This window comes from Glycomyces harbinensis, from assembly GCF_900101745.1.
Lineage (GTDB): Bacteria > Actinomycetota > Actinomycetes > Mycobacteriales > Micromonosporaceae > Glycomyces > Glycomyces harbinensis.
In genome coordinates, this window is the sequence record NZ_FNAD01000026.1 from 1 (window position 1) to 46,070 (window position 46,070).

Consider the following 46,070-nt stretch of genomic DNA (forward strand, 5'->3'; position numbering starts at 1 on the left):
GAACCGATCGGCGTCGATCCGGCCCGCGGACAGAGCGTCGTAGAGTGCACCGTGCCCTCGGGTGAACACCCCGGTCAGTGACAAGCCCGGCAGCGAAACCACTGGCCCGGAGCTACACAGCACCGCGTCGGTCAGCTCGAACAGCGCATCCGAGCGGGCGGTCAGGCACTGATGGAATCCGGCCCGGAAGTCCCGCAGCGCCCCGGCTCCCGCGCCGGTGCCGGGTTCAGGGAGAATAGACAAACGAAGCCCTTGCTGTTGAGATTCTTTGTGTCGCAACAAGAATCATCAAGCAAGGGCTTCGCTCGTATTCAAGCGGGAGTGCCTGACCAGCACCAAAGGTTAAAAATCAAGCTAGCGGGTCGGGGTGCATCGCTGGCCGGGGCGGCGCTTCGCTGGGGCTTCGAGCAGGCGGCGACGAGGAGGTGGGGTGTGGGTCGGGGTCCGGGGCGGGCCGGGGGCGGGCGGGGCGCGGCGTCCGGACCGGCGATGCCGGTGGGACCGGGTTCGCTTGCAGCACAAGGGGAGTGGGCGCGGAATGTGAGGGTGTTGTACCCGTGTGGGTGTTGCGGGTGGTGTCTGTGCGAGAGAGAATTGAGGTACGCACAAGGGTACGGGATTCATACAGGCGGCGGCCGGTGTAAGCAGACTACGCCAAGCCTCTGGCCGAGAGTCGTTCCTCTGTATGAGACCCCGACACTGCTGCTCTGCCACTTCATTGCGTGGTCTGGGTTGGTGTGTGTCGCTCTGGGAGTGCTATCGGGACCCCGCAGCAGTACGGCCCAGGGTGGCCGGATCGGGTGGGGGTGCCCTGTCGGCCGGGATCACCCCGAGCGCCGGCAGGCTGGTGTTTTCAACGAGGCACATACCGTAGGCAAAGGCCCTCTGAAGCGCCACCTGCGATGATCACGACCGGAAGGCATCTGCGCCCGATCCACGCGCACCCCAACCGGCACCAACCAACACCCACCACCACCAGTACTACCGGCATTACCTGCGTTAGCGGCACCATGGGTGCAGTACCCGCACGCCCGAGAACGGGCTCCGGGCATCGTGTGCCAGTGCTACCGCCGATGCGGTCGGTTCGCCTCCCGGGTACGGCTATCCGTGTCCAGCGCCCACGCCCACGCCTCAGGGGGCTGGCGGCCTCGTGCCATCGCGCACGCGGTTCAGCGCGAACCCCAACGGGACTCGCGCCCCTGCCCTGCACACCGACCGGTACCCGCTCAACCTGCACGCACCACCAGGGCAGGGAACGGGAACCAGCACAGGAGCAGAAACAGGAGCAGGAGCGAGAACCAGTACAGGAGCGGGAGCCAGAGCCAGTGCGGCGGTGCTGACCGCAGGACGCCGACTACAGGAACAGGAAGGAGGTGACACCGACATGACCACCACCGGCACACCCACCAACACCAACACCAACACCACAGTGCGCCTCGCGGGCGCGACCATGCACCGCAACCACACCCACCACCACACCCACTGCCACTGCCACTGCCACTGCCACTGCCACACCACCATCGGGCAGGTGGTTTGGTGAGTTGGTTCTGGCTCCACCTGTTGGAGATGAGTTGGCCCCGCGAGTGGTTGGCGGGGATTCGTTCAAATCGGCTCTGGCCCCGCCTGGTGCGTTGCGAGAGGATCGAGGGGATCTGTGCGGCGGGGAGGCGTGGGTGCCCCTGGATCCGAAGGTGGGGATGTTCGCGGCGATCCGACGTGACCGTCGTGTTGAACGGCTTTCAATTCGGGTGGTGGCTGAGAAGTGCGGGGTTCACCTGGACCAGTAGGTGTAGCGGTGAACCGCGTGTCGGGTGTCGATGAGGAAGGACTCCTCCGACAGCCAGCGGCCGTCGTCACCGGCCCTCTGGTACATGATGCCGCTGCCTGCACCGAACAGTGCCACGGTGCGAACGGAATCGTCCCACGAGCCGACGAGACTCCGGGCTTTGCGACCCCATCGTCTCCGGCGCTCGCGATCTTCTCGGTGATACTCGTAGTCCCTGAACAAGGCGTCGGCGATGACACGGGAGACGCTCGCGAGCGCTACCTGGCGGGAGGTATGCGGCAGAGGGTCCGGTTCCGCGAAGACGCTGAGTTTCACCGCCGCGATCCGGGCGGTGACCGGTTCGACGTCGATCAGTCCGCTGTGGATGTCGTTTACGGCCGCTTCGACGCTCGGGTAGGGATCCTGGGAGAGCCCGACGGTTCTTTCGGTGCCGGGATCGAGCAGCAGCCAGGGCCGGTTCCCCGGCAGCCGTTCGTACGCCCAACGGGCCTCGAGTCCGTCGTACAGCGCCTTGCATGACTCGCAGTACCAGTTGGAGGGAGGCCGGAACTGCGAGACTCGGACCGGTTGGAAGTCGCCTTCTGACCGACCACAAAAATCGCAAGCCGACCCGGTGTTGCCGCTTGAGGCGTTCGAAGGGGAGACCATGCCCGAAAGCGTAATGACACCGACCGGGACCGGTCCCGGTCTCGAACGCGCAGTTGTTCATCGATCGTCGGCGACGGCGTCGAACGCGTTGACCAGGTCGCGGACCTTCGGCGAGACCAGGCGGTACCGCATCACGCGGCCGAACCGGTCGGCGGCCACCGGACCGGCACCACCACGCGGTCGAGAGCCACTACCCGAGTGGGGCCAAAAACAGCTTGAACACAACCACCGAGAGCACATCCTCACTGGGGCCAGATTCAACTCGAACCGGGGCCAAACCAGGCTGGCATAGCCGGGCAGGCCCCGGCAACACACGCCCAGCCCACCCGACACCTCACCGTCGCTGCCCGCTCGAAGCTCCCGCGAAGCGCCGCCCGGACCAGCGACGCGCCCTCGACCCACCACCCACCCCTCCTTCGCCGCCCGCTCGAACCGCAACCGAGACGGCGCCCAAGGCCGACATCGACCCCGCTCCACCACTCACCCCATCGTCGCTGCCTGTTCGGACCGCGACCGAGACGGCGCACCAGGTCGGCAAGGCAGGCCCGGCCCGCCGCACAACGCTCCGTCGGCGCCGCCCGAACCGCAATTCGAAGCGACGCTCGAAACCGGCGAACTACTCCGCCCACCACTTACGCCCTCGTCGCTGCCCGCTCGAACCCTCAGCGCAGCGCCGCCGGATCAGCGACGCACCCGCAATCCGCCCGGACATCACCCCGCAGCGCCAACGGGACCAGTGCCTGCGACCGATTCACCGAGATCCCGTCGCGGCCCCAACGTGATCGGCGGCCGGACCTTCTCGGTTCCCGGGAGTAGAGCTTGAGCGCCGAGTGGGACGCGTCTAAGGCACGCAACCGGATTCGCCGTCGTGGTAGACCTGCACGGCCGCCTCGGCCTCTATGACCTCGGGAGCGATCCAGACGATCATGATCTCGGACAGCGTGCCGCCGTTCTCGATCGCCTCCGTGATCGCCGAGCCCGCGTCCGCCAGTGCGCGGGCATGAGCCGCGATGTCCTCGGGGACGAGGGCTTCGACTCGAAGCCCGAACAGCGTGAGGTCGGAGGCGTTGAACTGCACCTGCTCTCCGGGGACATCGCTTCCGAAATCAGCCTCCATGCCCGAGGCGAGCCCCTCTGCCGCGTCGAGCAGCGCCGAGAGCTCCGTGCAGGGCGCCCCCGGCTCCTCCGCGCCCGTGGATTCGGCCGGTGATTCGGCCACCTCCGCTTCGTCGCTGGTGCGCTCGAACTCGCGCCGCTCGCCTCGGTCCAAGTCCGTCGGTATCCAGAGTTCGTCTGCGGAACTGATGTGGATCGTCGTGAGACCCATGTCGGAGACGAACTCGATGGCGTCGAGACGCCGACTCCAGGACCCGGGCAGTTCGGGGTAGTCCGAGTAGTACCCGTTCAGTGCGCCCGTGCCGTCTGAGGCCAGCGCGAGGGTGGCGTCCCCGTCTCGTTCCTCGAACGTCCCCACGATGTCGGCGTCGTCGACCGTCAGCGCGCAGGCCGTCGCGGCGGCCAGGAGGAATACGGCGAGCAGCGCGCTCAGGGCTGTTGAAACGGCGGTGGAGCCTTGGCGTCGATACGTCGGACTCTTGCTCGCGGGGTGGGGTCGCATCGGCATCTCGCAGTTCGGTCTCGTGAGGTCAAATGTCCCGAAACGGGCAGGCAAGGGGGTATGGAACGGTCCTTCACTGTCCTACTGCAACTTACCCTCATAGTTGAACTTGTTCAAAAATGATCCTGGTCATACATGGAGCCCGAGGATGCGGCGAGGGCCTTCGTGACCTGCGCAGCCTTCATTCGCAGGTCATCCGCCCGGCCGCCCGGCCGCGAATTCCTGCCGCTGTTCCGCCGGTGTCCCGCCTTGCGAAGGCCGCCGTTCGTCGCCAGACTGAAAAGCCATCCTGCATCCCCTGTCACATTGGAGTACATACGTCATGAACACCGCACAGCACGTCGAAGTCACCGACCAGTTCATCGGCCGCCTCATCAGCTCCACCGACGCCGCGGGCGGCCCCGTGGCCGGCGCGGACGCCCCCGCCGCCGACCCCGGCGACAGCCTGGTGCACGCCATCTCCGTGTGGGCCCACACCCACAGCGAAGCTCCCGCCTACAACTGAGCGATGCGGCCGCCGAGCCGAGTCTCCGCGCCCGTGGAGCCCCGGCTCCACGGGCGCATCGCCGCCGATCCACCCCCAGGAGATGCCAGTGCCGCAGTTGACGACATTCGCGGGCACCCGCCGGACCCGGGATCCGCTCGACACCCTGGAGCGCATCACCCGTCGACTCGGCGATTACGGGATCACCCGCCTCGCCGACGTGACCGGTCTGGACGTCATCGGCATCCCGGTGGTGATGTCGGTGCGGCCCTTGGCCACCACCCTGTCGGTCTCGCAGGGGAAAGGGGCGACCCTCACCCACGCCCGGGTCTCGGCCGCCATGGAGGCCGTCGAGCTGTGGCACGCGGAGCACGCCGTGCCGAAGGCGGAGCGGGAAGGCATCGGTGCGGCGGAACTGGACCTGCCGTACGCCGTCACCGATCTGGAGCAGGTGGAAGGCAGCCTGCTCACCGACCGCACCCGGCTCGACTGGATCACCGCCGAGATCCTCACCGGCGGCGAAACCCTCGTCCCGCGCGAATCGGTGCACCTCGGCATGACCGGCACGGCCTGGCGCGGCCACCACCTCTCGTCCAGCTCCAACGGACTGGCCTCGGGGAACACCGTGGCCGAGGCCACCGTTCACGCGCTGTACGAGCAGATCGAACGCGACTGCACCGCCGCGCTGGCCCTGCGACCGGTCGGTGATCGCACCATTGTGGACCCTGACTCGGTGTCCGATCCGCAATGCGCCGACCTCATCGGGCGCATCCGGTCGGCGGGCGGCTGGCTGGAGATCACCGACGCCTCCCTCGAACGGTGGCGACCGGTCAAGTGCTTCACCTGCCATCTGTGGATGCCCGACATGGGCACGATGTTCGGCGGAGCGGGAGCGCACATGTCCCCCGAGATCGCGCTGTCCCGGGCCGTCACGGAGGCCGCCCAGTCCCGGCTGACCTTCATCGCCGGCACCCGCGACGACCTCGATCCCCGTGTCTACCAAGGCGAAATGGTCCGAGCCCCGAGCGCGGACCCCAGGATGACGCCGTGGTCCGAGGCGGCGGCGGCGTCCGACTCCCCCGCCGACACCGACGGCGAGGAGATGGACCGCCTGGTGGAGCTGATCACCACCGCCACCGGGACCGCGCCGATGCGGGTGGACCTGACACCGCCCGACGCGGCCGAGGACTTCGCCGTGGTGAAGACCGTGAGCCCGGGCCTCGCGTTCCTCTCCCGCCATGAACTGCCGCGACCGGAGTAGCCAGTGACAGCGCACGTCTTCTGCGGCCCCACGCTCAGCCCGGCCGAGGTCCGCGCGGCATTGCCCGAGGCGGTGGTGCACCCGCCGATCCGCCACGGGGACGCCCTGCGCCTCGACGCCGGTCACGGCGACCTGGTGCTCATCATCGACGGCGTCTTCCATCAGTCGGCCTCGGTGCGCCACAAGGAGATCCTGGCGCTCATGGCGGCAGGCGCCACCGTCGTGGGGTGCTCCAGCATGGGCGCGCTGCGCGCGGCCGAACTCGACGTGTACGGCATGATCGGCGTCGGCGAGGTCTACCGGATGTACAAGGAGGGCGTCACCGACGCCGATGCCGATGTGGCCGTGACCCACACGCAGGGCGGCGAGGTCGAGCAGCTGTCGGCGGCGATGGTCGACCTGGAGTCCCAGCTGCTCGACGCACACCGGGCGGGCGCCGTCGACGACGCCGAACGCGCCGCCATCGCCGCGGCGATGCGCGCAGTGCACTACACCGAGCGCAGTCCCCGGCGCCTGGCGGCGCTGGAGGCCCCCGGCATCACCGCGTTCCGCTCCTGGCTGGCCGAGCACCCCGACGTCCGCGGCGCCAAGCGGCGCGACGCCCTCGCCGCGCTGCGCCTCCTCGCCCAGGGCGCGTTCGCGCCGGCGGACCCGGGCGACTGGGTCGAGCGGGAATGGCGGACCGAGCACCTGGCGGAGTGGACCGACCGCCACGCGGGACCGACTCGGGGCGCGCGGCACGTCTCGGCGCTGGCGCAGCGCCAGTACCGGCAGATCTTCGACGCCGACTACCCGCGGCGGTGGCGCGACCGCGTGCTGGCCTGGATCGTCGGCGAGCCCTCGGCGGACGGGCGCACCGCCGCGCAGCTGACGGCGTCGGCCGAGCGCGCCGCCGCCGACAGCGGCCTGCGCGTGGAGGACCTCACCGCGCAGCAGCGACGGCACTGGCTCACCGCAGCCGAGGACGCCGCGCTCGACGCCCGAGAGGCGTTGGCGCGCATCCTGGTTCGCAGCACCGGCTCCGGCGCGATCATGCCCGGGCGCGACTGGCCGGCGGAGGAGCCCGATGCCGCCGCGGTGGAGGCGGTCGCGCGGGCGTACTCGGTCAACGACCGCGCCGCCGCGCTCGGCGTCAGCGTGCAGCGCCTGGAATCCGGTGCGGTCCGCCAGTTCCTGCTGCAGCTGTGGCGCCTGGGCGAATCCTCCGATGAGGAATGCGACGCCGCGGCCCGCGACCGGGGCTTCCGCGGCTTCGACGGCGCCGTCGGCGTCTGCCGCCAGTTCATCCTGGCCGAACTGGGCGAAGGCCTGTGGAGACTCCTGGGGGCCGGTCCCGAACCGGCGACGACACGGGAATGAGAGCGGTTGCGCCCGTGGCCCTTCCGGCCTGAAGGCGATACCGAGGGCCGCCGCCGCGATTCTCGCGGCGGCGGCCTTCGCGAATCCGCGTCGGCGGGCCGTCCGACGCGGGTCCGGAACCCGCTCGAGCGCTCAGATCAGCACGTGATGCGCTTCGACGACTCCCTGAACCCGTCGAAACCGTCGCCGATGATCTGCAGATAGGCGTTGTAGGTGCCGGTCCGGCACGTCACGGTCATGTTGACCGTGACGGTGTGATCCCCGCGGTAGGTCACCGTTCGCCCGTCGTCGGAGGCCCCGGGCCCGGAGACGTTGGAGTACTCCGTCCAGTACCTGCCGGAGCACCCGGATACGCTCATCCGAAAGACGGTCGAGACGGTCCCCCCGACCTTGGTCGGCCCGCTGATACTGGTGCTGACCGTGCAGGCGGCGGGGGCCGCCGGCGACTCGGCGGCCGCCGACGAGGCCGGAATGACGGCGGCGAGCGATCCGGCCCCGAACACCATCAGCGTGATCGCCGTCTTGGCGATCAGTCGTCGAAACTTCATGGTCCTTCTCTCTCCGTTGTTCATCAGCACGACGACACGTTCAAGATGTCGCTGGTCTGGTACGCGTCCTCGCTACCCCGCTGGACGAGCAGCTCGGTACTGTAAGACCCCCTCTTGCAAGGCGCGACGACGCGCGGATAGCCACTGGCCGGCGGAGTCACCGAATAGTCGTAACTGGCGACTTCCAACCAGTAGCCGTTGACGTAGATCTCAAGGCTGAAGATCACCTTGAACGGGCTGCTGCCGCACCCTGACAGCTTGAAGTAGCCTTCGCCGCGGAGGTTCGTCCCGGACTTCGTGGGCTTGTACGCGCGTACCGTCATCGTGCACGCGGCGGCGACCGCCGTGACCTCGGTGGCGTTCTCGTACTCGGTGACCTCGATGTAGCCGTCCGGCTGCGGTTCGTACTGGACGTCCAGTACCGCACCGAGTTCGGCCTCCTCGGCCGCCGCGGGCTCGCCGGTGCCGGTGTCGGCCGCAGCCGGCCCGGCGACGCCGAGCCCGGCCGCGAGGACCATCGCGAGCGGCACGGCCAGCGTCGCCCACAGTCTCGATCTTGTGGTCATGAGTTGCTCCTCCTCTTTGCAGGGGCTGTGCGAAGGCTCATCCGACATTGACCAGTCCGATCCATGCGACCGGCCCGGATTGCGACTGCATAGGCAGTCGAATGGGCCTTCAACACCATCATTTCGACACAAGAGGGAAATATCGAGGCGGAACACCGGCAGGAAACCGGCAGAAAACCGGGCAAGCAGGCCTAATCACTCCGACCGGTCGGAGCCCGGCCGGTCCGACGCCGCCGCGTCGCGGTACTCGGCGACGGCTTCCTCGACCCGCTTGCGGAAGCCGGGGTTCTCGTCGGGTTCGAGCCGTCCCAGGGTCTGCTCGGCCACCGCGGCGGCACCCTCGGCGTCGCCCGTCTCGGCGAGGCGCCGCATCAGCTCGCGCGCGCCCGAGAGCTCCCGGGCGCCGATGCCGTACTCGCCCTCGCGGAACACCTCGAGCGCCTCGCGCAGCAACGGGATCGCCGCGGCGTCGTCGGCCAGGTAGCTGCCGTGCTGGAGCAGCGTCTCCGCCAGATCGGCGCGGCAGAACTCCCTATAGGACGGAGCCAGCTCCTCGTCGCCCCATTGGGTGCGAAGCTCGGCCGCCAGCGCGGCGAACGCCGCGGAGTCGGCCTCCTCATCCGCCTCGTCCACCTCCACCCGGGCCCAGATGGCCGCCCGGACCGACCAGGCCGCCGCGGGAACCACACCGCGTTCGCGCCAGGCCCGTTCGGCGCGGCCGAAGGCGAGCACCGCGGAAGCCACGTCCCCCATCTCCTCGAGCAGCTCTCCGGTCTGGTGGGCCGTTCGCGCGTACTGAGTCGCGTTCGGATGCCGAATGCCGCCGTCCATGAGCCGCAACGCTTCAAGGGCCTGCTTGGAGGCCTCTTCCCGATCGCCCAGCTGCTTGTAGCAGTCGCCGAGCAGGATCCGGACGTCGACCGTCCGCCACTGCTCGTCCTCGTCGTCGGCCTCCGCCAGCTCCTCCAAGACCGCCCACAGGACGTGGACCGCGGCCTCGTTGCGTCCCTGCTCGGCCATGGCGACGCCGGCCATGTGCCGCGCGATCGTAGCGAGGCGGCTCTGTCCGCTGCGGTCGTGGTACCGCGCGGCCTGTACCGCGTACAGCTCGGCCCGGGACCAATGTTCAAGGGAGACAGCGGTTTCAGCCGCCGCGGAATGGATCGCCCCGATCGTGGCGTCCTTCATCCCGGGCCGTGCGGCCGCCATGCCCTTCTCGGCGACCGCCAGCGCCTCTTCCCGCCGCTCCTCATTCCTGAGCAGCACGTTGTACCAGAGGGCGCTGACCACGGTCTCCAGTGCGTGGTCGGCGGCGCAGGCGAGTTCGTACGCCGCGCGGATCGCGGCGTTCCGATCGTCGTCGGACTCGACGACCCTCGCCATGACCAGCAGCAGTCGCACGCGCGCCTCGGTGACGCCGCGTTCGTCGGGCCGCGCGGCGAGGTCGGCGTCGAGTGCGGCGATCGCCTCGCGCAGTCGCGCATCGGGCTCGATGCCGCGCCTTTCGCCGAGTTCGGCGAGGGCCGAGTGGACGGAGACCCTCCCCCGCAGCGAGTGGACCGGATCGGCGTCGGCCAGCCGTTCGGCGACGCCGAGCAGGCCCGCGGCCTCGGCGCGCACGGCCTCGACGTCGGCGTCCTCGTCCGACCGCAGCATGGAGGCTTCCAAGGTCAGGGCCCGGCCCTCGCGGTCGGCCTTGCGGAACAGGTCGGCGGCCCGCACGGTGAGCGCCCGCTTGCGGTCCGGGTCGTCGGTGTCGTTGAGCCGGAACACCAGCACCTCCGCCTCGTCGGACGGTTCGAGCGCGACGCCGAGCCGCTCGGCCGCCTCGCCGACCCGTCCCCAGCGTTCGAGGCGGTCGTCCGCGAAGGCGGCGCCGGCCGCCCGCGCCTCGGCGAGCAGGCATTCGAGATCCGCTGCGGTGGAAGCCGGGGCTTCGGCGCGGGACTCGCGGACCTGGGGCGCATCCGCGATCGCGGCCTTCAGTCCGAGCGGCACGTGCGGGTGGGCCGTGGTGTACGCGATCCGCTCGGCGGAGCGGCGCGACATGAGGTCGTTGCCGTTGCGGCGGTCGAAGCGCTCGCAGAGGTCCCGCCGCTCGGCGTCGATCCGGTCGAAGGCCGCGTCGGCGCGCGCGTTGCGACCGTCGGGGCCGGGCACCTGGACGTCGCCGCCGCCGCGGGCGATGAGCGCCGCGCAGGCGAGCTGAACGGATTCGAGCAGCCGGAGCCGGAAGATCGGGTCGAGGGCGAGGGTGAACACGACCGCGCGGGCGTGCAAGAGCTCGACCGCGCGGGCCTCGTTGCCGGTGAGCGCGCAGAAGCGCACGTGCTGGGCGAGCGGCAGGACCATCTCGTCCTTGTCGCGGATGATCTGGTAGCCGTGCAGGTGGTTCGCGCGGGCCTCGTCGAGCCGCCCGAGCTCGACCAGCGGCATCAGGGAGTCCGCGAGCGCCCGGTACGGCTCGCTCAGGCAGCGCTGGCCGCCTTCGAGCACCGGCGCCCACTGCTGCATCGCCCGCTCGTGGTCGCCGGCCCCGGCGTAGATGGAGCCCATGGCGCTGTGGACGCACGGCTCGCAGTCGTCGAGGCGGTTGATCTCGGTCGAGTGCAGTGCGGCGAGGGCCTTGGCGGCGCGCTCGCCGTCGCCGAGCTGGACGGCGAGGTCGTACTCGATCTGGTGGGCGGGGTGCACGGAGTGGCCGGCCTCGGCGTAGTGGCGCCGCATCTGGAGGAGGTACGCCTCGATCGACGCGAGCGGCACGTCGTGGCGCCCCAGCATCTTCAGCCCGATCGTGTGCAGGGCCCAGTGGAGCTTGTAGAGGGTGTGCTCGTCGAACCACTCGGGCGCGGTGTCGTAGTTGCGCAGCAGCCGCCCGTACGCCGAGAGGTGGCGCAGCGAGTCCTCCGACCAGCGGAAGGCGTTGACGATCTCGGCGAGGATCTCGTTGAGCAGCGGCTGCTCGCCGGTCGCGTCGACCGCCTCCAGGAGCGTCTCGAGCGCGACGGTCCGGGACTCGCCGGACGGTTGGGCGCAGATGCGGTTGAAGGTCTGGCGCAGTTCCGAATTCGTGTCTGGCATGAGGGCTTTCCGCTGGGAGTGGGAGGTCGTCCGTGGCTCTTGGCGGTAGTGTGCCACAGGCGGTCCACGTGCGGCCGCCCGTGAACCGGCGCCCGAGCGGGCCCGATCGTCACTCCGGGTCGGCCGCCCGGCTCCTCGCGTCGACCCGCGTCCTCAGCCCCGGTCCGCCTCCGGCGCGGCCGCCTCGGCGGCGCGCTTGACCGCCGCGAGGCGCCGGTCCCAGTCGCTCGCGAGCGCGGCCATCCACTGCGCCGTGGCGTTCAGCGCCTCGGGCCGCACCGAGTACCGCACCTCGCGCCCGACCCGGCCGCCGACGACCAGTCCGGCGGCGGCGAGGACCGCGAGGTGCTTGACGACCGCCTGGCGGCTGACGGGCAGCCGTTCGGCGAGCGCGGTCGCGGTGGCCTCACCGCCGTCGGCGAGCAGGTCGAGCAGGCGGCGCCGGGTCGGATCGGCGAGCGCGGCGAGGACGCCGTCGGTCGACGCGTCGGAGGAGTGGTCGGTTCCGGTCACGCGGCGGCTTGCTCCGCTCGGGTCCTGAAGAGGTCCAGGACTTCGGCCCAGCCGCCGGTGTTGTCCTTGAACGCCTGCTCGCGCACGGTCTCGTCACCGGCGAGGGCGGCGAATCCGGTCTCGACCACGCGCAGCCGGGTGTGGTCGTCCTCGGTCGTGAGGAGGAATTCGACGAGCGTGGTGTTGTCCTCGCGCAGCGGCGCGCCCTCGAAGGCGCTGGCCCAGCGGTAGGCGAGGTAGGTCGGCGGGTCGGTCTTCTCCACGCGGACAGGGTACGAGCCGTACTCGGGATGGGTCGCGACGGTCTCCTGGCCCTCCTCGGCGGTGCCGGGTGCGGCGGCGTCGAGGGCGACCCAGAATCCTGGCTGGGCCACGAGGTCCCAGACGTGTTCGATGGGCGCGGCGATGAGGATGTCGCGTTCGATGCGGTCCTGGCTCATGGTGCGGTTCCCTTCTCGTTCCTTCATGTGCAACCCGAGTGTTGCACATTCAAAGGAGACGTGCAACCGATCGGTTGCATCAGGGACCGCCGTCCGCTTCGACGAGGCGGGCCGGGCGACTCGCGGCGCCCGGCCCGACGTGCGGCTCAGGCCTCGCGGTCCGGCCGGCGCTTCGCGAAGACCGGGACCAGGATCGCGGCGACGACGACGTGCATCACCAGCAGCGAGCCTTTCGTGGCCGCATCGGCCTCGGTGATCAGCGGCGGGACCAGCTCGACGATGAAGGCGACGGCGGCGCCGACGCACCACAGCAGCACGGCCCTGCGCGGCGCGAACCGGTCGAGCAGCGCCCGGGCGAGCCAGCCGAGGCCGCCCGCGATCAAGGCCGCGACGAGCGCGGGCACCGGCCCGATGGTCATCGGGTCCTGGCCCGGGTTGGCGACGACCATGTCGGCGCCGGCCGCCGAGGCGATCACGGACACCAGGGCGGCGCCGGCGGCGGCGGCCACGAGCGCGACGAGCCTGGGGCGCCACACGGGAGCGGCCGAGCGGGTCTCGGATCGCGCTTGTTCGTCTACTTCGGACATCATGTCTCCACTGGCTCGGACTTCGTTTCGGGGAACTGCATCGACCATAGAGGCGCATGCGCCGCAGGCCAATCCGCGAGCGTCCTCACTTCATACGCCATCGTCCCGCTGCGGATACCCTGGAGCGATGGACTTGATCAGCGACGTCATGGCGGTGCTGCGGACCGGGCGCCCCTTCGCGGGCCGCTTCGCTCAGGTCGCGCCGTGGTCCGACCACCGCCGCGGCCGCCCGAACGGGTTCGGCGTGCAGGTCATGGTGCGCGGTTCGGCCGTCGCGACCGCCGCGGACGGCAAGTCGTTCACGCTCGATCCCGGCGACGTGCTGCTCGTCCCCCACGGCAGCCCGCACCTCGTCGCCGACTCGCCCCTCACCCCGCCGGGACCCCCGTGCGACGAGTCCGCCGAGTTCGCCGGGGCGGTGATCCGCTCCGACAACCCGGAGGCCACCCACGTCATGCTGTGCATGGCATACGAACTCGCCCCGAACCGCGCCCACCCCCTGATCGCGACCCTGCCGGACTTCGTGCACGTCAAGGCCGATCCGGCCGAGCGTCCGGAACTGGCCCAGGCGGTCGCCATGCTGGACGGCGAACTCGCCGAGGAGCTGCGCGGCGGGGACACGCTCGTGCCGGCGCTGCTCGACGCCGTCCTGATGTACCTGCTGCGGGCGATCCACGGCGCCCGCCACGACCAGTGCGGGTTCAGCGGATGGGCCCAGGCCCTGGCGGACGACTCGATCGCGGCCTCCCTGGAGGCGATCCACGCCGACCCGGCGCGGCAGTGGACCGTGGCGTCGCTCGGCGAGGTCGCCGGATTGTCGCGGTCGGCGTTCTCGCGGCGCTTCACCGAACTGGTGGGCCAGCCGCCGCAGGGCTACCTGACCTCGTGGCGGCTCACGCTCGCCGCTCGGCTCCTGACCGACACGGACGCGCCGCTCGCCTCGGTCGCCCGGCAGGTCGGCTACGCGTCGGAGTTCGCGTTCGCGGCGGCGTTCAAGCGCGAGTTCAGTTCGCCCCCAGGGCAGTTCCGCAAGCTCAACCCCGCCTGCGACACCGGGTCCGGCGCCCCGGCCGGCGGCCCCGAACCGTTCCGGCGGCTGCCGGTCCCCGCTTAGAGCCACACGGTCGACAGCCAGACGGCCGCCGCCGCGAGGACCGCGGTCACGACGTTCAGCCCGAGCACGCCGGCCTCGCCGCGCTTGAGGTGCAGCGCGATCGCGCCGAACTGGACCACCAGCAGGCCGACCGCCGCGACGAGCGCGAGCCAGGTCGCGATGCCCGTGAGCGGCGGCAGGACGAGCCCGATCGCGCCGAGCACCTCGACGGCGCCGAGCGCACGCACGAACCAGAGCGGGACGGTGTCGACCCAGCCCATCATCGGCCGCAGCTGCTCCTTCGAGCGCACGACCTTGCTCCCCCCGGCGAACAGGTACAGCAGCACCAGCAGCCCGGCGACGATCCAGTAGGCGACGACCATGAGAACCCTCTTCTCGTTCCCGCGATTTGCGAGTGCGCACATCGTAGGCGAGAATCGAAGGGCGTACAAAACTTACAAGCCTGTGAGCAGGAGTTTCGTGGGGTTTCAGTGCCTGAGTTCAAGAATCTCTGCTTGATCCGCGGCGACCAGGGCCGGACCGTGGGCGATCTCGTGGACCGCATCGGCGGCAAGTGGACCCTGCTGATCCTCGCCACGCTCCACGACGGCCGCCTGCGCTACACCGAGCTGAAGCGGCGCCTGCCCGGCGTCTCGCACCGGATGCTCGCGCTGGCGCTGCGCAGGCTCCACCGCGACGGGCTGGTCACGCGCACGTCCCACCCCGAGGTCCCGCCCCGCGTCGAGTACGCGCTGACGCCGCTCGCCGTCTCCCTCCTGCCGCACGCGGTGGCCCTCGCGGGCTGGGCCGCGGAGCATCGCGCGGCGATCGACGCGCATCGGGCCGCGTTCGACGGCGACGCCTGATCACACCCGGGCCTCGCCGCTGTCCAACGGCGCCAACGTGTTCGACTCCCCCGCCCGGGGGAGGCCGTCGGCCCGTGCGGGGGAGGCCGCCGCGACGGGGGAACGGCAGCGTAGGGCGCAGGGTCGCCGCGCGGCGGTCCCTTGGACGACAGGAGACCGAACCGCGATGCGAACCCGACCCCATACCTATACCAATGTGGACGATTCTGAACGAGGCCGGTTCACGGGCCCGGCGACGGCGATCGGCGCGGTCGTGTTCGCCGCGGCCGGGTACTTCGCCGACCAGCCCTCGGGCTCCGCGGGCTACGCCGTTTCGAACGTTGCGGGACTGGCGGCCGTGTCGGCGGTCCTGATCGGGTTCGGCGCGTTCCACCGGCGCCACCGCGCGGAGCTGGGCCGCCTCGGCGCCTGGGGCGCCGGACTGGTCCGCTTCGGCCTGGTCGCGACGGTCGTCGGATACCTCGTGAACCTGGTCGGACCATCGCTGCCCGAGCGCTACGAAGCGGTCGCGGCCCTCGCCGGGATTCCGGCCTGGTCGCTCGCGCACCTGATGTACGCGGGAGCGACAGTGCTCGGCCTGGCGTGCCTGCGGGCGGCGGCGGTGCCGCGCCCGGTCGCGGTCGCCCTGACCTGCGGCCTGCCGGTGCTGCTCGCAGGAGTCGGCGCCGGCTTGGCGCTGGGCGAACCGTACGCCCACGTCGTCACCTGGGCGGCCACCGAAGGGCAGGCGGGTCTGGCCTGGCTCCTCGTCGGCCTGCGCCTGAGCGTCCGGCGTCAGATCGCGGTCGCGGCCTGACGCGTCCGGATGCCCTTGGCGGCCAGGACGATCACCGGGACGAGCAGGGCCGCGCCGATCCACAGGACGCCGCCGGGGGCGGTCGCGTCCACCACGAAGCCCCCGGCGAAGGAGCCCGCGGCGATCGACAGGTTGAACATGACCGTGTTCAGCGAGGTCGCGATCTCGACCTCGCCGGGTTCGACGGACTTCATGAACCAGGTCTGGACGGCCGGGGAGACCAGGCCGTAGCCCGCGCCCCACAGCAGGAGCACGGCCGTCGCGGAGAACAGGTCGCCCACGGCGAAGGCCAAGAGCGCCATGCCGATCGCCATCGCGACGCCCAGGCCCGCGAGGGTCGGCCGCAGGTGCCGGCCGATGAGCGAGCCCGAGGCGACGGTGGCGATGAGCGCCGCCGCGCCGAACGCCAGCAGCAGGCCGCTGACCTGCGAGGCGGCGATCCCGTTCGCCTGGAGGATCGGGCTGATGAACGTGTAGGCGATGAAGTGCCCGGTCACGATGAAGAAGGTGAAGGCCAGGCCGGTGCGCACGCTCTTGTTGCGGCGCACCAGCTTCGGCAGCGAAGCGAACGAGACCGTGGTGTTGGACGGGAGCTTCGGCACCAGCAGCGCGATCGCGGCCATGGCGGCGACCGCGAGACCGACGAGCGCCCACAGGGCCGCGCGCCAGCCGAAGTGGTCGCCGATGAGCGTCCCGGCCGGGACGCCGAGCACGGTGGCCGCGCCGATGCCGCCGTAGACCGCGGCGGTCGCGCGCGGCACGTCCCGCTCGGGGACCAGGCGGATCGCGATGCCGCCGGCGACGGCCCAGAACGAGCCGATCGAGAGCCCGACGAGGACGCGGGCGGCCAGGAGCGGCCCGAAACCGGTCGCGGTCGCGGCGCCGATGTTCGCGCCCGCGACGAGCACGGCGAGCCCGATGAGCACCAGGCGGCGGTCGAGGCGGCGCGTGAAGACGACCGCGAGGGGGGCCGCCAGCGCGGCGACGAGGCCGGGAACGGTCACCATGAGGCCCGCGGTGCCGGCGCTGACGCCGAGCTCGGAGCCGATCGTGGTGAGCAGTCCCACAGGGAGGACTTCGGAGGTCATGACGACGAACACGCCGAGGGCGACGGCGGCCACGGCGAGCCACTGCCTGAGCGTGGCGCGTTCGGGCGCGGCGGCGGGCGCCGAGACGGCGAGGTTGGAGACGGGGCGATCGAGGGTGGTCACTGGCGGCCTTCCGAGCGGTAGGTTCACGGCGAGGCCCGTAAGGGCCTTTCATTGCCGGAACCGGTCCACCACTCGGTTCGCGCGTCGGTGACGCGGGCTGGGTCCGTACAGGGGCTGACGGCCCGAAACGGGCCCCCGGCCGAGGAGCCTGGGCTCCCCTTGGCGGTGTACTTCCCTTCGCCCTGTCCGGAGGACCGAATCCCCCGGGGCGTCGCCTTACCCCTCAAGATTAGCAGCGGACATGACACGTTCGAAACCTCGAGCACATGTTGCGTTGACGACCATGCGGGACGTGAGCTGAGGCCTCGTCGGAAGGTTGCGGCGCCATGACAGACTCGTTCAGGCCCCCACCTGGATGCGGGGCGCGCATTCAGTGGAAGGAATGACGACCAGATGTCAGCAGAAGGCGGCACCAAGGCGATCGTGGCGGCGCTCTTGGCCAACACGGGTATCGCGATCAGCAAGTTCGTGGCGGCCGGGATCACCGGTTCGGCGTCCATGCTCGCCGAGGGCGTCCACTCGGTGGCCGACGCGTCGAACCAGGTCCTGCTCCTCATCGGCGGCAAGGCCTCCCGCAAGGCCGCCAGCCCCGCACACCCCTTCGGTTACGGGCGCGAACGCTACATCTACGCGTTCATCGTCTCGATCGTCCTGTTCTCCATCGGCGGCGTCTACGCGCTCTACGAGGGCTACCACAAGCTGTCCCACCACGGGGAGCTGACCACGCCCCTGGTCGCCGTCATCGTGCTGGTCGTGGCGATCATCCTCGAATCGTTCTCCCTGCGCACGGCCGTCAAGGAGTCCAACGCGGTGCGGGGCAAGCAGTCGTGGGTGCAGTTCATCAAGGGCTCGCGCTCGCCCGAGCTGCCCGTGATCCTCCTGGAGGACATCGGCGCGCTCGTCGGCCTCGTCCTGGCGCTCTTCGGCGTGGGCCTGTCCTGGATCACCGGGAACATCGTCTTCGACGCCCTCGGCACCCTCAGCATCGGCGTGCTGCTGGTCCTCATCGCGATCGTGCTCGCCATCGAGATCCGCTCGATGCTCATCGGCGAGTCCGCGACGCTCGAGGACATCGACGCGATCAAGGCCGCGATCAACGAGGGCGACGAGAACTCCCTCATCCACCTCAAGACCCTGCACGTGGGCCCCGACGAGCTGCTCGTGGCCGCGAAGATCGGCATCGGCCACAGCGAGACCGGCGAGCAGGTCGCGGCGGAGATCGACGCGGCCGAGGCGCGCATCCGCGCCGCCGTCCCCAAGGCCAAGCTCATCTACATCGAGCCGGACATCCCGCGCGCCGGCGCTTAGGCTCGGACCATGGCGAAACTGGTGCTGGACCTGCACGACATCTTCAACAAGGGCGGCCAGATCGAGAAGGCCCTGAGGGACGTCATCGACGAGGCGGTCGCCAAGAAGATCGACCTGGTCGAGATCATTCCCGGCAAGGGATCGGGCCAGCTCAAGAAGAAGGTGCTGCGGTTCCTCGACCAGAAAGAGGTCAAGGCCCTGTACCACCGGGTGGACAAGGACTCGAAGAACTTCGGGCGCCTGTTCGTTCACTTCCAACACAAGGACAAGCGCAAGAAGCGCTGATCCGGACGCGACTGCGGCCCCGCACCCCCTCCCCAAGGGTGCGGGGCCGCCGTCATCGTCGTTCCTGCTAGTCGATCATCACCCGGTCGCGTTCCCCCATGGAATCCGGTGCGCCCAGCAGTTCGAGCAGCCGCAGCACCGGGACCCGGTAGCTGTGGCCGATGCGGAGGACCTGGACGGGGAAGTCCCCGTCCTTCGCCAGCCGGTATGCGACCGTCCTGCCGATCCCGAGGATCTGCGCGGCCGTCTCGACATTCGTCATCACGCCGAGCGATTTGACGCGCTCGACCGTCCATATCTCGTCGATGACGACACTCGAAGGCCCCACCTTCGCATTCGGTGTCATGTCCGTCCTCTCTGGCGTCCCGCGCCGACACGGGGTGCATCGGGGCGACGCCGCCTAGGACCAGTCGACCCCACCCGGCACGGTCAAGTCCAGAGTGCCGCGCCGAATTTCACTCTTACGCGTGGTGTGCGCGTCCTCACCGACACGTTGTCCGTTTGGGCGCGAACCGGATTCATCGCCTGAAACGGACCGGCTTCTGACCTGCGACGTTTCCTCTCCGTGACCTTCCACCAGGCAAGATGCGAGAAAATATGAGATAGGTTAGCCTTGCCTACATGCCTGACGACGACGGCCTGAGCGGCCGCGCCCTCCGACTCGCCTACTTCGGCACCACCGTCGTCCACGACGCCGACATCGACCTGGTCCCCGGCGAGGTCACCGCCCTGCTGGGCCCCAACGGCTCCGGCAAGTCCACGCTCCTGCGCTCCCTCGCGCGCCTCCACCGGGCCGACCAGGGCAGCGTCGACTTCCCCGACGGCACCGACGCGGCCACCCTGAGCCCCAAGGACTTCGCCCGGCGCGTCTCGCTCCTGGCCCAGTCCCGGCCCGTCCCCGGCGGCATCCGCGTCGTCGACGTCGTCGGCTACGGGCGCCACCCCCACCGCGGCCGCTGGCGCCACGGCGACGAGCACGGCCCCGCGAAGATCAAGCGGGCCATGGCGATCTGCGGCGTCACCGACATGGCCGACCGCGGCATGGAGGCCCTCTCCGGCGGCGAGCGCCAGCGCGTCTGGCTCGCCTCCTGCCTCGCCCAGGACACCGGCGTGCTCCTCCTCGACGAGCCCACCAACCACCTCGACCTGCGCTACCAGGTCGAGATCCTCGACCTCGTCCGCGACCTGGCCGACGACCACGGCACCGCCGTCGGCGTCGTCCTCCACGACCTCGACCAGGCCGCCGCCGTCGCCGACCGCGCCGTCCTGCTCCAGGAAGGCCGCGTCAAGGCCGCCGGCACCCCGGCGGAGGTCCTCACCGCCGAGAACCTCACCGCCGCCTACGGCATCGACATCCGCGTCGACGCCGATCCCGTCACCGGCCTGCTCACGGCCCGGCCCATCGGCCGCCACACCCGCAGGTTCGCGGCCACCACCACCGAATAGAAGGAACCCGATGCGACTCCCCACTCTCAAGCGCTTCGCCGTGCCCGCGGCACTGGCCGCGGTCCTCGCCGCCTCCGCGTGCGGCACCACCGAGGAAGGCAGCGCGACCGGCGGCTCCGAGGACGAGTCCGGCCCCGTGTCGGTCACCGACTTCCTCGGCCGCGAGGTCGAACTCGACGCCCCCGCCGAAAACGTGGTCGCGCTCGAATGGGCCGAGGTCGAGATCGTCGCCAGCCTCGGCGTCACGCCCGTCGGCGTCGCCGACCTCGAGGGCTACAACACCTGGGTCGGCGGCACCGTGCCGGTCGAGGACACCACCGACGTCGGCACCCGCCAGGAGCCGTCCATCGACGCCATCGCCGGGCTCGGCGCCGACCTCGTCATCATGGAGACCGACGACGAGGCCCTCATCGCCTCGATCGAGGAGTTCGTGCCCGTCCTGGTCACCGAGGGCTCCAACGAGACCGACAACCTCGCGCGCATGAAGAGCGACGTCGACATGATCGCCGAACTGCTCGGCAAGACCGACGAGGCCGAGGCCCTGTGGTCCGACTTCGAGGCCAAGATCGCCGACACCGCCGCCGCCATCGAGGCCTCCGGCAACGCCGCGGTTCCCTTCCTCTTCGCCGACGGCTGGGTCGAGGGCGACGCGGTCTCCGTGCGGCCCTTCGGCACCGGCTCCCTCGTCGGGTCCCTCGCCGCCGCCGCGGGCCTGGAGAACGCCTGGACCGGCGAGACCGACGGCGCGTGGGGCCTGGGCGCCACCGACATCGAGGGCATGGCCCAGTACACCGACACCGAGATGAAGTTCATCCACAACAACGCCGACGGCTCCAACATCTTCACCGACGGCGTGGCCGGCAACGCCATCTGGGAGAACCTGGCCTTCGTGAAGAACGGCGAAGTCCACGAGATGCCGCACGGCGTCTGGACCTTCGGCGGCCCCAAGTCCTCCGAGGCGATCCTCGACGCGTTCGCCGAGGTCTACGCGAGTTGAACACCCTGAGTCCGCCAGTGCGACCGGAGGCCCCCCAGAAGCGGGCCCCGCGCCTGCTCCCCACCGCGGCGGTCTTCACCATCGCGGTCGGAGCCCTGGTCGCGCTGGCGGCCCTCCATCTCACCCAGGGCACCTCGGCGGTGGACGCGGGCGACCTGCTGCGGCTGGTCGCCGGGACCGCCGACGCGAGCGTGTGGAACGTCCTCGAGGGCGCGCGGCTGCCGCGCCTGGCGGGCGCCGTGCTCGTCGGCGTCGCGCTCGGCGCCTCCGGCGTCCTGCTGCAGTCGGTGGCGCGCAACGCGCTCGCCAGCCCGGACACGCTCGCGGTGAACGCCGGGGCGTACCTGGCCGTGACGGCCGTGGCGGCCTTCGGGATCACGCTGCCGTTCTTCTCGGGCGTCGGCGTGGCCTTCTCGGGCGCGCTGTTGACCGCGGGCCTGGTGCTCGCGCTGTCGGCCGGCGGCGGCGAGTCGGGCACGACCCGCCTCATCCTCGCCGGGTCCGCGACCGCGATGGCCGGGAACTCCCTGGTGTCGCTGCTGATCCTGCTGTTCCAGGAGGAGACGACGGGCCTGTTCGCCTGGGGCTCGGGCAGTCTCAACCTCGCCGGTTTCGACACCATCGCCCAGGCCGCGCCGCTGGTGCTCCTCGCCGTGGTCGCGGCCGTGCTCGCCGCCCCGCGCCTGGACCTGCTGCGCCTGGGCGACGACACCGCCTCGAGCCTGGGCGTGCACGTGCGGCGCACCCGCTTGATCGCGGTGCTGTGCTCACTGCTGCTGGCCGCGTGCGCGGTGACCGTGGCCGGGCCGATCGGCTTCGTGGGCCTGGCGGCGCCGGTGATCGCGCGCCAGATCGCGCGCAAGCTCCCGGTGCTGCTCGCGCACCGGGTCCTGATCCCGTTCAGCGCCCTGTGCGGCGCGCTCGTGATCGTCGCCGCCGACCTGGCCGTCCGCGCGATCCTGGGCGCCGACAAGAGCATCGAGATCCCCGTCGGCGTCACGACGACGATCCTCGGTGCGGGTGTCATGGTGTGGCTGGCGCGCTCGGTCAGGAGCGCGGGGTCCGAGGACCGGCCGGCGATCCTGCACGGCGCGGCCGACCGGGGCCGGATCGCGTTCGGGCTCATCGTCGCCGGACTCGCCGCCGCCTCGATCGCGGCGCTCGTGGTCGGGATGCTGTCGGGCGACACGATGCTCCTCGGCGGCGACCTCGTGAACTGGTTCGCGGGCAGGACCGGCGCGAGCTACACGTGGATCATCGAGCAGCGCTACCCGCGCGTGCTCGCCGCGATCCTCGCGGGCGCCGCGCTCGCGTGCGCCGGGACCGTGACGCAGGGGATCCTGCGCAACCCGCTCGCCGAACCGGGCCTGCTGGGCGTCACCGCCGGGGCCGGGATCGGCGCGGTCGCGCTCATCACCTGGCTGCCGAGCGCGGGCGCCTGGTCGGTGACCGGTGTGGCGGCCGTGGGCGGCCTGGGCGCGTTCGCGCTCGTCTACGCGCTCGCGTGGCGCGGCGGCCTCGACACGTCGCGCCTGGTCCTGATCGGGATCGGCGTGTGGTCGATCGGCATGGCCGCGATCACGCTGATCATCCTCGCGTCGGACCCGTGGAACACCCCGAAGGCCATGACCTGGCTGTCGGGGACGACGTACGGCAGGACCGCCGACCGCCTCATCCCGCTGGCGGTCGCGCTCGTGGTCGTGCTGCCGCTGATCATCGCCCACCGCAAGGAGATCGACCTCCTCGCGCTCGACGACGACACGCCGCGCGTGCTCGGCGTGAAGCTCGAGCGCACCAGGCTGCTCCTGCTGGGAGCCGCCGCGGTGCTGACCGCCGCGGCAGTGGCGGTGGTGGGCGTGATCGGCTTCGTCGGGCTGGTCGCGCCGCACCTCGCGCGCGGGCTCGTCGGGAGTCGGCACACGAGGGTCCTGCCGGTGTCGATCCTGCTCGGCGTCCTCCTCGTGAGCCTCGCGGACACCTTGGGCCGCACGGTGATCGCCCCGGCGCAGATCCCGGCGGGCCTGGTCTGCGCCCTGATCGGGACGCCGTACTTCGTGTGGCTGCTGTGGCGGACGCGGACGCGCACCGCCTGAGCGTTCGAACGGGATTCACCAGGGGTTCATAGGTCGGGTCGAGTATCGATCCGACAGATGAACCCCTTTCAAGTAGGAGGACCCGTGCCCAATCGACTGCTCACCCTCACCGCGCTGGGAGCCGCAGCGGTGCTCCTGACCGCCGCCTCGGCGCAAGCCCATCCCGCCGACGCGGTGACCGCGAAACTGGAGACGCCGGCGCTGTACGACGAGAACGACGCCGACGCGGACGACCCGGCGATCTGGGTGGACGAGGACGACCCGGAGGACAGCCTGGTCATCACCACCGCGAAAGAGGCCGGGATCTACGTCTACGACCTCGAAGGCAACGAGGTCCAGCACATCGAACCGCGTGAAGCTCCAGGTGAGGACGACGCGCCTGGCAGGTACAACAACGTCGACCTCATCAGCGACTTCAAGCTCGACGGCGAAAAGGTCGACCTCGCGGTGGCCTCCGACCGGGGCATGGACACCCTGGGGGTCTTCAAGATCGAGGACGGCGAACTGGAAGACGTCACCGCAGCGAGCGGCCCGTTGATCTTCAGCGAGAACCAGGAGGAGATCAACGGCGAGAAGACCGCTTACGGCCTCGCCACCTGGCAAGACCGCTCGGGAGCGTACGCCCTGGTGAGCCGCAACGCCGTGTCAGAAGTGGCCCTGCTGAAGCTCAAGGCGGACGGCGATGAGGTCACCTGGCAGAAAGTGCGAACCCTCGACCTCCCGGCAGAGTTCAACCTCCCGAACGACACCACCTGGTCCCCGTGCGACGACACGGGCCAGGAGGCCCAGGTCGAGGGCATGGTGGTGGACAAGACCACCGGCACCGCGTACCTCGGCCAAGAGCTCGTGGGCATCTGGAAGGTGGACGCCGATCTCAAGGGCGATGCGGAACTCGTAGACACGGCAATCGAATTCGGCCTCCCGGGCGTCTACGACCCCGAGACCGACGAGTGCGAGTACGGCACGAACCCCGGCTACGGCGGCGAGCACCTGCACACCGACATCGAGGGTCTGACGATCTACTACACGTCCCGAGACAAGGGCTACCTCCTCGCCTCGAGCCAGGGCGACGACACCTACGGCGTGTATGAGATCGAAGGCGACAACGACTACCTGGGCAACTTCGGCATCGAATCGGGCAAGGTCGACAGCACCCAGCACAGCGACGGCGCCGACGTGGTCAACGTGAGCCTCCCCGGCTACCGGGGCGGTCTGCTGGTGGTCCAAGACGGCGACAACACTCCTGAAGGCTCGGAGGAGTCCAGCACGAACTTCAAGTTCGTGGCCTGGAACGAAGTTGTAAAGGACAGCGGCCTCGACCTCCAGACCGCAAGGGGCCAGCGCTAACTCGGACAAGGCAACGGCCGCACCGGCGAACCCGGTGCGGCCGTGAGCCGTCGGGCGTGCCGGTTCGCGATCAGCGCCGGTTCTTCCGCTTCTTCCGGGTGGAGGGGCGGTTGCCGGCCCGCCGGGGCGGGCGCCGCCGGTCCCGGTCTCCGGGCGGGCGGGGTGCGGGGGCCGTTCGCCGCCGGTCCGCGGAAGGGCGGGAGGCGGCCGGAGAGGAGCGCGGGGAGCGTCCGGCCATGACGCCCGCCGCGAGGGCCACCAGGATCAGCGCGCCGCAGATCCGTGCGAGCCACAGCCAACCCCAGTGCTCGACGGTGTAGCCCCGGTCCGAGAGGTCGAAGCCGAGCACCGTCAGTATCAGCGGATAGGCCGCTCCGCGCGAGCTCACGCCGTCCGGCACGGCGACGCCCTGCACGGCGCCGATGGCGGAGGGGAACACGGCCAGGAGAATGAGCGCCGTGGCCGCGGCCGTCGCCTGCGACCGCTTCGGGGAGCGGTCGCGTGCGAGCCGCCAGAGCATCAGAACCGGCACCACCGTGACCAGGACCAGGATCATGCCGCACAGCAACCCCAGGTAGGCGCCGACGGCGATCATCGCCGCGGTCCCGAAGGCCCCGCCGACACCCGGGGCGATCAGCACGTACTCGTCCACCGCGAAACCGCCCAGGCCCGCCAGGGCGACGACAACCGCACCGAGAACGACCTGGCACAGCGGCAGCAGCGCGCCGTACTTCAGGAGCAGGCCGTCCCGCGGATCGGGTTCCGGTGTCCTGTCGCCGACCGGCCTCGCGGACACCGCCGAGGCGGATGCGATCGAATCGGCGGCCCCGCCGACGATCATGCCCGCCAAGGTCAGTGCCGCCCATGAACCGAAGAGGACCGCGGCCGCGACGCCGCTGCCGGACGCGAGCCACCGGAATCCGGCGACGGCGGCAACGGCGGTCTGGACCGCGCCGAGAGCGACGACGACCCAGCCGCGCCGAGTCAAGGGAAAGAGGCGGGTCACCGCTGTATTCGCAACTCCGGCGTCCAGGTCAGAGCTGCTCGATCGATCGGACGGCGTATCCGCCGAGCAACGGCGCGAACGCCCGTTGGTCGTCGAGGTCGTCGGGGTCGAGCAGCCTCGGATCCACTGTGATCGGCCCGCCCTTGCGCTTCTCCAAGACGATGATCTCGTCATAGAACTCGAGGAAACCCGAGGCGTTCCGGTCCTCCGAGAGCAGTCTCGCGACCGCTTCGACGATCTTCGCGAGGTCTTTCGTCTCGGACTCCCAGGAGAGGGATTTTCGCGGCAGGAAGGCGACGGTCGAATACCGTTCGACGCCCAGACGGCCGCTGACCGCGGCGTTGTCGCTCGCCCCGTGGGCCGTGATCGCGCACCACCAGCGGTCGCTGTCGATCGGGCTCAGGGCACGCGGTTCCACACGGCCGAGGTCCAGCACTTCCGCGAAGTAGGACGAGAGTTCGAGCAGCGACGAAGCCGAGGTGTAGAGCCGGTAACCACTGGACATACTGCCCTCCTATCACGGGTAGAGGTTGGTGATCTGGCCGTTCTTGATGACTTTGATCTCCTTGAGCCCCTCCAGCGGGCGCCGATCGAGGACTTCCTTCAGTGCCGAGGGACTCATGTTGGAGTCGTCGAGATTGAGGATGACGCGATCGGTCTGGCCGTCGTTGACCTTCTCGGAGATCTTGCTTCTGATGTTGTCCGGGTTCGAAGTCTTGGGAGCGTAGCAGTCGAAGGTCTCGCCTTCGATCTCGTAATCCGGGTCCTTGCCGTTCGGCTTCACGCCGGGGTTCTGGACGACGTCGTACCCGTTCTCCGCGAGCGTCTGCGCGGACTCGTTCTCCCGGCGCAGCGACCGCTTCTTCTCCCCGCTGCCTTCGATCTTCGCGGGGGTGCCGCCGGGAGTGGCGTTCGGGTCCGGCTGTTTGGAGGGGCTGGTGTGATCGGTCGAGGTCGTACTGGTCGGGACGTCCGGTTTCCCGTCTCCGTTCGCGTCGGTGGCCCGCCCGGCCCGCGCCGACTGATCGGTCGCATTCAGCGCCGTTTCGGCGTCGGTGCCGGCGTTGACGCCTTTGTGGGTCTTGGAGTCGCCGTCGCCGTCCGCGTCGGTGTCCTTGGCCGGTTTTCCGTCCGAAGTGGTCGGTTTGGTGCCGTCGCCGCTGCCGGTGCCGTCACCGGTGCTGCTCGGGTCGTCGCCGCCGTGGTGCCTGGTCATGGCCAGGCCGATGCCCAGAAGCAGGAGGAGTTTCAGGGTGCGTCGCATCTGCCGGCCTTAGAGTCCGAGGAGCACTTTGAGGTTCTGGAGGGACTGGACGAGCGCCATGCCGTAGCCCATGATGATCCCGGCCCATTTCACGACCGCGGCCACGATCTGCGCGGCGATGACCGGGATGGTGACCACGAAGATCGCCTCTACGGCCCACACGATCACGTGCGCGACCAGCTCGGCGATGAGGTCGCGGACGAGTTCGCGCGTGACCTGCACGAGTCCGCCCGCGCCCTCGGTCGCCGCCGCCAGCGCGGCCGCGATCGCGCCGAGGCCGCCGATCGCGTCGACGTTGTTGGCCATGAGCTGCTGATAGGCGTCGTGGCTGTCGCCGGTCCACTCGCTCAGTTCACTCGCGAGGGCCGTCTGCAGTTCTTCGGAGATGGTGTACAGCTCAGAGGACACGTTGGTCCAGGTCTGGGCGTGCGACATCACCACGTCGGACTTGCCGGTGAGTTCGTCGAGCATCGAGCGCAGCGGCTCGAAGTACTCCATGGCCCAGCCCAGGCCGTTGGAGAGCAGGGCGCTGAACGGGTCCATGACCGATCCGACCACTTCGAGGGCGAGACCGCCCCCGGCGAGGAGATCGTCCACCCAGCCTTCGCTCTTGACCGACTCGACCAGGTCCTGGATGCTGTCGGCGAGACCGGCGCCGGTCCAGGCCTTCCGCGTCGATGCGACGGGCGCGACCAGTGAGTTGTCCGTCATCCCATCGCTCCCTTAGTTGCCCATGCGGCTTTCGAGCTCGCGGAACGCTCTGCCGGTGTCCTCGTCGCTCGTCTCGAAGTCGTCCGCGCAGGCGCGCACGGCCTGCGCGGCGAGGCCGAGGTTCTCGGCCACGTACTCGACGATGGTGGCGTGCCGCTGGTGCCGGTCCTCCAGGCAGCCCGAGATCCAGCCGCACAGCAGCCCGTACGCCTCGTCGTCCTGCTCGATATAGCTGCTCGCGCTCGTGATCGCCGCGAAGCGGTCCTGTAGTGCCTCAAGGGTGCTCGCGTGCTGCCGGAGCTGCTCCGGATCGACGGTGTATCCGCTTCCCATGGCGCTCAGCGCTCCTCGTCCGTGTGCGGCATGAGCTGCCCGCGTACGCGTTCGGCTATGGCGCGTCCGGCCGGGGAGTCGGCGCCCATGGTCTCGGCGACGATCTCGGCGGAGCGCTCGGCGATCCGCACCCTTGCCGCCCGGAAGGCCTGCAGGATCGCCTGCGATACGTCTTCGGTGCTGATCCGCCTGGTGCGTTCGCTCAGGACGATGTCGACGAGGTTGCCGCTGGAGTCGATGGTGACTTCGGCGTTGCGGTCCGGGTCGGAGGCGGTGACCTTCAAATCCTGGAACTGGTCGCTCATCGCCCGCGTGTCCTCGGCGAGCTGGTCGATGCGGCCCTTCCAGGCTTGGAGGTGCTCCCGGGAGGCCTCGGGATCGGGGATGCTGCCGACCATCGCCACTTCCTTCGCTTCAGCCCTGTTGTCATGTGCGAGGCGTACTCGCCTCAGCGAGTGTAGCGATCGGTGACCACGTGCAGGGTCCCTCGTCACCGGCGTGACGGCGGGCGGGCCTCCGCGCCGCGAGTTGTCTTGACCCTGTGGCGCGGAGGCCGTCTCTAGGCGTACAGCTCCGGGCGGTCCCCCATGTCGATCGGGATGATCGCTCCCGAGTGGAGGGACTGGACGGCGGCGTCGGTCACCATCGTCGCGGCGTAGCCGTCCCAGGCCGACGGGCCCGTCAGCGCTTCGCCGTTCCTGATGCGGTCGACCCATTCCTGGAGTTCGACGTCGAACGCCGCCTCGAAGCGGTCGCCGAACTCCGGGAGGACCGGGACGCTCGAGCGGCCGGCCCTGCGCACGGCCGGGGCTGCCGGGTCGGGGAGGCGGACCGCGCCCTCCTCGCCGACGATCTCGCACTGGATGTCGTAGCCGTACTGGCAGTTCACGAACACCTCGACGTCCACGCGGGCGCCCGAGGCCGTCTCGAACAGGAAGATCTGCGGGTCCTGCAGGTGCGGGAACCGCTTGGTCGTCTTGCGCGGCAGGACGGTCTGCGCCGAGACGAACTCCTCGCCGAGGAGCCACCGCAGCGCATCGACCTCGTGCACGGCGGTGTCCCGCGCGGCCATCTCCGTCGTGTAGTGCTCGCGGATGCTCTTGTTGCGGTGCACGCAGTGCGCCATGAGCGGTTTGCCGACGGCGCCGGAGTCCAGGACCTCCTTCAGCCGGCGGTATCCGGCGTCGTAGCGGCGCATGAAGCCGACCTGGACGAGGCGGCGCCCGAAGGCCTGCTCGGCGTCCATGATCCGCCGCGCGTCGGCGGCGTCGGTGGTGAGCGGCTTCTCGCAGAACACCGGCTTGCCCGCCTCGACGCAGGCGAGCACCTGCTCGGCGTGGACCGGGCCCCACGAGGCGATCACCACGGCGTCCACTTCGGAGTCGGCGATCAGCTTCTCGGCCGAGTCGACCCTTCGGGCCCCGGCCGCCTCCGCGACCTCGGCCGCGCGGTCGAGGTCGATGTCGGAGACGGCCGCGACCTCGGCCCCGCTGACGGTGGAGGTCAGCCGGTGCACGTGCTGCTCGCCGATCCATCCGGTGCCGATCACGCCGATGCGGATGCTCATATGGTGCTGCTCCTCTTCCGATGTCGTGGTGCGCGTTCAGGACTGCTGGCGGCTCGCACCGAGTCCGCAGCCGCCCAGGTACTCGCGGGTTCGGACCGCGATGGGCAGCGGTACGTCGGGTTCGCAGGGGTAGAGGTCCTGCTCGACGATCACGAAGAGGTCGGCGTCGAGCGTCGAGAGTTCGGCGACGATGTCGGCCGGGTTCGGGACGCCGGCGGGCGGCTCGACGCACACGCCGCGCTTGACGGCCTCGCCGAAGCCGAGGCCCTCGTCGCGGACCTGCCGCAGGGTCTCGGGGTCCATCTGCTTGATGTGGACGTAGCCGATGCGCGGCAGGTGGTCCGAGACGCCCACGAAGCGGTCGTCCACGCCGAAGCCCTGGAGCGCGCGGTGCACGTACCGGCCGAAGGGGTCGGCGCCGGTCTTGGTGATCACCGCCGAGCGGTGCCCGTACCTGGCCGCGGCGTCGGCGACGTTCGCGGGGCTGCCGCCGAGGAGCTTCCCGAAGGACTCGACGTCCTCCAGGCCGACCCCGACCTGCTGGGGGTAGATGTCGACGCCGACGCGGCCCATGGTGAGGACGTCGAACGGCGGCGGGGCTGCGGACGGGGTCGGGGCCACGGGCGCACCTCCTCGTGAACTCGGCCTGAAACACCATACTGTCGCGCGTCACTGTCGCGCGACAGTAAACCGGAATATACTCATCGGCGACCCGCCCGTCAAGCAGGCGGGCCCGGCGGAAATAGACTCGTGAAGATCCGTCGGGTCGTCCCCGAGGCCCGGAGAAGGAGGAGCGTTGAGCGAAGAGCACCGGCCTCAGGAGCACGCGCCGCACCAGGCCGGAACCCGCCGGGTCCCCCGCGTGACCATGGCCGACGTCGCCGCGAAGGCCGGAGTCTCGCGCACCCTCGTCTCCCTGATCCTCCGCGACCAGCCCGGCGCCGGCGCCGCCACCCGCGACCGGGTCCTGCGCGCCGCCGACGAACTCGGCTACCGCCCCGACAGCGCCGCGCAGATGCTCGCGCGCGGACGCAGCCGCACCCTCGGCGTCATGCTCGACCTCGACCAGCCCTTCCACGCCGAGACGGTCAAAGCGGTCTACCCGATCGCCGAGCAGCTCGGCTACGACGTCCTGCTCTCGGCGATCGCACCCGGACGCGACGAGCGCAAGGCCCTCGGCGCGCTCCTCGGGCACCGCTGCGAAGCGCTGATCCTCCTCGGATCCGACGCCGACGCGCGCCTGCTCGAACGCATCGCCGCATCCGCGCCCACCGTCGTGGTGGGCCGCAAGGCCAGCGCACCCGGCGTCGACAGCGTCCACACCGCCGAGCCCAAGGGCGTGCGCCAGGCCGTCGACCATCTCGTGGAGCTCGGCCACCGGCGCATCGTCCACATCGACGGCGGCAAGGGCCCCGGATCCGCGGACCGGCGCAGCGCCTACCGGGCCGCCATGCGCCGCAAGGGACTCGCCGAGGAGATCCGCGTGATCCCCGGCGCGCACGACGAGGACGCCGGCATCAGAGCCGGGAGACTGCTGCTCGCCGAGGACTCGCTGCCCACGGCCGTGCTCGCGGCCAACGACCGCTGCGCGATGGGCCTCATGCACGCCCTGCGAGCCGGCGGGGCCGAGGTCCCGAGCGCGGTCTCGGTCGTCGGCTACGACGACTCGCACCTCTCGCACCTGTCGCACATCAACTTGACGACGGTCCGCCAGGACACCGACGCCATCGCGGAGCAGACGGTGCGGTGCGCCGTCGAACGCCTGGAGCACGCGGCCCTCCCCGGGCGCGACGTCGTGCTCGAACCCAAGCTCATCGTCCGGGCGACCACCGCACCGCCTCACTCCTTAAGGGAGCATTCCCGTGCGCAGGGCGATGGCGACGGCCTGCGCGCGGTCGTGGGCTTCGAGCTTGCGGTACATGCGCTTCGCGTGGGTCTTGACCGTGTCCTCGGTGACCCGCAGGTCGCGTCCGATCTCGGCGTTCGACATGCCCTCGCTCATGCACTTGAGCACTTGCAGCTCGCGGGCGGTGAGCGCGGGCCCCTCGGGTTGGCGCTGGCGCGCCACGAGCCGGACCGCGTCGGCCACGGCGCCGCGGACCAGCATGATGGTCTGCGCGAACGCGACCATCAGGTCCTCGCCGGTGATCACGGGCACCTGCAGGACGCCGCGGGCCCCGGCGAGGATCGACATGGCGGCGGTGCGCGGGTCGGCGGTGCCGCACAGCACGATCCCCGTCTGCGGGTAGCGGTTGCGCACCGCCTGGGTGAACTTGACGGGATCGGGTGCGGCGAGCCCGAAGTCGATGAGCACGGCGCCGACCGGGCGCCGGCGCAGCTCAACGAACAGCGCCGCGGCGCAGTCGACCGTGCGGACGGCCGCTTCGAGCCCGACGCGGGAGGCGTAGGTCGATATGGCCTGCGCCGCTTGGGCGGTGTGCACGCACACCACGAGATTCTTCACTTTGGCCTCACTATCGGAGCAGTCGCGATCGGAATGGTGGGATTCACGGTCGGGACCCGGCGGCGGCGGTGGGATGCTGCGGACCGGATCGACTCGTCCCGGGTCAGGACAATGTGTCCTGTTTTGGCCACCCGGGGTGGACGGACTAACGATTCTGGAGCGCGCAAGTTACGGCCGTCGTCGACGAGTTGTGGCAAATAGTGAACGCCTCTGGGGCACTGCAAGATCAACTTCCGGGCGGCGGCCCGGTGCGGCCGCCGCCCGGTGGCGGTCACTCTCCCGAGGGTGCGGGGAACTGGACGCCGCTGGCGATCGGCGTCCCGAAGTTCGGGGTGCCGTCGGCGTTGAAGGTGAACTCCTGGACGCGGGTCTGGCGGGTGTTGCCGCAGCCCTGGCTGGAGCTGGTGTTGCCGTGGTAGACGAGCCAGTGCTCGGTGCCGTCCGGCGAGGTGAAGAACCCGTTGTGGGCCGGGCCGTAGACCCCGTTGCCCTGCTGGAACACCGGCGTGGACTTCTTGGTCCACGACGAGGCCGAGAGCGGGTTGGAGCCGGTGAGCTCGAGCAGCCCCAGTTTGTAGTCCGGGGTGTTGCACGAGGAGGCGGAGAAGGCGATGAACGTGTCGCCGTCGTGTTGGAGCACTGCCGGGGCCTCGTTCACGCGGGAGCCGACGGTCTCCCAGTTCAGGGACGGCCGTGAGATCGTCGCGTGTGAACCGGTGACGGTCCAGGGGTTCGACATCGCGGCGATCCGGATCGACTGGTCGGGGCCGACCCATTCCGACCACAGGAGGTAGAGCGAGCCGTTCAGCTCCAGGTACGAGCCGTCGATGTTCCACTGGTTCGGCAGCGGCGTGCCCATGAACTCGTAGGGCCCCATGGGGGTCGAGCCGGTCGAGCGCAGTACGTGGAGCTTCTGCCCGTCGAAGTTCGTCTGCGAGTTCCCCGAGGTGTACATCAGGTACCAGGTGCCGTTGATGCGGTGGAACTCCGGCGCCCAGTGCGAGCAGCAGCGGTTCGGGGTGTTCGCGTCGTTCCACACCACCGAGTCCGCGGCGGTCTTGAGCCCGTTCAGGGTCGTGGCGCGGCGCATGATGACCGTCGAATCCCAAGTGGTGGTGGACATGTAGTAGTAGCCGTCCCAGTACTCGATCCAGGGGTCGGCCCCGTTCGAGCGAATCGGGTTGGTCAGCGTCGCCTGCGCGGGCGCCGCGTCGGCGTCCGGTTGGGCGCCGGTGATCGTGCCGGTCGCCGCGTCGCCCTGTGCCAGGGTGGGCGAGGCGTTGACCAGGCCGAAGGCCGCGAGCGCGGCGGCGAGTGCGAAGGCGATGAGGACGCGCCAGCGCTTGAAGAGGTTCGCGTGCATAGGAAGTCTCCTGGTGAAGGAGGCGGGGCGCCGGACTGCGCGCCCTGCCGAAGGAAGGATCATTGCCGGTGTGCAACCGGCGTTGAGGCGTTGCCTCTCGCCGTCAGCTGCCGTTCAGTACCGGCCAGCCGGCCGAGTTCCATTGGATCTGTTCGATGTCGAGCGCGAAGCCGCCATTGCTGCCGTACGAGTGGTAGGCCGTGAATCCTCTGTGGATCGACTGGCCCCCGGCCGCGACGTTGCTCCCGTACGCGCCCAGGAGCACGGTGCCGCCCCCGTTGCGCATGTCGACGCCCGAGGCGTCGATGAACGGGCCGGTCGGCGAGGTCGAGCGGCCGACGGTGATCTTGTACGTCGAACTCGCACCTGCGCAGCAGGTCCCGATCGAGGTGAACAGGTAGTAGTAGCCGTTGTGGAAGGTCATCGACGGCGCCTCGATGCCGCCGCTCTTGGTGGCGAGCCGGATCGGGGTCGCGCCCGAGACGGGTTTGCCCGAGGGCCAGGCGAGTTCGACGATGTGGATCCCCTGCCACCACGAGCCGAAGGCCATCCAGTGGCGGCCGGAGGCGTCGACGATGATGTTCGGGTCGATCGCGTTGTAGGCGTTGCCGTTGTAGGACTGGAAGACGACGCCCTTGTCACTCCAGCCGTAGCCGGGCGCGGACGGGTCGAGCGTCGGGCTGGTCGCCAGCCCGATCGCCGAGCGCTGCGAGCCGAAGGTCGAGGCCGAGTAGTACAGGTAGTACAGGCCCTGGGCGGCGTCGTAGTGGATCTCCGGCGCCCAGAGGTTGTCGACACCGGAGATCTGCTGCGTGGTCCACGCCGGCTTGGCGTTCCACATGGTGCCGACGTTCTGCCAGGTCTGGCCGCCGTTGGTGGAGCGGAAGATCGGCGGCGTGCCCCCGCCGAAGCGGCCGTCGCCGGTGGCGTAGACGAACCACGGCTCGCCGGTGCACCCGGCCCACAGCGCCGGGTCGTGCGCGCCCAGGCTGCCGCCGATGCTCGGCGGCTGAGTCGGGCCGCTGGCGCAGTCGTTCGGCTGCGGCTGCTGGACGCCCCCGACCGGAGTCAACGACCACTGCTGGTTGGTGCCGCCGGTGGCGGTGTACTGGGAGATGCGCCCGCCCGCCGCGGTCGACCACTCCCACACGTCGAGCGCCTTGCCCGACAGGCGGTTCACGAACGACGCGTAACCGCCGGACTCGGTGACCGTCCACTGCTGGTCGGTCGCGTTCGTGCTGGTCTCCTGGACCACGGTGGCGCCGTCGGCGGTGTTCTGGTTCTGCAGGCCGAGGACTTTGCCGCTGTGCCGGGATTGAATGCGGTAATAGCCCCCTCCCGCATCGACGAACCGGAACTGCTGGTTGACCGCGTCCGTGCGGTTCCACTGGATGAGGCCGGCGCCGTCGTTCGCGGAGGCGCCGTCGATGTCGAAGACCAGGCCGGAGTGGCGGCTGGTGAGGACGTAGTTCGCGTTGGTGTCGATCGCCGCGTTCGCGGCCGTGGGTGCGAGGAAGGCCAGGCCGGCGGCCGCCATGACGGCGGCGACGAGCCCGGCCAGCAGGACCATGGGTCGGCGCCGCCGGAGGCGCGGAAGGTGAATGCTCATGCGAGTACGCAATCTCTAGAGGTGAGGGATCGAGACTTGTCGATGTTATCGTAAACATGACTTCGCCTCAAGACCAGGGACGAACCCGACCAGAACGGAACCCTCGCCCGGACGCGAAACGCGATGCGCCCCAGCGCGGCACGCTGGGGCGCATCGAACGGTTCCAAGCGTCAGCGGGTCCCGGTCTGGGTCAGGTGCATCTGCGCGTACCGGCCCGAGGCCGCCACCAGCTCCTCGTGCGTCCCGAACTCCACGATCCGGCCCCGGTCGAGCACCACGATGCGGTCGGCCTGGCGGATGGTCGAGAGCCGGTGCGCCACGACCAGCGTCGTCCGACCCTGCATGAGCCGGCCGAGCGCCTCCTTCACCAGCTCCTCGGCCTCGGGGTCGAGCGCCGAAGTGGCCTCGTCCAGCAGCAGGATGCGCGGGTCGCGCACGAGCGCCCGCGCGATCGCCAGCCGCTGGCGCTGCCCGCCCGAAAGGCGCGCGCCCCGCTCGCCGACGACCGTGTCCATGCGGTCGGGCAGGACTCGCACGAACTCCCACGCGTTGGCGTCCTTGAGGGCCCGCACGATCCGGTCCTCGTCCGCGTCGAGGCCGTAGGCGATGTTCTCGCGGATCGTCCCCTCGAACAGCACCGACTCCTGCGGCACGACCGAGGTGAACCGGCGGGCGGTGCGCAGGTCGAGCTCCTGCATGTCCACCCCGTCGAGGAGGATCCGGCCCGAGGTGGGCCGCACGAACCCGAGCACGAGGTTGAGCAGCGTCGACTTCCCCGAACCGGACGATCCCACGAAGGCGACGGTCCTCCCCGCCTCGATGTCGAGCGAGACCTCCTGCACCGCTTCGGTGTCCGAACCGGTGTAGCGGTGGGAGACGCGTTCGAGCGTCAGCCGGCCCGCGACGGCGTCCACCGCGCGCTTGCCCTCGTTCTGCTCGACGTCGGGGTCCTGGAGCACCTCCGCGATGGACCGCACGGACTCCATGCCCCTCGCCCCCACCGGGATCAGCATGAGCAGGTTCGTGAGCCCCTGGGTCAGCAGCGTGAAGTAGGTCGACAGGAGCACGACCTCGCCGGGCGAGATCGGCAAGAACCCGGTGATGGAGAAGACCGCCGCGAGGCCGAGGCAGCCGACGCCGAGGATCTGCATCGTCACCCACGAGATGGACGCGACGTGCCCGTTGAGCATGTCGAGGTGCAGGCCCGCGCGGCGCACGCCGTCGGCCCCGCTCGCCACCCGCGAGACCGCGGTCTGCTCCAGGCCGTGCGCCCGCGTGACCGGGATGAGCGAGGCCATCTCGCCCACACGGGCCGCGAAGCCCTCCATCTCACGGCGGAAGACCTCGTTGCGGGCGCGCGAGCGGCGCTTCAGGGCCGCGCGCAGGCCGATCGCGATCGGCACGGTCAGCGCGTACACCGGCAGGAACTGCGGCACCGCGATCGCCGTCATGGTGATCGCGCCGATGAGCACCATCGCGGAGGACAGCAGCGGGTGCGTCATCTGCTGGAGCATCATCTCGACGTTCTCGACGTCGCGCACCACCTTGTTCTGCATGATCGAGGCGCTGGTCCGCGTGTAGTAGCCGATCGAGAGGCTCTGGAGCCGCGCGGCCAGCGCGTTGCGGAGGTCGGCGCCGGTGTCGCGCACGACCGTCATGAAGTTGCGGGTGTAGACGATGTGGTTGGGGTAGTTCTGGACCAGCAGCACCACGGCGAGCGCGAGCCAGCCGAGCACCGCGGCCACAGAGCCGCCCGAGGAGACGAGGTCGATGATCGCGGCGGTGATCACCGGGAGGAACCACAGCGGGACCTCCTTGACCGCGAAGGCGAGGAAGGCCAGCAGCATGCGCCACGGGCGGCGGGCGAGGAGGCGGAGCACCGAACGCGCCGGACGGGCGCCGTCGAGCATTTCCTGTCGGCGAGCAAACGCTTGCAATGACATGGACCGATCGTACCGACGGCCGCGCCCCGTGCACAGCGCAATAAACCGCCATATGCCGGATCGACGGTGCGCCAAGCGTTCAGGGCAAGCGGCGTCAATCCTGCTAGCGTCGATCCATGAAGCCGCCCCTCGTTCCACTCCCCGCCCACGGCCGATACCGCCTCGCCATGCCGGAGCGGATCGACGACGAGCACCGCCGCTGAGGAGCGCCCCATGCCAGAGCATCGCACCGATTTCGAAGCGCTCCGAGCCGCGCTCGACCACCCGGACCCGACCGAGCGCGGGAACGCCGTCGACCTCGTCTGGGAGCGGACGACGGCCGAGCACGGGCCGCTCATCGCCCGGGCCGTCGAACTCGTCGCCGACCCCGACCCCGCCGTCCGGCACCGGGCGCTGCTGCTGCTCTGCATGGCCCGGGCCGACCGGCTGAAGGCCGCGCTCGAGCACCTGGTCGACCCCATGCTCGCCTGGACCGTCATGTCGCTGCGGCAGATCGACGAGGGCACCATGTCGGCGCAGGACGTCCGCCGCCACGTCGAGGAGCGGCTTCCGCGCAGCCGGTGGCTCACCGCCTCGGCCGCCGCGCGCCTCGCGCCGATCGCGCCCGAAGTGCTGGTGCTCGCCGCGGAGTCCGACGACGAGCACGTCAGCTACTTCGCCCGCCGGGTCATCGCCGACTACTTCGAACCGATGCGTCGAGCCGTCGGCCTGTTCCGGGCGGGCGAATGGGATCGGGCCGTGTTCTGGGCCGACGCGGTGATCGCCAGGCTTCGCGGGCGGCCCCGGTCCCGCCACTACGAGCGGCTGCTGATCGAGGCGCTGGACGTCCGGGCCGCGCTGTACTCCGTCAGAGGCGATGACCATGCGGCGATCGCGATCTCGACGGAGATCATCGAGCGCCTGACCGCATTGGTGGACGACGGCGAGCTCGGTTTCATCGGCGACCTGATCGCCGAGATGATCGGCCTGGGCGAGACGCGGCGCCTGGCGGGCGACGCCGAGGCGGCGCGGTCGCTGGTCGACGCCGAGTTCCTGCTCGAGGTCTGGGCGCGCTTCGCCGGCGATCCCCTGATGGTGGAGGAACTCGCCTTCCGCCTCGACGACGTCTTGACGACCGAGGACCGCGAACACGGGTGGTTCATCTCAGACGAGCTCGCCAAGAAATCGGGCGAATGGCTTCGGGCCGCGAGAGAACGCGAGTGAAAACACCCTCCAGCAGGGTCGGTCGAGCGAATAGATCACACCCGAGAACGCTCCAAGTGATGCGATGCGGCGCCGATAGGCCATTGCATCGTCCGACGAGTACTCGCGAATGGCAATCCCCGTCCCACACGAGAATGCGGGCGAGCCGGTATGAGGGCATGAAAAAACCCTGATCAACATATCGTTGACCAGAGTTTTTCTTTAGTAGCGGGAGGCGGATTTGAACCACCGACCTCCAGGTTATGAGCAGCATTTGTCGCATATGCAGATCGATGGTTTCAGGCCCTAGATCTCCGTATCGTCCGAGGTCACACCCGACACATGCATGACATTTCATGTCGATTCTCGTCGGGTCGTGACCGCCCGTGGCAGGACCTCCCACGGACAGATGACGGACGAGATTCGACGGAGGACCACCCCCGTGGGCTACTGCAAGAAGCGACCGAACAAGGACGGCAACCCCCGCTACACGGCCGTGTACATCGACAACGACGGCCTGGAGCGATCAGCGGGCACCTTCGCCACTTTCAAGGAGGCGACCCAGAAATGGAAGGACGCCGAGGCCAAGGTCAACACCGGCCGCGGCGCCCACCTCATCCGAGGCCGCGTTCTCTTCCAGACCTATGCCGAGGAGACCTGGCTCCCCAACCTCGCGGTCGAGGTCAAGACCCGGGAGAATTACACCTACAACCTCTACGCCCACCTCATGGCGTTCTTCGGCCACCGCCGCATGCTCGACATCTACACCAGCGACATCCGCGAATGGCTCACCGGCCTCAAGAACGCCGGAGTCACTGCCGCCACCCGCAAGCGGCTCAAACAGCTCCTCAGCTCGATCCTCTCCACCGCCGTCGACGACGAGGTCATCACCGGCAACCCCTGCCTGCTGGTCAAGACCGACACCGTCCCGGTCAAACCGCTGACCATCGTCACCCCCACCCAGTTCGACCAGTTCCACACGACACTGCCCGACGACATGTCAAGGCTCCTAGTGGAAACGGCCATCGAAACCGGCATGCGCTGGGGCGAGCTCACTGAACTCCGCGTCCAAGACTGGGACAGCGACCGCAAAGCCTTCACGGTCGCCCGCGCCGTCGTCCAAGTCAACCCCGAGTTCCACCCCGAAGGCGGGCGATTCTTCGTCAAGGACTATCCCAAGGACGGCGAATACCGCATCATCCGCGTCGCCGATCACCTCGCGGCCAAAATCGACGCCCACATCGCCACCCACAACCTCAAGAAGAACGACCTCCTGTTCTGGTACTCCCCCGCCGCCAAGAAGACCCGGCGAGGCTCCACGCAGCCGGAGGGAAAGCCGCACGGCCGGACCGCCCCGAACGAACGAGGCCGGACCTACGCCCACGGCACCATGAGCGCCTACACCGCAGGCCGATGCCGCTGCACCCACTGCCGATCAGCGATGGTCGCCTATCGCAGCAAACGCCGCGCCGAGGGCAAAGACAACCCGCGCATGGGCCGCCGCTGGGACACCGACGGACATATCCCGAATCAGTGGTTCCGCGAGCAGATCATCAGGCCCGCGCTCGCGAAGGCCGGCATTCCGATCGACCTCCGGATGCACCTGCTCCGCCACGCCCACGCCTCGTGGCTGCTCAACGGCGGAGCCGATCTCATGGTCGTGAAGGAACGCCTCGGCCACGCCAGCATCATGACCACCGAGCGCTACCTCCACACCATCGACAACGCCGACGAAACCGCCCTCGCCGCCCTCGACAAGGTCCGCCAGCGTCAAGCCGTCGAATCCAAGTCAACAGCCTTGAGCCCGAGGACGATTCCCTCACAGCACCAACCACTCTCAAACGAAGAGCTCCTTGCCCAGATGGCAACCCTGCAAGCCGAGCTCACCAGGCGTCTCAACGCCGGTCCGACATCTTGATGTAGTCGGGCAAGTTGAGGGCTGGTGCCGCGATCGCGGCACCACCCCACCGCTCGATTCGTCCGAACCTATTCACCCAGCGCTGCCAGCGTCTCCTTGACGAACGCGCTCACCGGAGTATCCGCCGTATCGGCAACTCAGCGGCTTCTGGAATCGCCGAATGCGTGGTCACATCAAAGTTAGGGGCAGACTTCGAACTCCCGGAATGGAATGTCGGGAAGGTACTGCTCCCACTCTGATTTGGTCAGGCTCCGTCCCGCTTGATCGCAGATCGCAGCGTAGGGGTCCTCAAGGAAGGAGACATCAAACAAGCGGACCGTTTCGGATCCCGTCACGGCTATTTGCCATCGAGTCGGAGAGAACTCTGCCCCCGCGGGCCTCTCCCAGTGAATTGTCACCGCCAGCTGTCCCGAATCCAAATGCCACACCCGGGCAAGTTCGTCATCATTGGAGACGATGTACTGGTCGTCGGGTGAGAAGCTGAACGAAAGCCCGAGATCTGCGATCGGGACCAGATGATGCTCGCCAGTCTCGAAGTCCCAGACCGAGAGCCCAGAAACCGTGGCAGCCGCCATCGAACGGCCGTCATGGCTGAACTGGATGTCCGTGGCGGCGCTGCCGTTGCCACGGAAGGTGGTGACCAGCTCGCCTGTGTGCGCGTCCCACAGCCGGATCCGACCGTTCGAGTCACTGATGACGACGCCTGAGCCGTCCGGGGTGAACCGCACGGCACCGGCCGCGGATTCGAACTCGGGAAGACGGACCGATACCTCCAGTGCGTCCAAGTCCCAGATCCACACCTCGCTTCGGATCGCACCCTCGAATCCATAGGAGGTCGCGGTCGTCGCCAAGGCGCGCCCATCCGGGGAGAATTCTGCTCCGAAGATCACATATGAGTGGACTGGTTCGAGGGCGGTCGTGTACCCGTTACCGGTGTCGAGGAGGCTGATCCGGTTCGCCTGATACTGGCCTGCGTCGGTCGCGATCAGCGAGCCGTCCGGGCTGATCTCGGCGAACCAGGACCAGTCAGTGGAGTACTGGGTGGCCGCCCCGACGCCTGTGGACAGCGACTCCGGTACCTCCCAGGCCGAGGATCGGGGCGTGTCCAACCCGAACAACTGGGTCCCGTCAGTGGTAAAGGTCAAACCTGTAGAGATGCCATTGTCCGATTCGAGGGGCAGCTCCAACGCCGGTACCGGTGCGGCGTCCGAGTCCCAGAGTTGAATCCCCTCTTTGGTCCCGGCTGCGATGATGCCACTGTCGGGCATGAAGGCCACGCCCATGGGATAGTTCGCGGGCAGATCGAGCAGGACCTCCGCCGTGGTTGCGGAGTGCACGGTCACCTCGTCCTGTCCGAAGGTGGCAACCATGCTCCCGTCTGGGCTCAAGGCGGAGCCCTGATTGCTGTAGGCCTGATCCGCGTCGGCTATCAACGTGCTGCCGGCCCCTGATTCGTCGAACGTTTGACAGATCCTTCCAGCGCAGGCGATGCCGCTGCCCGGTACATCCGGATCGGCCCAAAGCATCGTCACCGGTGCGTCACCGGCCTGCGCCTGATATTCCATCTCACCGGAGTCGGTCGAATAGTGCTGCACCATGCCGTCTCCTCGTCCGACCAGGAGACCGGCGCCGCTGAATTCCACGGCTGTGGCGTCGGATGCAGGGTCGATTTGCCGTACCGCTTCGCCGGTGCCGATGTTCCAGAGCGAGACTCCGTCGAGACTCGCGATCGCGATCGAACGGCCGTCGGGGCTGAAAGCGAAGTCTTCTAGACTCGTGGTCGGGATGGTGCTGACGGGTTCGTGTCGCGCAGTGTCCCATACCGTGACTCCGGCATGGGTGCTGCCGGCGAACTGCGATCCATCCGAGCTGAACTCGACGGCGGTGGCCTCAGCGGCGTCCCCGTCCGAAGCGAGCGGCTCCGACTCCCAGTCGGCGGTCTCCCAGAGCGTCAGTGTCCCATTGTTCGTCGCGGACAGCATCAGTGCGCCCTCCGGGCTGAACGCCAGCGATTCCACCGACCCCACCCGCTCTCCGGTGAGCAGTCCAGCCGACGGATCATCCGCGGCCAGTGTCATCGCGACATAAGCTTCGTCAGTTCCGGTCAGCTGCCAAGCTGCCGCCGCGAGCAACTGTGCGAGTTGCCCGTTCGTGCCGCGGAGCGACTCGCTCTGCGCTATGAGGCTCTCCGCAAGCGCTCGGTTGCGCTGCTGCTCAAGGTCGATGTTCTGTGCAGCGGCGATGAGCCCAAGCACGGAGACCAGCGCCGTGAAACAAGCGAACGCCCCGTAGACGGCGTACCGGATCCGGTCCCGGCGCCGCTGGCGGCGGCGCGAGAACGTGATGAACTCCCGGCCCAGGTCGCTCGGTTCCAGACCGAGTTCGGGTCGGTCCCGCCAGAGCGGCAGACCGCGATCGACAATGGAGACCAGGCGCACCCCTTCGTACAGGAACGACGGCTCTCTGCCGTTCACATCCCATTCAGCTGCGCTCGCTTCGAGCTGGGTGTGGAGGATGCGGCTCTCAACTTCCGCTTCGAGCCAGGCGTGCAACCGGCTCCACTGGTCGAGAAGGACGTCATGGGCGATCTCGATGCGGTCCTCATCGGCGACGAGCAGTCGTTCACTGAGGAACGCGTCGATGACTAGCCGATAGTCCTCGGCGACCGAATCTCGGCCCAGAGACAGCCGCACCAGTCGACCGCTCCGATCGATCCCGACAAGCCGTCGGAACAGACTGATCGCGGCGTCCTGCTCGCGGGGATCGAGCGCACCGTAGGCGCGTTCGGCGGCAGTTCTCACGGCGTTCGCGACGCCGCCGAGCGACAAGTACCCCGCGTAAGTGAGTCGCCTTCTCGCGCTTTCGCGCTCCCAAAGAAGTAGCATCGTCTGCGAGAGGAGCGGCAGCGCCGCATCCGGGACAGACGGCCCATCAGTTGTGCCGCAGAGCTCATCAAGGATCGCTTCGACCACTTGGCCATCGACTCGGATCCCCGCCGCGCCTGCCGGGTGGACCACGGCTTGATGCAATTGGGCCCGTGTCATGGGTCCGACCCGGTACATCCTTCCCTGGACGGCTCGGCCGAGGGACTGGATCGCCATGCACCTGTCGACGAAGTCGCTACGCACGCAGAGCACCACGAAGGCGCGGGGGCTACTTTCGATCGAACTCAGGCATGTCAGGAACGTCGCTCTCTCCACGGTGCCGACGAGCGTGAACAGCTCCTCGAACTGGTCGACGACGAGCATGACGCGTTCCGGCCGTGCCCCATCGGGCCCACTGCGACATTCCTCCACACGGTCTGCGGCTTCCTCCGGAGCCGCAATGAGCGAACGGTAGGTGCTACCGGAATCGCGGCCGCTGTTCTTCGCCAGTTCAACGGCAAGGGACTTGACCGGGTCCTCGCCCGGCCGGTCGACAAGCACCGTTCGCCACGGTCCCTGTCTCGGGTCCTCGCGAAGCATCCCGTTCGCGACGGCAGGGACCATCCCTGCTCGCACCAATGAGGACTTGCCTACTCCGGAGGGTCCGGTGACGAGCATGGTGCCGCCCGCCGAGCTCTCCTGAGCCTTGGCGAGAAGATCGGCGAGAACGGTGCTGCGACCGAAGAAGATCGGGGCGTCCGCGACCCGGTACGGATGCAGCCCGAGATAGGGGCTTCCGTCCCAGCGGTCGGATGCCGCCCCGGAGTCGGACGCTCCGGCGCTGGAGGTCAGCTGCATGAACTGGAAGAGCTGCACCAGCATGCCGAGACTCTCCTGGACTGTGTCCCGCACCTCGACTTGCACTTGCAGGCTCTCCGACTGGCTCTGGTACAGATCGAGCATCTGCCCCTTCATCTCGACCAGAATGCCGCGCGTCTGTTCGCCTTCCTGCGCCAACGCTTGCAGTTCGGCTTTGAGGGCCGCCAGCAATTCTCGGTCACCGTCCCCGACTGCCTGACGGACCGCGATTTCAAACGCGCCCGTCTGCCGGAGGATTTCGTAGAGTCCTCCGCGGGTCTCGGCCGCGGCCGGGTCCTCGGACTGGAGTACTTCGGTGAACAGTGAAGCCAGTTCGGATCGAAGGTCCATTGCGTCCTCGGGACCGTGATCGTGCTCTGCCCGTCTGAGCCGGGTACTGATCACCTCGCTGAGGGCGTTACCGCCTATGGCGCCCAACGTCCCGAACGCGGCGGTTAGCGTCGCGCCTGCACCCAGTGCGGCGGCGACGATCGGGGTGCAGGCGCTCGAGCAGATCAGCGCCGTCAATGTCGGGTACGTAGATGCGGCCAGGGTTCCATGTACGCGGTCGAACGCTTGTCGAACTCCATCGCGCATACGTTTGAGGACTGATTCACGCGACGGGGACTCGGCATCCGATTCCGCGTCAGGCGCGGATGTCGACATGTCTTCGACTGTAACGGCTTCACCGTGACTTCGCTTGCCGCGAGGTTCCGAAACCGTCGATCCGGTCGCCCCCGTGAGAGCCGTGCTCAGTCGATTATCCGCACCGCGTGCAGGCGCTCACCGTCGATCCAGGCGAAGTGGTCACCGATGGCTGGGCCGGCGAACTCCGGAACGGTCACCACTTCACCCGTGGGCGCTCCATTCTGATCGCACGGCCATCGATTCACGGTCGCCCGGCCGTTGTAGTCCTCGTCATCGTGGATCAATCGCCCAGGCCGGATAGTTTCGGCCTCGGAGCACCACAACGGTACCTGTCCCTCTGCTGAGGAGGTCGCGCCGGTGCTGAGGTCGATGAGGACCTTGCCGCTGGGGAGTGCGAGCAGGTACACGGTCTCGGTGACCTGAAGGACCGTATCGCTCTCGGTGTAGAGGGCCTCACCGAGTCCTTCTGCCTCCCAAGTCCAGGTCGACCTGCCGGTTACGGGATCGAAGCCCTCGATGGACATCGTTCCTTCGAAGGTCCCCTCTTCGTCGACGGAGGTGAAGGTCGCATCAGCCCGACAGCGCACGGGAGCCTCTTCAGACATGCCGAATACCGGACAACGGGTGACTCCGGCCTCGATCCAGATCGACTCTCCGGTCTCCTGGTCGAACGCGGCAACTGCGCCGAGGCTCAAGTCGGCCTCGTAATGCCCTTCTTCATCAGTCGCCGAAATCAGGCCCAGGCCTCCGTAGTAGAAGCCTTCCTCGTGAAGTTCGAAGCCCCATCCGTTGTCGGGACTCAGGTCGTTCGAGCCGAACAGGTCACTCACAGGGGTGAGCCAGCGCTCGACCCCATCGAGGTCGATACGCATGAGATTGCCGTCCGCGTCGATGAACAATTCGGTTTCGAGCCTTCGGGGGTCTTGGAGCACGGCGGTCGAGACAAGTGCTCCGCTCTCGGCATCGAGCACGATGTGCTGAAACTCCATATCGCTTCCACTGCCTCGTAGCCAGGAGGTGAAGCAGACGAACTCGTTGTCGGTTCCGCAGAAGGCCGGGGCCGCTGTGACCGCGCCGCCGTAATATCTCCATTGGACGGCGCCCGAGTTCACGTCGAGCAAGGCGATATCGGGCCATGAGAAGCTATTCTCAAGATCGGTGACCTGCATAAACACGGCACGCGCGCCGGAGGTGTCGATGTCGAATTGAACGCCGGCAACGGTACTCGAGTAGGTCGCGAAGTACTCCCAGCGCCGTTCACCGGTCTCGGCCTCGATGCCGAGTGCGACCAGTTCGTCCTCAGCGTTGAGAGCGTGAAGTATGAACACTTCGCCCGCACTCGAGACCTCACCGAAGACGGTATATCCATCCAATTCCCATGCGGGTTCGGTCGTCACCTCGGTCCACGACGGGGAGGGCGCAAAAGCGATCGTGCCCTTGTCCGAAGTGCATCCGGACACCATCAGGACTCCAGCCAGTGCCGAAACGGAGGCGGTGGTTCGCAGGGTGCCGCTCATCTTCTAATGGTATGAGGTCTCGTCAACCGTCTCAACTCCGTGAGTGCCAATCAAGGCTTGGAAACTCATGCAAAGGCCGCTTCCGAGCGGCGCCAGTACGTCAGGGGCTTCATCACGGCCTGGAACAAAGGGCAGCACCGGATACCCCTATGAACTGGTTTCGAGTTTCTGGAAGATCGGGGTCCGTTCCTGGACGCGGTGATGATCTCAACAGGGCGATAGTCTGACGCGCGTGAATCATGTGTTTCGTGATGCGATGCGGCTGATGCGAAGCCATAGCCCGCAGCGCCAGGAGGACGGGTTCCACACGTTGCTTCCCGCGGCGAGCGAGCACCTCGACGAGCTGCTCGAGGAGTTTCAGGCTGAACGCGACGATCACGGGCTGCGTTGCTGGCTGCTGGAGCTGATCGGTGAGGCAAGGTCGAACAAGGGGCTGCCAGTACTTGTGGACCAGCTCGGTTCACCCGATGAGGCGCTCCGGGGCTGGGCC

General features: G+C 69.0%; 41 protein-coding genes and 2 pseudogenes. 17 read left to right on the forward strand and 26 right to left on the reverse strand.

Features of this window, described 5'->3' with window-relative positions:
- Positions 1 to 243, reverse strand: a pseudogene (locus BLQ63_RS28945) (NF041680 family putative transposase); the annotation flags it as partial.
- Positions 244 to 1,384: 1,141 nt separating this feature from the next.
- On the opposite strand from BLQ63_RS28945, the gene BLQ63_RS28675 reads away from it, so the two are divergent.
- Positions 1,385 to 1,540 carry a hypothetical protein gene (locus BLQ63_RS28675; RefSeq protein ID WP_177155123.1) on the forward strand — a complete coding sequence of 52 codons (156 nt, stop codon included), beginning with the start codon at positions 1,385 to 1,387 and terminating at the stop codon, positions 1,538 to 1,540.
- Positions 1,541 to 1,771: 231 nt separating this feature from the next.
- Here the strand turns inward: BLQ63_RS28675 and BLQ63_RS26560 are convergent, their stop codons facing one another.
- Entirely contained in the window at positions 1,772 to 2,434 is a 663-nt protein-coding gene (locus tag BLQ63_RS26560) for a hypothetical protein (protein ID WP_091040564.1), read from the reverse strand.
- A gap of 841 nt (positions 2,435 to 3,275) precedes the next feature.
- Complete coding sequence (locus BLQ63_RS26565; RefSeq protein WP_091040565.1) at positions 3,276 to 4,058, reverse strand: hypothetical protein; 783 nt, start codon at positions 4,056 to 4,058, stop codon at positions 3,276 to 3,278.
- Positions 4,059 to 4,374: 316 nt separating this feature from the next.
- Here BLQ63_RS26565 and BLQ63_RS26570 point away from each other — a divergent pair, with 316 nt between their 5' ends.
- The 3 genes from BLQ63_RS26570 to BLQ63_RS26580 all read left to right on the forward strand — a co-directional run bounded on the left by BLQ63_RS26570 (position 4,375) and on the right by BLQ63_RS26580 (position 7,156).
- On the forward strand, positions 4,375 to 4,557 hold the full coding sequence (locus BLQ63_RS26570; RefSeq protein WP_091040566.1) for a hypothetical protein: 183 nt from the start codon (positions 4,375 to 4,377) through the stop codon (positions 4,555 to 4,557).
- Between the two features lie 88 nt (positions 4,558 to 4,645).
- On the forward strand, positions 4,646 to 5,797 hold the full coding sequence (locus BLQ63_RS26575; RefSeq protein ID WP_218125530.1) for a YcaO-like family protein: 1,152 nt from the start codon (positions 4,646 to 4,648) through the stop codon (positions 5,795 to 5,797).
- 3 nt (positions 5,798 to 5,800) lie between these two features.
- Positions 5,801 to 7,156, forward strand: a complete 1,356-nt coding sequence (locus BLQ63_RS26580) for a TfuA-like protein (RefSeq protein ID WP_091040568.1) — start codon at positions 5,801 to 5,803, stop codon at positions 7,154 to 7,156.
- A gap of 137 nt (positions 7,157 to 7,293) precedes the next feature.
- Here BLQ63_RS26580 and BLQ63_RS26585 read toward each other — a convergent pair whose 3' ends face one another.
- The 6 genes from BLQ63_RS26585 to BLQ63_RS28680 form a co-directional block, all read right to left on the reverse strand.
- Positions 7,294 to 7,704: a hypothetical protein gene (locus tag BLQ63_RS26585; protein ID WP_091040569.1), complete on the reverse strand. Its 411-nt coding sequence runs from the start codon at positions 7,702 to 7,704 to the stop codon at positions 7,294 to 7,296.
- 23 nt (positions 7,705 to 7,727) lie between these two features.
- Positions 7,728 to 8,270, reverse strand: a complete 543-nt coding sequence (locus BLQ63_RS26590) for a hypothetical protein (protein ID WP_091040570.1) — start codon at positions 8,268 to 8,270, stop codon at positions 7,728 to 7,730.
- A gap of 195 nt (positions 8,271 to 8,465) precedes the next feature.
- On the reverse strand, positions 8,466 to 11,351 hold the full coding sequence (locus BLQ63_RS26595) for a hypothetical protein (RefSeq protein WP_091040571.1): 2,886 nt from the start codon (positions 11,349 to 11,351) through the stop codon (positions 8,466 to 8,468).
- A 153-nt stretch (positions 11,352 to 11,504) separates the two neighbouring features.
- Positions 11,505 to 11,864 carry an ArsR/SmtB family transcription factor gene (locus tag BLQ63_RS26600; protein ID WP_091040572.1) on the reverse strand — a complete coding sequence of 120 codons (360 nt, stop codon included), beginning with the start codon at positions 11,862 to 11,864 and terminating at the stop codon, positions 11,505 to 11,507.
- On the reverse strand, positions 11,861 to 12,304 hold the full coding sequence (locus tag BLQ63_RS26605) for an SRPBCC domain-containing protein (RefSeq protein ID WP_091040573.1): 444 nt from the start codon (positions 12,302 to 12,304) through the stop codon (positions 11,861 to 11,863). Before BLQ63_RS26605 ends, BLQ63_RS26600 begins: the two co-directional genes overlap by 4 nt.
- Positions 12,305 to 12,450: 146 nt before the next feature.
- Positions 12,451 to 12,891 (reverse strand): DUF6069 family protein, encoded by a 441-nt coding sequence (locus tag BLQ63_RS28680; RefSeq protein ID WP_177155124.1) that lies wholly within the window; start codon positions 12,889 to 12,891, stop codon positions 12,451 to 12,453.
- A 127-nt stretch (positions 12,892 to 13,018) separates the two neighbouring features.
- Between BLQ63_RS28680 and BLQ63_RS26615 the strand changes: the two genes are divergently transcribed.
- On the forward strand, positions 13,019 to 14,005 hold the full coding sequence (locus tag BLQ63_RS26615) for an AraC family transcriptional regulator (protein WP_091040575.1): 987 nt from the start codon (positions 13,019 to 13,021) through the stop codon (positions 14,003 to 14,005).
- Here the strand turns inward: BLQ63_RS26615 and BLQ63_RS26620 are convergent.
- The gene (locus BLQ63_RS26620; RefSeq protein WP_091040576.1) at positions 14,002 to 14,367 is read right to left on the reverse strand and encodes a DoxX family protein; all 366 of its coding nucleotides are present in this window, start codon (positions 14,365 to 14,367) and stop codon (positions 14,002 to 14,004) included. The two genes, BLQ63_RS26615 and BLQ63_RS26620, sit on opposite strands and share 4 nt — an antisense overlap.
- 132 nt (positions 14,368 to 14,499) lie before the next feature.
- Here BLQ63_RS26620 and BLQ63_RS26625 point away from each other — a divergent pair, with 132 nt between their 5' ends.
- Positions 14,500 to 14,850 (forward strand): winged helix-turn-helix transcriptional regulator, encoded by a 351-nt coding sequence (locus BLQ63_RS26625; RefSeq protein WP_218125531.1) that lies wholly within the window; start codon positions 14,500 to 14,502, stop codon positions 14,848 to 14,850.
- Positions 14,851 to 15,046: 196 nt separating this feature from the next.
- Positions 15,047 to 15,646: a hypothetical protein gene (locus BLQ63_RS26630; protein ID WP_091040578.1), complete on the forward strand. Its 600-nt coding sequence runs from the start codon at positions 15,047 to 15,049 to the stop codon at positions 15,644 to 15,646.
- Here the strand turns inward: BLQ63_RS26630 and BLQ63_RS26635 are convergent.
- Entirely contained in the window at positions 15,625 to 16,857 is a 1,233-nt protein-coding gene (locus BLQ63_RS26635; protein ID WP_091040579.1) for an MFS transporter, read from the reverse strand. The two genes, BLQ63_RS26630 and BLQ63_RS26635, sit on opposite strands and share 22 nt — an antisense overlap.
- Positions 16,858 to 17,250: 393 nt before the next feature.
- Between BLQ63_RS26635 and BLQ63_RS26640 the strand changes: the two genes are divergently transcribed.
- Both BLQ63_RS26640 and BLQ63_RS26645 read left to right on the forward strand, forming a co-directional pair.
- Positions 17,251 to 18,165, forward strand: coding sequence for a cation diffusion facilitator family transporter (locus tag BLQ63_RS26640; RefSeq protein ID WP_091040580.1), 915 nt, complete (start codon positions 17,251 to 17,253; stop codon positions 18,163 to 18,165).
- Between the two features lie 9 nt (positions 18,166 to 18,174).
- Complete coding sequence (locus BLQ63_RS26645; RefSeq protein ID WP_091040581.1) at positions 18,175 to 18,450, forward strand: Smr/MutS family protein; 276 nt, start codon at positions 18,175 to 18,177, stop codon at positions 18,448 to 18,450.
- 67 nt (positions 18,451 to 18,517) lie between these two features.
- Here the strand turns inward: BLQ63_RS26645 and BLQ63_RS26650 are convergent, their stop codons facing one another.
- Positions 18,518 to 18,796 carry a helix-turn-helix domain-containing protein gene (locus BLQ63_RS26650; RefSeq protein ID WP_091040582.1) on the reverse strand — a complete coding sequence of 93 codons (279 nt, stop codon included), beginning with the start codon at positions 18,794 to 18,796 and terminating at the stop codon, positions 18,518 to 18,520.
- Positions 18,797 to 19,071: 275 nt separating this feature from the next.
- On the opposite strand from BLQ63_RS26650, the gene BLQ63_RS26655 reads away from it, so the two are divergent.
- The 4 genes from BLQ63_RS26655 (at position 19,072) to BLQ63_RS26670 (ending at position 24,333) form a co-directional block, all read left to right on the forward strand.
- Positions 19,072 to 19,896, forward strand: coding sequence for an ABC transporter ATP-binding protein (locus BLQ63_RS26655; protein ID WP_091040583.1), 825 nt, complete (start codon positions 19,072 to 19,074; stop codon positions 19,894 to 19,896).
- A gap of 10 nt (positions 19,897 to 19,906) precedes the next feature.
- Entirely contained in the window at positions 19,907 to 20,893 is a 987-nt protein-coding gene (locus tag BLQ63_RS26660) for an ABC transporter substrate-binding protein (RefSeq protein WP_091040584.1), read from the forward strand.
- A 17-nt stretch (positions 20,894 to 20,910) separates the two neighbouring features.
- Positions 20,911 to 22,986 carry an iron ABC transporter permease gene (locus BLQ63_RS26665; RefSeq protein WP_091040585.1) on the forward strand — a complete coding sequence of 692 codons (2,076 nt, stop codon included), beginning with the start codon at positions 20,911 to 20,913 and terminating at the stop codon, positions 22,984 to 22,986.
- Between the two features lie 84 nt (positions 22,987 to 23,070).
- A complete protein-coding gene (locus tag BLQ63_RS26670) occupies positions 23,071 to 24,333 on the forward strand; it encodes a phytase (protein WP_218125533.1) in 1,263 nt (420 codons plus the stop codon).
- A gap of 70 nt (positions 24,334 to 24,403) precedes the next feature.
- On the opposite strand, the gene BLQ63_RS26675 is transcribed toward BLQ63_RS26670, so the two are convergent.
- From BLQ63_RS26675 to BLQ63_RS29490, 8 genes are all read right to left on the reverse strand, one after another.
- Complete coding sequence (locus tag BLQ63_RS26675) at positions 24,404 to 25,339, reverse strand: hypothetical protein (protein ID WP_143015113.1); 936 nt, start codon at positions 25,337 to 25,339, stop codon at positions 24,404 to 24,406.
- 28 nt (positions 25,340 to 25,367) lie between these two features.
- Positions 25,368 to 25,844 carry a hypothetical protein gene (locus BLQ63_RS26680; protein ID WP_091040588.1) on the reverse strand — a complete coding sequence of 159 codons (477 nt, stop codon included), beginning with the start codon at positions 25,842 to 25,844 and terminating at the stop codon, positions 25,368 to 25,370.
- A 12-nt stretch (positions 25,845 to 25,856) separates the two neighbouring features.
- Positions 25,857 to 26,603, reverse strand: coding sequence for a CdiA C-terminal domain-containing protein (locus tag BLQ63_RS26685; protein ID WP_091040589.1), 747 nt, complete (start codon positions 26,601 to 26,603; stop codon positions 25,857 to 25,859).
- Positions 26,604 to 26,612: 9 nt separating this feature from the next.
- Complete coding sequence (locus tag BLQ63_RS26690; RefSeq protein WP_091040590.1) at positions 26,613 to 27,314, reverse strand: WXG100 family type VII secretion target; 702 nt, start codon at positions 27,312 to 27,314, stop codon at positions 26,613 to 26,615.
- Between the two features lie 12 nt (positions 27,315 to 27,326).
- Positions 27,327 to 27,647 carry a hypothetical protein gene (locus BLQ63_RS26695; RefSeq protein WP_091040591.1) on the reverse strand — a complete coding sequence of 107 codons (321 nt, stop codon included), beginning with the start codon at positions 27,645 to 27,647 and terminating at the stop codon, positions 27,327 to 27,329.
- 5 nt (positions 27,648 to 27,652) lie between these two features.
- Entirely contained in the window at positions 27,653 to 28,045 is a 393-nt protein-coding gene (locus BLQ63_RS26700) for a YbaB/EbfC family nucleoid-associated protein (protein WP_091040592.1), read from the reverse strand.
- Positions 28,046 to 28,206: 161 nt separating this feature from the next.
- Entirely contained in the window at positions 28,207 to 29,214 is a 1,008-nt protein-coding gene (locus BLQ63_RS26705) for a Gfo/Idh/MocA family protein (RefSeq protein ID WP_091040593.1), read from the reverse strand.
- Between the two features lie 36 nt (positions 29,215 to 29,250).
- Entirely contained in the window at positions 29,251 to 29,787 is a 537-nt protein-coding gene (locus BLQ63_RS29490) for a PfkB family carbohydrate kinase (protein WP_091040602.1), read from the reverse strand.
- A gap of 295 nt (positions 29,788 to 30,082) precedes the next feature.
- On the opposite strand from BLQ63_RS29490, the pseudogene BLQ63_RS28955 reads away from it, so the two are divergent.
- Positions 30,083 to 31,033 (forward strand): annotated as a pseudogene (locus BLQ63_RS28955) (LacI family DNA-binding transcriptional regulator); the annotation flags it as partial.
- A gap of 27 nt (positions 31,034 to 31,060) precedes the next feature.
- Here the strand turns inward: BLQ63_RS28955 and BLQ63_RS29915 are convergent.
- The 4 genes from BLQ63_RS29915 to BLQ63_RS26730 all read right to left on the reverse strand — a co-directional run bounded on the left by BLQ63_RS29915 (position 31,061) and on the right by BLQ63_RS26730 (position 36,593).
- On the reverse strand, positions 31,061 to 31,408 hold the full coding sequence (locus BLQ63_RS29915) for a response regulator transcription factor (RefSeq protein ID WP_218125535.1): 348 nt from the start codon (positions 31,406 to 31,408) through the stop codon (positions 31,061 to 31,063).
- A 541-nt stretch (positions 31,409 to 31,949) separates the two neighbouring features.
- Entirely contained in the window at positions 31,950 to 33,041 is a 1,092-nt protein-coding gene (locus BLQ63_RS26720; RefSeq protein ID WP_091040594.1) for a glycoside hydrolase family 43 protein, read from the reverse strand.
- 103 nt (positions 33,042 to 33,144) lie between these two features.
- Positions 33,145 to 34,650 carry a family 43 glycosylhydrolase gene (locus tag BLQ63_RS26725; protein ID WP_091040595.1) on the reverse strand — a complete coding sequence of 502 codons (1,506 nt, stop codon included), beginning with the start codon at positions 34,648 to 34,650 and terminating at the stop codon, positions 33,145 to 33,147.
- 170 nt (positions 34,651 to 34,820) lie between these two features.
- A complete protein-coding gene (locus BLQ63_RS26730) occupies positions 34,821 to 36,593 on the reverse strand; it encodes an ABC transporter ATP-binding protein (protein ID WP_091040596.1) in 1,773 nt (590 codons plus the stop codon).
- Between the two features lie 213 nt (positions 36,594 to 36,806).
- On the opposite strand from BLQ63_RS26730, the gene BLQ63_RS26735 reads away from it, so the two are divergent.
- A complete protein-coding gene (locus BLQ63_RS26735) occupies positions 36,807 to 37,796 on the forward strand; it encodes a hypothetical protein (RefSeq protein WP_091040597.1) in 990 nt (329 codons plus the stop codon).
- 421 nt (positions 37,797 to 38,217) lie between these two features.
- Entirely contained in the window at positions 38,218 to 39,693 is a 1,476-nt protein-coding gene (locus BLQ63_RS26740; RefSeq protein WP_218125534.1) for a tyrosine-type recombinase/integrase, read from the forward strand.
- A gap of 179 nt (positions 39,694 to 39,872) precedes the next feature.
- On the opposite strand, the gene BLQ63_RS26745 is transcribed toward BLQ63_RS26740, so the two are convergent.
- The gene (locus BLQ63_RS26745) at positions 39,873 to 44,081 is read right to left on the reverse strand and encodes an nSTAND1 domain-containing NTPase (protein ID WP_143015114.1); all 4,209 of its coding nucleotides are present in this window, start codon (positions 44,079 to 44,081) and stop codon (positions 39,873 to 39,875) included.
- Between the two features lie 86 nt (positions 44,082 to 44,167).
- The gene (locus tag BLQ63_RS26750) at positions 44,168 to 45,580 is read right to left on the reverse strand and encodes a hypothetical protein (RefSeq protein ID WP_143015115.1); all 1,413 of its coding nucleotides are present in this window, start codon (positions 45,578 to 45,580) and stop codon (positions 44,168 to 44,170) included.
- Between the two features lie 232 nt (positions 45,581 to 45,812).
- On the opposite strand from BLQ63_RS26750, the gene BLQ63_RS26755 reads away from it, so the two are divergent.
- The coding region (locus tag BLQ63_RS26755) for a HEAT repeat domain-containing protein (RefSeq protein WP_143015116.1) at positions 45,813 to 46,070 on the forward strand (258 nt) is incomplete at its 3' end.

Coding starts and splice junctions, on each gene's coding strand:
- BLQ63_RS28675 (WP_177155123.1), top strand. CDS start 1,385: ATGACCACCACCGGCACACCCACCAACACCAACACCAACACCACAGTG.
- BLQ63_RS26560 (WP_091040564.1), bottom strand. CDS start 2,434: ATGGTCTCCCCTTCGAACGCCTCAAGCGGCAACACCGGGTCGGCTTGC.
- BLQ63_RS26565 (WP_091040565.1), bottom strand. CDS start 4,058: ATGCCGATGCGACCCCACCCCGCGAGCAAGAGTCCGACGTATCGACGC.
- BLQ63_RS26570 (WP_091040566.1), top strand. CDS start 4,375: ATGAACACCGCACAGCACGTCGAAGTCACCGACCAGTTCATCGGCCGC.
- BLQ63_RS26585 (WP_091040569.1), bottom strand. CDS start 7,704: ATGAAGTTTCGACGACTGATCGCCAAGACGGCGATCACGCTGATGGTG.
- BLQ63_RS26590 (WP_091040570.1), bottom strand. CDS start 8,270: ATGACCACAAGATCGAGACTGTGGGCGACGCTGGCCGTGCCGCTCGCG.
- BLQ63_RS26595 (WP_091040571.1), bottom strand. CDS start 11,351: ATGCCAGACACGAATTCGGAACTGCGCCAGACCTTCAACCGCATCTGC.
- BLQ63_RS26605 (WP_091040573.1), bottom strand. CDS start 12,304: ATGAGCCAGGACCGCATCGAACGCGACATCCTCATCGCCGCGCCCATC.
- BLQ63_RS28680 (WP_177155124.1), bottom strand. CDS start 12,891: ATGTCCGAAGTAGACGAACAAGCGCGATCCGAGACCCGCTCGGCCGCT.
- BLQ63_RS26615 (WP_091040575.1), top strand. CDS start 13,019: ATGGACTTGATCAGCGACGTCATGGCGGTGCTGCGGACCGGGCGCCCC.
- BLQ63_RS26620 (WP_091040576.1), bottom strand. CDS start 14,367: ATGGTCGTCGCCTACTGGATCGTCGCCGGGCTGCTGGTGCTGCTGTAC.
- BLQ63_RS26640 (WP_091040580.1), top strand. CDS start 17,251: ATGTCAGCAGAAGGCGGCACCAAGGCGATCGTGGCGGCGCTCTTGGCC.
- BLQ63_RS26645 (WP_091040581.1), top strand. CDS start 18,175: ATGGCGAAACTGGTGCTGGACCTGCACGACATCTTCAACAAGGGCGGC.
- BLQ63_RS26650 (WP_091040582.1), bottom strand. CDS start 18,796: ATGACACCGAATGCGAAGGTGGGGCCTTCGAGTGTCGTCATCGACGAG.
- BLQ63_RS26655 (WP_091040583.1), top strand. CDS start 19,072: ATGCCTGACGACGACGGCCTGAGCGGCCGCGCCCTCCGACTCGCCTAC.
- BLQ63_RS26660 (WP_091040584.1), top strand. CDS start 19,907: ATGCGACTCCCCACTCTCAAGCGCTTCGCCGTGCCCGCGGCACTGGCC.
- BLQ63_RS26680 (WP_091040588.1), bottom strand. CDS start 25,844: ATGTCCAGTGGTTACCGGCTCTACACCTCGGCTTCGTCGCTGCTCGAA.
- BLQ63_RS26685 (WP_091040589.1), bottom strand. CDS start 26,603: ATGCGACGCACCCTGAAACTCCTCCTGCTTCTGGGCATCGGCCTGGCC.
- BLQ63_RS26690 (WP_091040590.1), bottom strand. CDS start 27,314: ATGACGGACAACTCACTGGTCGCGCCCGTCGCATCGACGCGGAAGGCC.
- BLQ63_RS26695 (WP_091040591.1), bottom strand. CDS start 27,647: ATGGGAAGCGGATACACCGTCGATCCGGAGCAGCTCCGGCAGCACGCG.
- BLQ63_RS26700 (WP_091040592.1), bottom strand. CDS start 28,045: ATGGTCGGCAGCATCCCCGATCCCGAGGCCTCCCGGGAGCACCTCCAA.
- BLQ63_RS26705 (WP_091040593.1), bottom strand. CDS start 29,214: ATGAGCATCCGCATCGGCGTGATCGGCACCGGATGGATCGGCGAGCAG.
- BLQ63_RS29490 (WP_091040602.1), bottom strand. CDS start 29,787: ATGGGCCGCGTCGGCGTCGACATCTACCCCCAGCAGGTCGGGGTCGGC.
- BLQ63_RS29915 (WP_218125535.1), bottom strand. CDS start 31,408: ATGTCGATCCTCGCCGGGGCCCGCGGCGTCCTGCAGGTGCCCGTGATC.
- BLQ63_RS26720 (WP_091040594.1), bottom strand. CDS start 33,041: ATGCACGCGAACCTCTTCAAGCGCTGGCGCGTCCTCATCGCCTTCGCA.
- BLQ63_RS26725 (WP_091040595.1), bottom strand. CDS start 34,650: ATGAGCATTCACCTTCCGCGCCTCCGGCGGCGCCGACCCATGGTCCTG.
- BLQ63_RS26730 (WP_091040596.1), bottom strand. CDS start 36,593: ATGTCATTGCAAGCGTTTGCTCGCCGACAGGAAATGCTCGACGGCGCC.
- BLQ63_RS26735 (WP_091040597.1), top strand. CDS start 36,807: ATGCCAGAGCATCGCACCGATTTCGAAGCGCTCCGAGCCGCGCTCGAC.
- BLQ63_RS26745 (WP_143015114.1), bottom strand. CDS start 44,081: ATGTCGACATCCGCGCCTGACGCGGAATCGGATGCCGAGTCCCCGTCG.
- BLQ63_RS26750 (WP_143015115.1), bottom strand. CDS start 45,580: ATGAGCGGCACCCTGCGAACCACCGCCTCCGTTTCGGCACTGGCTGGA.